General features: G+C 61.2%; 38 protein-coding genes, 1 tRNA gene and 3 pseudogenes. 21 read left to right on the top strand and 21 right to left on the bottom strand.

Features of this window, described 5'->3' with window-relative positions; genetic code table 11:
- Positions 1-432 (bottom strand): annotated as a pseudogene (locus tag QZ638_RS03220) (phytanoyl-CoA dioxygenase); the annotation flags it as partial.
- A gap of 174 nt (positions 433-606) precedes the next feature.
- Between QZ638_RS03220 and QZ638_RS03215 the strand changes: the two are divergent.
- On the top strand, positions 607-1416 hold the full coding sequence (locus QZ638_RS03215; protein ID WP_295806768.1) for an AraC family transcriptional regulator: 810 nt from the start codon (positions 607-609) through the stop codon (positions 1414-1416).
- A 27-nt stretch (positions 1417-1443) separates the two neighbouring features.
- On the opposite strand, the gene QZ638_RS03210 is transcribed toward QZ638_RS03215, so the two are convergent.
- Positions 1444-1986: a BA14K family protein gene (locus tag QZ638_RS03210; protein ID WP_295806766.1), complete on the bottom strand. Its 543-nt coding sequence runs from the start codon at positions 1984-1986 to the stop codon at positions 1444-1446.
- A gap of 162 nt (positions 1987-2148) precedes the next feature.
- Entirely contained in the window at positions 2149-2598 is a 450-nt protein-coding gene (locus tag QZ638_RS03205; RefSeq protein WP_295806763.1) for a BA14K family protein, read from the bottom strand.
- A 186-nt stretch (positions 2599-2784) separates the two neighbouring features.
- On the opposite strand from QZ638_RS03205, the gene QZ638_RS03200 reads away from it, so the two are divergent.
- The gene (locus tag QZ638_RS03200) at positions 2785-3900 is read left to right on the top strand and encodes an endonuclease/exonuclease/phosphatase family protein (protein WP_295806760.1); all 1116 of its coding nucleotides are present in this window, start codon (positions 2785-2787) and stop codon (positions 3898-3900) included.
- 77 nt (positions 3901-3977) lie between these two features.
- Here QZ638_RS03200 and QZ638_RS03195 read toward each other — a convergent pair whose 3' ends face one another.
- Genes QZ638_RS03195 through QZ638_RS03185 form a run of 3 tightly spaced genes read right to left on the bottom strand, consistent with a single transcriptional unit; the run spans position 3978 to position 7134 of the window.
- Positions 3978-5186 (bottom strand): ABC transporter permease, encoded by a 1209-nt coding sequence (locus QZ638_RS03195; RefSeq protein ID WP_295806758.1) that lies wholly within the window; start codon positions 5184-5186, stop codon positions 3978-3980.
- The gene (locus tag QZ638_RS03190) at positions 5186-5902 is read right to left on the bottom strand and encodes an ABC transporter ATP-binding protein (RefSeq protein ID WP_295806755.1); all 717 of its coding nucleotides are present in this window, start codon (positions 5900-5902) and stop codon (positions 5186-5188) included. The genes QZ638_RS03195 and QZ638_RS03190 overlap by 1 nt, the downstream gene beginning before the upstream one ends.
- On the bottom strand, positions 5899-7134 hold the full coding sequence (locus QZ638_RS03185; RefSeq protein ID WP_295806753.1) for an efflux RND transporter periplasmic adaptor subunit: 1236 nt from the start codon (positions 7132-7134) through the stop codon (positions 5899-5901). Before QZ638_RS03185 ends, QZ638_RS03190 begins: the two co-directional genes overlap by 4 nt.
- A 129-nt stretch (positions 7135-7263) precedes the next feature.
- Between QZ638_RS03185 and QZ638_RS03180 the strand changes: the two genes are divergently transcribed.
- The 3 genes from QZ638_RS03180 (at position 7264) to QZ638_RS03170 (ending at position 9182) form a co-directional block, all read left to right on the top strand.
- Positions 7264-8181 (top strand): PhzF family phenazine biosynthesis protein, encoded by a 918-nt coding sequence (locus tag QZ638_RS03180; protein WP_295806750.1) that lies wholly within the window; start codon positions 7264-7266, stop codon positions 8179-8181.
- Positions 8182-8287: 106 nt separating this feature from the next.
- Positions 8288-8363: transfer RNA gene (locus tag QZ638_RS03175), tRNA-Lys, on the top strand.
- A gap of 168 nt (positions 8364-8531) precedes the next feature.
- Entirely contained in the window at positions 8532-9182 is a 651-nt protein-coding gene (locus QZ638_RS03170) for a protein-L-isoaspartate(D-aspartate) O-methyltransferase (RefSeq protein ID WP_295806748.1), read from the top strand.
- Positions 9183-9346: 164 nt separating this feature from the next.
- On the opposite strand, the gene QZ638_RS03165 is transcribed toward QZ638_RS03170, so the two are convergent.
- Both QZ638_RS03165 and QZ638_RS03160 read right to left on the bottom strand, forming a co-directional pair.
- Positions 9347-13915: a translocation/assembly module TamB domain-containing protein gene (locus QZ638_RS03165; protein ID WP_295806781.1), complete on the bottom strand. Its 4569-nt coding sequence runs from the start codon at positions 13913-13915 to the stop codon at positions 9347-9349.
- 47 nt (positions 13916-13962) lie between these two features.
- Complete coding sequence (locus tag QZ638_RS03160; RefSeq protein ID WP_295806778.1) at positions 13963-15828, bottom strand: autotransporter assembly complex family protein; 1866 nt, start codon at positions 15826-15828, stop codon at positions 13963-13965.
- A 558-nt stretch (positions 15829-16386) separates the two neighbouring features.
- Here QZ638_RS03160 and QZ638_RS03155 point away from each other — a divergent pair.
- The 3 genes from QZ638_RS03155 to QZ638_RS03145 all read left to right on the top strand — a co-directional run bounded on the left by QZ638_RS03155 (position 16387) and on the right by QZ638_RS03145 (position 20003).
- On the top strand, positions 16387-17652 hold the full coding sequence (locus tag QZ638_RS03155; RefSeq protein WP_295806776.1) for an acetyl-CoA C-acetyltransferase: 1266 nt from the start codon (positions 16387-16389) through the stop codon (positions 17650-17652).
- Complete coding sequence (locus tag QZ638_RS03150; RefSeq protein WP_295806745.1) at positions 17652-19754, top strand: 3-hydroxyacyl-CoA dehydrogenase NAD-binding domain-containing protein; 2103 nt, start codon at positions 17652-17654, stop codon at positions 19752-19754. The genes QZ638_RS03155 and QZ638_RS03150 overlap by 1 nt, the downstream gene beginning before the upstream one ends.
- A 66-nt stretch (positions 19755-19820) precedes the next feature.
- Entirely contained in the window at positions 19821-20003 is a 183-nt protein-coding gene (locus tag QZ638_RS03145) for a DUF3008 family protein (protein ID WP_295806742.1), read from the top strand.
- A gap of 29 nt (positions 20004-20032) precedes the next feature.
- On the opposite strand, the gene QZ638_RS03140 is transcribed toward QZ638_RS03145, so the two are convergent.
- Positions 20033-21235, bottom strand: a complete 1203-nt coding sequence (locus QZ638_RS03140; protein ID WP_295806740.1) for an aminotransferase class I/II-fold pyridoxal phosphate-dependent enzyme — start codon at positions 21233-21235, stop codon at positions 20033-20035.
- A 196-nt stretch (positions 21236-21431) separates the two neighbouring features.
- On the opposite strand from QZ638_RS03140, the gene QZ638_RS03135 reads away from it, so the two are divergent.
- The gene (locus QZ638_RS03135) at positions 21432-22139 is read left to right on the top strand and encodes a nitroreductase (RefSeq protein ID WP_295806738.1); all 708 of its coding nucleotides are present in this window, start codon (positions 21432-21434) and stop codon (positions 22137-22139) included.
- A 132-nt stretch (positions 22140-22271) separates the two neighbouring features.
- Positions 22272-22856 (top strand): EF-hand domain-containing protein, encoded by a 585-nt coding sequence (locus QZ638_RS03130; protein WP_295806736.1) that lies wholly within the window; start codon positions 22272-22274, stop codon positions 22854-22856.
- Between the two features lie 100 nt (positions 22857-22956).
- On the opposite strand, the gene QZ638_RS03125 is transcribed toward QZ638_RS03130, so the two are convergent.
- The 4 genes from QZ638_RS03125 to QZ638_RS03110 are packed head-to-tail and all read right to left on the bottom strand — an operon-like array spanning position 22957 to position 28078.
- A complete protein-coding gene (locus QZ638_RS03125; RefSeq protein WP_295806734.1) occupies positions 22957-23547 on the bottom strand; it encodes a sarcosine oxidase subunit gamma in 591 nt (196 codons plus the stop codon).
- Entirely contained in the window at positions 23540-26533 is a 2994-nt protein-coding gene (locus tag QZ638_RS03120; protein ID WP_295806731.1) for a sarcosine oxidase subunit alpha family protein, read from the bottom strand. Before QZ638_RS03120 ends, QZ638_RS03125 begins: the two co-directional genes overlap by 8 nt.
- On the bottom strand, positions 26530-26808 hold the full coding sequence (locus QZ638_RS03115) for a sarcosine oxidase subunit delta (RefSeq protein WP_295806773.1): 279 nt from the start codon (positions 26806-26808) through the stop codon (positions 26530-26532). The genes QZ638_RS03120 and QZ638_RS03115 overlap by 4 nt, the downstream gene beginning before the upstream one ends.
- Positions 26809-26818: 10 nt before the next feature.
- Complete coding sequence (locus QZ638_RS03110) at positions 26819-28078, bottom strand: sarcosine oxidase subunit beta family protein (protein ID WP_295806728.1); 1260 nt, start codon at positions 28076-28078, stop codon at positions 26819-26821.
- Positions 28079-28277: 199 nt separating this feature from the next.
- On the opposite strand from QZ638_RS03110, the gene QZ638_RS03105 reads away from it, so the two are divergent.
- The 7 genes from QZ638_RS03105 to QZ638_RS03075 all read left to right on the top strand — a co-directional run bounded on the left by QZ638_RS03105 (position 28278) and on the right by QZ638_RS03075 (position 37156).
- Positions 28278-30749 (top strand): mechanosensitive ion channel domain-containing protein, encoded by a 2472-nt coding sequence (locus QZ638_RS03105; protein WP_295806726.1) that lies wholly within the window; start codon positions 28278-28280, stop codon positions 30747-30749.
- Between the two features lie 110 nt (positions 30750-30859).
- Positions 30860-31132: a hypothetical protein gene (locus QZ638_RS03100; protein ID WP_295806723.1), complete on the top strand. Its 273-nt coding sequence runs from the start codon at positions 30860-30862 to the stop codon at positions 31130-31132.
- Positions 31133-31333: 201 nt separating this feature from the next.
- On the top strand, positions 31334-32767 hold the full coding sequence (locus QZ638_RS03095) for a UbiA family prenyltransferase (protein WP_295806722.1): 1434 nt from the start codon (positions 31334-31336) through the stop codon (positions 32765-32767).
- Positions 32768-32770: 3 nt separating this feature from the next.
- Positions 32771-34120 carry an FAD-binding oxidoreductase gene (locus tag QZ638_RS03090; protein ID WP_295806719.1) on the top strand — a complete coding sequence of 450 codons (1350 nt, stop codon included), beginning with the start codon at positions 32771-32773 and terminating at the stop codon, positions 34118-34120.
- 111 nt (positions 34121-34231) lie between these two features.
- Positions 34232-34669, top strand: coding sequence for an EamA family transporter (locus QZ638_RS03085; protein WP_295806717.1), 438 nt, complete (start codon positions 34232-34234; stop codon positions 34667-34669).
- The gene (locus QZ638_RS03080; protein WP_295806715.1) at positions 34666-35673 is read left to right on the top strand and encodes an NAD(P)-dependent oxidoreductase; all 1008 of its coding nucleotides are present in this window, start codon (positions 34666-34668) and stop codon (positions 35671-35673) included. Before QZ638_RS03085 ends, QZ638_RS03080 begins: the two co-directional genes overlap by 4 nt.
- A gap of 55 nt (positions 35674-35728) precedes the next feature.
- Entirely contained in the window at positions 35729-37156 is a 1428-nt protein-coding gene (locus tag QZ638_RS03075) for an aspartate aminotransferase family protein (protein ID WP_295806770.1), read from the top strand.
- Positions 37157-37317: 161 nt separating this feature from the next.
- On the opposite strand, the gene QZ638_RS03070 is transcribed toward QZ638_RS03075, so the two are convergent.
- Positions 37318-39042 carry a hypothetical protein gene (locus QZ638_RS03070; RefSeq protein WP_295806713.1) on the bottom strand — a complete coding sequence of 575 codons (1725 nt, stop codon included), beginning with the start codon at positions 39040-39042 and terminating at the stop codon, positions 37318-37320.
- Positions 39043-39280: 238 nt separating this feature from the next.
- On the opposite strand from QZ638_RS03070, the gene QZ638_RS03065 reads away from it, so the two are divergent.
- Both QZ638_RS03065 and QZ638_RS03060 read left to right on the top strand, forming a co-directional pair.
- On the top strand, positions 39281-41800 hold the full coding sequence (locus tag QZ638_RS03065) for an FAD-dependent oxidoreductase (protein ID WP_295806711.1): 2520 nt from the start codon (positions 39281-39283) through the stop codon (positions 41798-41800).
- A gap of 95 nt (positions 41801-41895) precedes the next feature.
- Entirely contained in the window at positions 41896-42738 is an 843-nt protein-coding gene (locus QZ638_RS03060) for a DUF1194 domain-containing protein (RefSeq protein ID WP_295806710.1), read from the top strand.
- Positions 42739-42744: 6 nt separating this feature from the next.
- Here QZ638_RS03060 and QZ638_RS03055 read toward each other — a convergent pair whose 3' ends face one another.
- From QZ638_RS03055 to QZ638_RS03040, 4 genes are all read right to left on the bottom strand, one after another.
- Entirely contained in the window at positions 42745-43230 is a 486-nt protein-coding gene (locus QZ638_RS03055) for an SRPBCC family protein (protein ID WP_295806708.1), read from the bottom strand.
- Positions 43231-43307: 77 nt separating this feature from the next.
- Entirely contained in the window at positions 43308-44306 is a 999-nt protein-coding gene (locus QZ638_RS03050) for a GlxA family transcriptional regulator (protein WP_295806705.1), read from the bottom strand.
- A 219-nt stretch (positions 44307-44525) separates the two neighbouring features.
- Positions 44526-44666, bottom strand: a complete 141-nt coding sequence (locus tag QZ638_RS03045; RefSeq protein ID WP_295806703.1) for a hypothetical protein — start codon at positions 44664-44666, stop codon at positions 44526-44528.
- A gap of 429 nt (positions 44667-45095) precedes the next feature.
- A complete protein-coding gene (locus tag QZ638_RS03040; protein WP_295806701.1) occupies positions 45096-45278 on the bottom strand; it encodes a hypothetical protein in 183 nt (60 codons plus the stop codon).
- A gap of 130 nt (positions 45279-45408) precedes the next feature.
- Between QZ638_RS03040 and QZ638_RS03035 the strand changes: the two genes are divergently transcribed.
- On the top strand, positions 45409-46308 hold the full coding sequence (locus QZ638_RS03035) for a LysR substrate-binding domain-containing protein (protein WP_295806699.1): 900 nt from the start codon (positions 45409-45411) through the stop codon (positions 46306-46308).
- A 46-nt stretch (positions 46309-46354) separates the two neighbouring features.
- Positions 46355-47254 (top strand): non-homologous end-joining DNA ligase, encoded by a 900-nt coding sequence (gene ligD, locus QZ638_RS03030; RefSeq protein ID WP_295806697.1) that lies wholly within the window; start codon positions 46355-46357, stop codon positions 47252-47254.
- On the opposite strand, the gene QZ638_RS03025 is transcribed toward ligD, so the two are convergent.
- The 3 genes and pseudogenes from QZ638_RS03025 to QZ638_RS03015 all read right to left on the bottom strand — a co-directional run.
- Positions 47251-49308 (bottom strand): ASKHA domain-containing protein, encoded by a 2058-nt coding sequence (locus QZ638_RS03025; protein ID WP_295806695.1) that lies wholly within the window; start codon positions 49306-49308, stop codon positions 47251-47253. The two genes, ligD and QZ638_RS03025, sit on opposite strands and share 4 nt — an antisense overlap.
- Positions 49309-49376: 68 nt before the next feature.
- Positions 49377-50177: pseudogene (locus QZ638_RS03020) on the bottom strand (dihydropteroate synthase); the annotation flags it as partial.
- A gap of 174 nt (positions 50178-50351) precedes the next feature.
- Positions 50352-50798 (bottom strand): annotated as a pseudogene (locus QZ638_RS03015) (molybdopterin cofactor-binding domain-containing protein); the annotation flags it as partial.
- Positions 50799-50850: the final 52 nt, after the last annotated feature.

Below are 50850 nucleotides of genomic sequence, written 5' to 3'. Positions count from 1 at the left end.
CGGGTTCTTCTTCGGCGCGTTGAGATTGGCGCGGTCGATGGTCACCCAAAGGTCTTCGCGGTCCCAGATGTCGACGAAAGCTTCATAGACACGCGGCGCCATGCGGTTGTCCCACAGATACTGATGATTGTAGATCTCCAGCATGCCGGTGTTGTTGAGCTCCTTCATCTTGTGCTCACGGCGCTGTGGAGCGTACCAGGTCGATTGGTCGTTCGGGTCCTTCTCGTCGAACGCCCACAGGAGGTCGACAAGCCGCTCGACATTTTCGCGTGGAACCGCCTGCCGTACGATCACATATCCTTTGGTGACCCAATGCTGCCAGTCGCCCTCGCTCAGAACGCGCAGCGGCAGGGTCTTCTCGATGTCCTTGAGTTGCGCCCCGACCTTCGTGGACGACGGGTGCGCGTCGCGTTTGACGGTTGCTTCCTGCATGGTTTCCTCCCGGATATTATGCATGATCCTGTCGAAAACCCTAGCGTGTCTGCGAGGGGCGGTGTTGTACTGACATGGCCAATATCGATATTATTATGGCGTTCTTATTATAGAAGGCGCTGTATGAGGCCCTTTCTCGAGAAATTGCCGGTTGTTCCGGGAGCATCCTGGAGCATGCTCAACCGCCGTCTAGAAGACGGCATCCCTTTCCAATGGCATCACCACCCCGAATACGAGCTGACGCTGACACTCAATTCCGAGGGCCAGCGCTTCATCGGCGATCACGTGGGCGAATACCGTGACGGCGATCTGGTTCTGGTGGGCGCGAACCTGCCGCACACCTGGGCTTCGCGCGCCCGGCCCGATCCGGCAGAACCCCATATCGCGCTGGTGATGTGGTTTCACCACCAATGGGCCGAGACGTTGGGCGAGGGGTTTGCCGAATTGCGGCCCATTGCCGGGCTTCTGGCGCGGGCGGAAGCCGGACTTTCGTTTTCGCCGCAGGCATCCATGCGCGCCCGGCCAATGATCGAAGCGCTCTTTGAGGCCGATCTCGCCGAGCGCTTTCTGACGCTGATCCGTGTGCTTCTGGTCCTGGCCGAGGATGGAGAAGCCACGCCGCTGGCGAGCACGGTTGCCGCCCGCTACCTCGATCGCGCGGACCGCGAGCGTATTGACCGTGTCCTTGTTCATATCCACACGCATTATGCCACGGGGATTGTCAACGCGGACCTTGCCGGGATCGCCGCGCTCAGTGCGTCCGGCCTGCATCGCCTGTTTCGCCGCCATATGCGCACCAGCATCTCCGATTACGTGAAGCGGCTGCGCATCGGCGAGGCCTGTGCGCGGCTTTCGTCCGGCGACCAGCCGATCGGCTATGTGGCCGAAGCGGTCGGCTACAGGGCCCTGGCCAATTTCAACCGTCAGTTCAAGGCCCTTCGGGGCATGACCCCGCGTGCCTATCGGGCACTTTTTCGTGGCTGACCGGCTTTCTTGGCGAACAGGCGCACCTTATCGGCCATAGGGCGAAACGCATCGTTTGCGCGCACCGCGATAGGGTTGAAACGTATTGTCGCTCGCACGGAAGGAGCGATACTTGCTGTGACACCAGGCCAGATGCGCTGCGCGTGCATCGTGGCTTGGGTAGATGCGCGAGGCGGCCTTTTTGCGTATGCGTCTGCGCTCGGGGCGCCAGTGAAACGACCGTATGCCGTAACGCGGCCTCAGGATCGGTCGTCCCGGGCCGTAAATGTCATTGAAACCGTAGAAATAGCCCGCAAAGCGGCCATGGGGATCGTACCGTCGCGACCAGGAGGGGATTGTGCGCTCGGGTAGCCTGTCGGGCGCCAGACAGCGTTCACGCCAGTGGCGGCGATGCATGTCGCCTAGCGTCAATTGCATCCGGCCGGGAAAAAGTTTCCGCATCGCGCGGCGCTCGTTCCAGCCGACGGAGCACGTTCGATCGATCTCCACGCGATAAAAGCCGTCGGCGGCGGAGCTTTGTACACTGAGCAGAAGAAGGGCGGCGATTGGAAGCAATTTCAAGTAATACATGTTATGCAACTCCAGATAGAAATTCTGGAGAGTAATTGCTTGTTCCGGCTTTAAAAGTTCAATTGTCGTAAGAGTTTTTGCAATTTGACGGATTGGCGATCTTTTGCTCATGAAAAAACGGCGCGGGCCGAGCCGCGCCATTTTGATCAAGTCAGAAGTCGCCTATCGGTAATAGGGTGAGATACAGGGCCTGCGTGGGCCATGATAGGGTTGGAAGCTGTTATCGGCGGCGCGGTACGACCGATAGCGATTGTAGCACCAGCGCACATGGGCTCGCGACAGCCTCATCGGACGGCCGTAATGGGGCCGGACAGGCCGCGGGCGAACGTAACGGGGCCGCTGATAATAGGGAGCAGGGCGGCCGAACTCCAGATAGAAGCCCGCGCGCGGGCGATGCCGGCGCCATTTGCGGCGCTCGTGATGGCGGCGCCATTTCCTGCGGTCGCGACGGTCGACCTGAACCAGCGGTGTTTCCGATGCCGAACGCTCCACCGCATTGGATGCCGCGCCGCTGGCGATACCCAGCGCATTGGCGTTTGCGGGCGCGCCAACGAAAACGAAGCCTAAGGCGAGCAGGCCCGAACAGGCGATTTTAGTCAGTCCGTGTTTCATAATGGTCTCCTGGTTTCCAGACCCCCGAGATGCCCCTTCATCCCTTCGTTCAAGCGATGTCATCTATGCTTATAGTATCAAAACCAATCATATTCTCCATGAACGTGTGATGAATGGAAGCGTTGCACGGCACGGTTAGCGAAACGCAGGCTTGTATTCCCGGCTATGCCGGTTAAACCTGCTCGCATGTCGCTCCGGCTCGCCACCTTCAACGTCGAAAATCTGATGAACCGGTTCGATCTTTCCGGTTATCGCAACGATTTGCGCCGGGATCGTGCCCTGTCTCTCTATGAGATCGAGGACGAGGCGCATTACCGTGCGCTCGAGCAGGCACGCGCCGTCGCATTGACGGACGACGCCAGGCAATTGACCGCGCTCGCCATCGCCGCGACACGCGCCGATATTCTGTGTCTTCAGGAGGTCGACAATCTCGCCGCGCTCAAGGCGTTCGAATATGGCTATCTTTTCAAAATGATAGGCAGTGGCTACCGCGAGAAATATTCCGCTTCGGGAAACGATTCACGCGGCATCGATGTGGCCGTGATGATGCGGCCGGAACCCGCGCACGGCCAGCCGATCGAGTTCGTGCGTATGACCAGCCACGCCCATTTGACTTTCGCCGATCTCGACTTGCACAACGAGGCGCTGGCCGAACTCAAGATCGAGCCGCAGGAGCGCATTTTCCGCCGCGATTGTCTGGAACTCGACATCAAGGTAGGCGGCCGGCCCATGACCCTCTATGTCGTGCATTTCAAAGCCATGAGCCCGCCGCGCAACGGTTTGGACGGGCGCACGGCCTCCATGCCGGTGCGCATGGCGGAGGCGGCCGCGGTCCGGCGGATAATCGAGGATCGTTTCGGTGGCGCCGAGAAGGCGGCCGATAAGCGCTGGGTCGTTTGCGGCGATCTGAACGACTATCGCGAACGCGTCGTCATTTCTGGAGAGGCGCATGCGGGATACCGGTTCGAGCCCGTGCAGGAATCTCTCTCCAGCGTCAACACGCTGACGGATGGCGGTTTCTGTGAAAATCTCGTTGAGCGCCGTCCCGAGATGGACCGCTGGACGCTTTATCACACGCGTGGTCCCGAAGAACGTCATCTATGCCAGCTCGATTATCTGCTCGCTTCCCGGGCGCTGGCGCGGCGAAACGCCAGAACGGTGCCCGACATCATCCGGGCAGGCCAACCCTGGCGCACCGTATTTCCGCCTGAACAGGACGTGCCCCGTTTCCCGCGCATTGGCTGGGATCGACCCAAGGCCTCCGACCACTGCCCGGTCGTCGTTCAACTCGACCTTGCGTAATTGGTGGGGCCTGATTGGTCGGGTCTAATTGCCTGGTGGGTTTGTCCTGACGGCATCGCTCGGCGTTTCGCGCCCGGTCATTCATGCCGCAGCGCCTCGATGGGATCGAGCCGTGCGCCACGCAGGGCGGGGAAGAGACCGAAAATCATTCCGATCATAATGGATATCGCCGTGATAAAGGCGATCGCCTTAAGGTCGGGTACGAAGCTTATCTCCATGAATACGGTCGCGGCCCAGGCAACGGTCAGGCCCAACCCGATGCCGATCAATCCGCCCAGTAGCGACAGCACCGAAGCCTCGGTCAGGAACTGCACCAGAATATCGTTCTCGCGCGCACCGATGGCCATGCGGATGCCGATCTCGCGGGTGCGTTCGCTCACCGACACCAGCATGATGTTCATGATGCCGATGCCGCCGACAAGAAGACTGATCGCGGCTATTGAGCTTAGAAGCGCGGTGACGTTGTCTATGACGCTGCTTGCCCGGTGCATGTATTCGGTCATATCGTCGACCTGAAAATCGTCGTTGCGGGCTGGGCCGATGCGGCGCAGGCGGCGCATTTCCTCCATCACCCTCAGCTTGGTCGGCGCGATCGACGCGTCGCCGTGCAAACCGATCAATATCTGATCGACATAGGCTTTGCCGCTGAGCCGGGTCTGGAACAGGCCAAGAGGCAGAAGCACCAGCGTGTCCTGTCCACCGGAAAATGTGGCTCCTCTGGCCGCGAGTTCCCCGACGACACGGCAATGAATCTGTCCGACGCGAATGCGCGCGCCGATTGCGTTTTCCTGCCCGAAGAGAGATTTTGCCACCTTACTGCCGATCACGCAGACACTTGCATTGCTTGCCGTTTCCAACGGGGAAAGGAGGCGACCACGTTCGAGCGTCCACTCCCGCAATGCAAAATAGCTTTGGTTCACACCCGTGACCGGTGCAGAAATGCTTCGTCCGCCATGGGAGACGCGCAAACGGCTTGCCGCCAGAGCCGCGACCGTAGTTCGGGCGCCGAGGATTTTGGCCAGACCGTTGAATTGTTCGTTCGTCAACGGCTGCGCTTCGACGACGCTCGGCGATGAGGGGTCGGGCACCATGCCCGCGAAGACAAAGATGAGATGTGTGCCCATGCCCGCCAATTCCGAGCGGATTCTTTCCCTGGCACCTCTGCCGATGGTTACAAGCGCGACCACGGCGGCAACGCCGATGATCACGCCCAGAAGCGTCAGAACCGAGCGCAACTTGTTGCGCGCGATGGTACGCAGTGCCAGATGAACCGATTGTAGAAACATCAAATCCCCGGCGCCGTATCGTTATCGAAGGCGATGCGCCCGTCGCGAAAGCCGATCCGCCGGTCCGCAAAGGCAGCGATTCCAGCCTCATGTGTCACCATGACGGTGGTAAGTTCACGCTCTCGGTTGAGCGCGGTCAGAAGTGCCATGATCTCGAGGCTTCGCTCGGTGTCGAGGTTGCCTGTGGGTTCGTCCGCGAGAAGCACTGTTGGCTCCGATACCAAGGCCCGCGCGATCGCCACGCGCTGCTGTTGGCCACCGGAGAGTTCGGCCGGTGTGTGGTGTCCGCGTCCGCCGAGCCCGACTTGATCCAGTACCTTTCTGGACATTTCTCGGCGCATACGTTTTGACAGACCTCGATAGACGAGCGGCAGCTCGATGTTTTCGAGCGCGGTTGTGCGGGGCAGGAGATTGTAGCCCTGGAAGACAAAACCGATATGCCTGTTGCGCAGTTCGGCCCTGCCGGCTTTGTCGAAAGCGCTTACGCCTGTTCCCATGAAGCGATAGGCGCCACGGGTTGGAACATCGAGTCCGCCCAGAATGTTCATCGCGGTGGACTTTCCCGAACCGGAGGGTCCGGTCACGGCGACGAAAGCTCCTTGCACGATTTCGAAGCTCACATCCGCCAGCGCATCGACGCTTGTGTGCCCGCTTCCGTAGCTGCGCCATACGCGGTCGAACGCGAGAAGTGTCGAGGCCTTGCACGGCGCAGTCACTGGAGCGCCTCGTCGGCCGTGTCGCCGGTGATCACTTTCTGACCCTCCGCGAGGCCTGAAAGCACTTCGACTTTTTCCCAGTCGCGCGCACCGAGCCGCACGCGCACGGGCTTCGGCGCATCCTTATCGAGCACATGGACGAGACCGGTGTCCCACGTTCCCTCAAAATCATCCTGGGTCGGGTCTTCACGGAACGCATGCGGTCGATAGCGCAGCGCGCTTGCGGGAATAAGAAGGGCTTCGTTCGCTTCGCCGATCCCGATGGAAACAGAGGCCGTCATTCCAGGACGTAGTTTCAGGTCGCCGTTGCGGACATCGAGATTGGCTTCATAGGTGACCACGTTGTTTTCGCGGATGTGGGCGAAGGACACATCGCGAATGGTCGCACTGAAAATCTGGTCAGGGTAGGCGTCCACTGTGAAGGTGGCCTGCTGCCCCTTCGCGATCGCGCCGATGTCGGCTTCGTTGATCCTGGCGATCAGCTCCATACGTTCCAGATCCTCGGCGAGGACGAAAAGCACGCCGTCATCGGAGGTGGCAAAAATGGTTCTGCCAGGTTCGGCTTTGCGTGCCAGCACGACACCGTCGATCGGTGAGCGGATTGTCGTACGGTTGAGATCGAAGCGTTTAAGTGTGAGCTCCACTCGTTTGGCGGCGAGATCGGCCGTCGCGGCGGCGACGCGATTGACGGCGCGATCGAACTCGGCCTGCGTGTCTTCCAGCGTCTGTTGGCTGAGCGCATTTCTCGATCTGAGCGCCTTTGCCCGCGTAAGCTTTCGTTCCGCTTCACCCTGCGTGATCCGTGCATCCGCCAGGCTTGCCAGGGCTCCGTCTGCCAGAGCTGCCGCACGGTCGACCTGATGCCGGAAGATTGTGGCATCGAGTTGCGCCAACACATCGCCCCGACTGACACGCTGGTTCTGCCGCACCGGTACGCGCTGCACCGTCCCCTTGAGTTCACTTGAAATCTCGATCTGGGTGCGTGGCCGCAGCATCGCGGTGGTCGCCACACGGATCACGAGATTCCCGCGCTCCACCGGACGGCTTTGATAGGTCGCACCCGTTTGAACCGTCTGAATGCCCGAAAAGAACCAGATTCCTGCCGCCAGCAGGCCTCCCACCGGCAGCAGAAGCGGCCAGCAGCGGCGTTTTCGAGGAGGCTTGGCTGTGGGGCTGGAGCCTTGAGCGATTGTCGATACGAACCCGTCCGGTTCGCGGGCTGTCGTTTTCATGGATGCTCGGTTGTTTCCAGCGCGCCCCCGTTCCGGTGACGTGCTATGAGGAAAGTGGATAAAAAATGGCGAGACTGCCGCCGGATCGCCATTTTCTCCGGATCGGCGAGGGTTTTTGCGAGAGGCGAGATGTCTGGACGAAACTATTATATTTACGACGTTTTTTCCGATAGCGTTCTAACGGGAAATCCGCTGGCCATCGTGCTCGATGCCGAAGGGCTAGATGAAGGTGCGATGCAACGCATCGCGCGAGAGTTCAATCTTTCCGAGACCGTGTTCGTCCTGCCGCCCGAAAAGAAGAACCACACCGCCCGGCTGCGCATTTTCACACCGCGGACCGAATTGCCGTTCGCCGGGCACCCGACGGTGGGAGCGGCCGTGGCGCTGGTGCAGCACGAGGGAACCGGTGATGGCACCGCGCAGACTTCGATATTGATGCTGGAGGAACGGGTAGGCGCGGTGCGGTGCGCCGTGTCTGCGGGAAAGGGAGCGGCGTATGCCGAGTTCGACCTCCCGCGACTCCCCGAAATGCTGCCCGTTTCGATCGAGCCGGAAGCTGTCGCAGCCTCCCTGGGGCTCGGCTACCACGAGATCGGCTTCGAGAATCATACGATTAGCACCTGGAGCGCCGGTGTGCCCTATGTCTGTGTTCCGGTTGCCGATCTGAACGTGGCCGGGCGGGCTAGGCTCGACGCGGCGCTATGGCGCTCGCTGATGCCCGAACTGGAAGGGCCGGCTCCCTTTCCTTACGTTTATTGTAGGGAGACGGTGAATCACGATCACGCGTTTCATGTGCGCATGTTCGCGCCTGACGACGGGATTGCCGAAGATCCGGCCACGGGTTCGGCCGCCGCCGCTTTTGCCGGGGCCATCATGCAATACGACGCACCCGTTGACGGTTCGCACGGTTTCCTGATCGAGCAGGGTATCGAAATGGGCCGCCCTTCGAGCATACGCTTAGAGGTCGACGTGCATGGCGGCGCGATCGACGCTGTCCGCATCGGTGGTCATGCGGTGCGCGTTGCGGAGGGTCGGCTGTTCATTTGAGCAATAAGTGACAAACTCATGTCGGAGTGTCTTGCATGCATGCGCGAAACCGTTTATGGAGCCGGACATTCGGTTGGCGGTGAGCTTCTCGCTGCGCCAGACGGTCGGGTGATTAGCTCAGTTGGTAGAGCAGCTGACTCTTAATCAGCGGGTCACAGGTTCGAGCCCTGTATCACCCACCATCTTCCTCACAGACATCATGAGTTTGCAGGCGCGCACCCACGATTTGGCGTGTTTGCCTGCATCACATCTTGGTATCGAGGATGGACGGTCAGCCCCTTTTGGCGGCATTATGCAGGCTCGATGTTCTCTAACAATAGAGCCGGGCAGGTGTGAGCAGCGAGAACGACATGGATGGGGAGGCAAGCCGTCGAAACGAAATGCTTTCGACATTGAAGCGGCGCGGCATCGCGTCCGCCGCTGTGCTTGAGGCTATGGCGGAGGTGCCGCGCGAATTATTCGTTCCGGCACACCTTGTCGAACTCGCCTATGAAGATGGTGCGTTGCCTATCGGTGACGGGCAGACCATCTCTCAACCCTATATCGTTGCCTTGATGACGGAAGCCGCCGATCTCGGACACAGGAGCCGCGTTCTGGAAGTGGGCACCGGATCGGGGTACTCGACAGCCATCCTTTCGCGGCTCGTCGGCCATGTCTTCTCCATAGAGCGGCACGATGCATTGGCGATTTCAGCCCGCGAGCGTCTGGCGAGGGGCGGTTATCTCGACAATGTCAGCATTTCCGTTGGCGATGGTACGCTGGGATTGCCCGAAGAGGCGCCATTCGATGCAATCATCATTGCAGCGGCGGGACCGCGTGTGCCGGAGGCGCTGCGTGCGCAGCTCGCACCGGGTGGGCGGCTCGTCATGCCGGTCGGTTCGGCCTCTGGGCCGCAGCAGCTCAATTGCATCGTTCGCGAGGACGACGAGACGTATCGCACGGAGGTGCTGGCGCCGGTCTCCTTCGTGCCGCTAATTGGCGCGCAGGGCTGGCGGCGATAGGACATGTTTCGGCACATTCCTTCGGGCCGAAAAAAAAGCCCCTTGTGTGGAACCTTTATCGTCCGCGCGTGTTTTTGCTGAAGGCGCGCCCCCACCATCCCCCCGACCCGAACCAAGCGCGCCGTTTGCCGGCCAGGAGACTGGCCGGCTTTCTTTTGACCCACTCAATAATCTTTCTCGAAGAAGATACCGAGGCTTGAATTTCCGTCGGATCCGACCGCGCCCCGCGCCTTCAGCTCGTCGGTAATGTCGAGATTGACCGTGCCACGGGTGGTTCCCTTCGCGCCCGCCTCGACGCCCAGATAGATATTGTCCTGGATATAGCGCCCGGCGCGAACGGCTGCGTTGCCTTCTGAGTCCGTGACGACGTCCAGATCGTCGAGGCCTGTCGCGTCGCGCAATGAGCCCAGAAGGGATGTGTTGGAGCCGCCGGCAAGCTCGGCCGCCGCCGCTGCCAATTGCGCGATTTGCACCGCCGACAATTCGTTGATGCCGCGGTTGAAGATGAGGCGCGCCAGCACTTCGTCCTCCGGCAGTTCCGGCTGTGAGGAGAAGCCAATATTGAGATCGGAAACGCGACCGCGCACAGTGATGAAGACAATGATGTCGTTCCCGCGCGAGCGGGCGACAAAATCAAGCTGTGGGTCGAGATCGCCCACAAGTGTCACTTCGCCCTCGTCAAAGGTGATGCGCTGGCCGATGATGGAAAGGCGTCCGCGGATGAGCTCGAAGCCGCCGACCGGCTGGATGTTCGTCACGGGGCCTGTCAGCCGGACCGAGCCTCCGAGTTCGGCGTCGAGGCCGCGTCCGCGCACGAAAATGCGGGCGGGTGCGGTCACATTGACGTTGAGTCTCATAACGCTTGGTCGCGACGACGGCATCGGTGTGCCATCGTCGGCGCGCGCGCGCTCGAGTGTGCGCTGCACGGCAGGCGGCGGATCGATGTGGCGTACGTCGATGGCCGCGGCCCCGCCGCCGAGATTTTCCGGGACGATGATTTCGGCCCGTTCGATGTTTACCTCGCCGGCGAGCAGCGGGTCGCGGGTGAGGGGACCGGTCAGGGACAGGGCACCGTTCACGGTCGCCGTTACCATCTCGCCGTCGGTATGCCTGGCGTTGTCGAGCCCGATCCTGAGATCGGCCGGGAAACCGGCCTGGGCATTGGTGGAGATCGTGCCGGACACCGAAACCCGCCCGCCGGCCGACAGCGCCGCCGATCCCTCTGTAATTGACACGCGTTCGCCATTGACGGTGGCCCCCAGCCGCACATCGCTGATGCGCAGATTGGTCAGCGGATCGACGGCGGCCGCATTGGCGGTGGAAATCGTACCGTTTATGACCGGATTGGCCAGCGCTCCGGAGACGCGGACATTGGCCGTGGCGGTGCCGGAAAGCTGCGTGCCGCGGTCGGCCAGCATACGGTTGGCAATGGAAAGGGGAGCGGTGCCCGCCACATTGATGCCGAGACCGGAACCGGAAAACGGTATCGTCCCGCTCGCTTCGACACCGAGGCCGGAGGGGCCATCAGCGGTCAGACGGCTCAATTGCACGGCGTTGTCGGCGTAGCGACCGTTGGCTGCGAGTTGCAGCGGGCCGAGCCCGGCATTTGTCAAAGGCGCTGCACGCAAGCCGTTTGCGCGAACGTCGAAGCTGGCTTGCGGCGCTGTGAGGGTGCCGGTTACGCGGGCGCTGCCTGTCACCTGGCCGGCAAGGTCCTGGCCACGGACAACGCGGTTGAGGGCGGCCAGCGGGAACGCGTTCAGGGCCACATCCATGGAAAGCTGGCTGTCGTCGAACGGTACGATGCCGCGCGCACTGGCGTTCAACCCTTCAGGGCTGGTGACGCTGGTATCGACAGTCAGCCGGTTGCCGTCGCTGGTGCCGCTTGCGTCTACCGTCAGCGCGCTCAGTCCCGCCTGTTTGAGAACGGTCGAGATGATGCCTCGCCCCTCGATGTCGAAATCAACCGCTGGCTCGTCGCGTGTGCCCTTGATGTCGGCGCTGCCGTGGAGCGTGCCACCGAGACCGAGGTCGGGCTGGATCGTGTTGGCGATGGACAGCGGAACCTGCCGGAGGTTGACGGCGAGATCGAGCGTGTCGGCCACCCTGCCGCCGGCGGTGATGCGCCCGCCCGCGACGTCGATCTCCAAGGGATCGAGCGTGAACGTATTGCCTTCCACCAGCAGGGATGTGGGTTGGACGAGACGTGCCCGGACCGTGCCCTGATCGAGGCTGAGGCGGCTGAGCCGTACGCGATAGCCATTGCCTTCGGGAGCCAGGGCGCCCTCGGTTGCAAGCCTTGTGCCCTGGTTAAGCAGCGCCGAGCTCTCGAAATCCGTAGCGTCGCCGTTCTGCCGCGCATTGGCGTCGAGTTGGGTAATGGCGATTCCGCCGGCCCTGACATCCCGCGCCGTGATGGAACCGACGGCAGCCGGGACCCCGAACAGATCCTCGATGGTGGCCGCAACCGTGGCGCTGGAGACACGCGTCTCTTCGATCTCCAGATTGCGGATGGTGGCGTTGACGTCGGCGATCTGACGTTCATCGACTGGAGAAAGGGAAACATCGGCCTCCACGCTGCCGGTTGCTTCGCGCAGGAAAAGCGCCGCCGCCGTCGATATGTCGGCCGCTTCCAGATTCACGCGCCCGTCGATTAGGTTCTTGTTCACGTCCTGGATCAGATTGCCGCTCGCGGTCGCGCCGCCGGCCCGGAAAGCGAATTCCGTCAATTGCCGCTGCTCGGGCGAAAGCACAATCCGACTGGCCAGGTCGACGCGTTCGCCTGCAAGAAAAGCGTTGCCGTCGATGGCGCCGGTCAGAACCTGTTTTTCGAGCTGGCCGTCGAAACCGAGCGTGGCGTCGCTCAGGTCGCGGCCGGAGAGGGTGCCGCGCGGCGCGTCCGCTTTGAAGGTCAGGTTAATGCGCCCGTCCGCCCCCTCGGCACGGCCCGCTGCCGTCACTCGGCCCGATGCGTTTTCCGAAAGAAGCGCCATGTTTTCAAGCGCTGCATCGAAGCGGAAATTCGCGGTGCCCGTTGCAAAGGTGCCGTCGGCTTGCAGGTTGAACTGGTCGTTGCCGAGCCGAAGATTGCGGGCGGTCAGCCCGTCGCTGCCTCGGGCAACGCCGCCCTCGATGCGTGTGGTGCCGGCAAGCAGGTTTCCGGCGACTTCATTCTCGATGCGCAAATCGGTTGCCGTGCCATCGAGATTGAGATCGAATGCTCCACTGACGGGGCGCACCGTGCCGCTCGCCGTGAGGTCGACCGCGCCGCCCAGTGCCTGATCCGCAAGGCCGGAGAAGGGTGCGATATCGGCGGCGCTCAGCGTGATGTCGCCGGTGAAAGCAAATTCGTCGATCTCGCCGCTGAGGGCCGTTTCCAGGCCATTGCCGGAGATGCTGGCATTGTCGACGGTAACAGGGTTTCCTGCCCGCCAGTCACCCGCTGCGGCGATTGTCAGGGCATCGCCGAGCGCTTCGGCGATTTTGGCCTGTTTGGCGGTGATCTGCGTCAACCCGCCGTCGATCTCGAAGCTAACCCGGCGCTGTGCCGGATCGGTGAGGTTTTGGGCCAGACCGCCCATCGTGAGCGTGGTTTTTCCGGCCGCGAATTCGGCCGTTTGCAGCCCGTCCATTTCGAGACCGCCGTTCCAGCGTTCCGATCCCGCTTCGCCGAACGTGACGTTGAAATTCGCCGACTGCAGCGACGTTTCGCCACCGGCAATGGGCAGCAGCACGCGCCGGCCTTCGGGATCGGCGACGTTGGCGCGCAGGGAAAGGGCGGTCAGAAAATTGTCGCTGCCCGTTTCCGCGGCGGCTTCGATGCGCATGGAGGCGCTGGAGACCTCAAGGTTTTCGAGCAGCACCCCGCCGCCATTCTTCGACACGCCATTGACGTTGATTCGCGTTCCGGCTCCGAAGAAATCGCGGAATTGGGCTGGTACGAGGCGGCCGATCGAACCGGCGAGGCGGGCCGAAAAGCCGAGCCCCTCGTCGCGCTCGCGCAATCGTGCCGTGCCGCCGAAGGCGGGAACGCCGTCGGCCTCAAGCGCGAGTTTCACATCGAGCGCGCTGAGCGGGCCGCTGCCGGCGATGGTCAGTTTCAGCGGCGGACGTCCCTGCACGTTGAGAAGGTTGGCGACAACGCCGTCCGCAGGCTCGTCGAGAACAAGGTCGAGATCGAGTTCTTCGGTTTCATTGGAGAAGGCGGCATTGAGCGCAAACTGGCCGCCGGGCCCGTCGAGCCGTCTGACATCGAAGTTTGTGTCGAGCGTTCCGCCGTCGATTTTCAACGCGCCGGTAAGCGCGAGTTGGGCGGCAAGCCCGAAGACGCCTTCGCCAAAGGTTGCCGTTTCGATCTCCAACTGGGCCAGATTGACTGCGAGGGGCAGTTCGGGAACCTGGAAAGAGCGCGATTCGGGTGCCGGCAGGCCCTCATCGGGCAGCGGGCGCCGCTCGACCTCGATGCTTTCGGCTGCCAGGCGTTGGACTTCAAGACGCTGCCGCAGCAGGAGCGTGGACCGGCTCCAGTCGATGGAGGCGTTGCTGATGCGCAGCCAGATGCCTTCGCGGTCGGCAATGGTGATCTGACCGATGGTCGCCTGCGACGAGAGCGCGCCCTGGATGCCGGAAATACGGATCTGCCGGTTTGGTGTGGAAAGCTGCTCTTCCAGGAGCCGGGTGAAGAACGAGCGCTCCTGTTCGGGCGTGTTCTCGCTGGGCGTGTCCTGAGCCATTGCGGGCAGCAGGACGAACAGAAGAGTCAGAGCTGCGAAAAAGCGGATCAAAACGCTTGTCCTATTCCGACGTAAAAGGCGACGCTCGGATCGCCGTCGCGCCGGTCGAGCGGCACGGCGACATCCAGGCGCACGGGACCCAAGGGAGTAAGATAACGCAAGCCGGCGCCGACACCGATCCTGACATCCTCCGAAAAATCGGGGAAGGATTCGGCCCCCACCGTGCCGGCGTCGATGAAACCGACAACGCCGATCGAACCCGTCACACGGGCGCGCAATTCGGCCGAGGCCTCCATCAGCGAGCGCCCGCCGGCAATGCCGTTCGGCGTTTCGACGCCGATATTGCGGTAGGCATAGCCGCGCACGGAGCCGCCGCCGCCTGCGAAGAACAGTTTGTCCGGCGGCGTTTCGGCAATCGGAGCGCCGACCAGCGCGCCGATCTTGGCGCGTCCCGCCATGACGAAGCGACCCTCGCTGCCGAAGTCGTAATAGGCCCGGCCTTCCAGCAGCATGCGGGCGGCCAGATTGCGGTATTCCATCTCATAGAAGGGTTCGAGCGACAATTCGGCGAAGTACCCCTCCGTGGCGTCGGCCGGGTTGTCGCGGCTGTCATAGGTCAATGTGCCGGCAAGGCCGACGGTCGTGAAGTCGCGTGTGCCGAAATCGTCCTCGAAGCGAGCGCGGCCCGCATTGGCGAAAAGGCTTCCTGAGAATTCTTCGCTGAACTCATGCCGGAAGCCGACCTCCGCGGTGACCGCGGTCCGTGTGTACCGCTCCAGCACCTCGCGGTCGCCGAAGATCGAGGCCTGAAAGTCGGTATCGGGCGTGTATACGCCCGGCTTGATAAAGGTTGCGCCGACCCGGTAAGTCAGATCCTCCGGCTTGAACGTGTTGCCGATGCCGGAAACCTGTCCTTCGAATCGCAGACGCTCCGCGCGACCGAACAGATTGCGGTGCATCCAGTAGGCCTGGACGCCGAGCCCGTCGAGTGTGGAGTAGGTGCCGCCGACACCGAAACGGCGTGGCAGGCGTTCCTGGACGATGACGGCGAGCGGCAGAATGCCGCCCTCGCCGATCTCGTCGGCTTCCTCGATTCGCGCGGAGCGGAAGACATCCAGCTTCGACAGGCGTTGGCGGGCGCGTTCCAGATCGTCGGGATCGTATTCGCGGCCGGGCACCAGACCTGTCTGGCGCGCCACGAATTCGGGGTCCATGCGCTCGGTGCCGCTGACGGACACCTGGCCATAGGCGGCACGGCGGCCGGGCTCCACCGTCAGGATCGCGTCAACCGTGTCGGTCTCGTGTGCGGCCGTGACGCGACGTTGGACAACCTCGGCCTTTGCGTGTCCTTGATGTCGCCATGCCTCGACGGCGAGGCGGCCGGCCTTCAATATGGTTCCAGAGGCCGCGACTTCGCCGGTGCGAAAACCTTCTTTCGCGGGATCTTCCACCCGGTCATTGCGCTTCAGCGGCGGTGGCGCTTGATTGACGATGCGCGCCTGACTGAAATGAAAAACCGAGCCGGGATCCACGACGATTCGGACGCTGGCGGGATTCGCTATGGCGGCATCGATCGGCAGGTCGGAAACCTCCTGCCCATCGATGGTGATGCTGATCGAGCCGCCGTAAAGCGCCGATCCGTAGAGCGTGTTCAGCAGGCGGCGGTAGTCGCTGCGCGCCTTGACGATCAGGCCGGCGGCGCCGGAAGCCGGCTTTTCACGATCCGCCCATACCGAGGAGGCACCCTTGAGCTTTTTTTCGGTATCGTCGGCCCCGTGGGGAAGCACGAATTCAACGGTGTAGTTCCATGGTTCGCCGATCGTGTCGGGCTCCTCTGCGGCTTTGTCCTTGCCGAAGAGCTTGATCCCGAAGAGTTCGAAGGCGTTTGCGGAGACGTTCGAGAAGGCGAGCATGAGGGCGAGCGCTAATGGCCCGTGCAAACGCCGACACATCGACGGTCTCACGTCGATTTCACTCAAACCCGTCTCCCATTTTCAAGACGAAGTGTCGGTCATCGGCCTTGCCGTGACGTTAACGCTCATCGCCCCTATGCTGCAAACAGTGCGGTTAAATCACAAACCACGGTTGCGGCCAATGCAGCTCAAAGGTCTGGCCCGACAAATATGGCTTAAAGCTGGCGTTATTGGGAATGAAGCCGAATCTGGAACTAGGAAGGAAGTGAACGGTTGTTTCAGCGAAGACAATGACGCTCCGACAGGGGAGCGACGCTGAACAATCGATGATCGTTTGGTTGGTAAAAATGAGGTGCGTGTCGCAGGGCACAACGATCCCGACAGCAAGAGTCCGATCCCGGCAAGCAGCAGGATGCGAAAGCATCTTCGCAGGCAGCGGAGGCTGTAGAGCGCGCGGCGGCTGCGTCTGAAGTGTCCCCCGCTGCAAGACATGGAAGAACGCCCTCGCGACGACCGCAAAAAGCCCGCAACGGCGGGGCATCGGGGCGGCCCGTCTTCATCGTTGATGGTGCGCGAACCCCGTTTCTGAGAGCGCGCGGAAAGCCCGGACCGTTCACGCCGGTGGATTTGGCCGTCCAGTGTGGCCGGCCGCTTTTGGCGCGACAGCCATTCTCTCCGGACAGTTTCGACAAGGTCATTCTCGGCTGCGTCAACGTCATCGCTGACGAGATGAACCCGGCACGGGTGGCTGCACTGCGGCTCGGCATGGGGGATGCGATGCCGGCCTTCACGGTGCAGATCAATTGCGGCTCGGGAATGCAGTCCATCGACACGGCATTTCGCACCATTCAGTCCGGGAAAGCCAATCTGATTCTTGCCGGTGGAGCAGAAGCGCTCTCGCATGCGCCGCTGGTCTGGCCACAGGAGGGAGCGGCTTGGTTCGGCCGATTCGCTTTCGCCAAGACGTGGTTTGAAAAGCTCGCCGCATTGCGGGCCTTCAAGATGCGGATGCTACAACCGGTAATCGGTCTCGAGCGCGGGCTGACCGACCCGGTTACCCAGCTCAATATGGGGCAGACGGCCGAGAAAATCGGCCACATCTTCAACATATCCCGCGAGGCGGCGGACGCCTATGCGCTGGAAAGCCATCAGCGTCTGTCGAAGGCACAGAAGAACGGCGCGCTCAGCGGAGAGGTGGTTCCGGCGGTATCCCGTGACGGCGAACTCTACGATCATGACGACGGGGTTCGGCCCGACACGTCGATTGAACGGCTTGCCAGGCTCAGACCGGCATTCGAGCGCCCTTATGGCCGCGTGACACCCGGGAACTCCTCGCAGATCACCGATGGTGCATCCTGGGTCGTTCTGGCATCCGAGGCGGCTGTGAAAAAGCACAAGCTTACGCCTTTGGCGCGGATCGTCGACAGCGAGTGGTCGGCGCTCGATCCCTCGATCATGGGGCTGGGCCCCACGCTGTGCTCGACCGCTTTGCTTCAGCGCCACGAACTGACACGTGGAGATATTCATCTTTGGGAACTGAACGAGGCCTTTGCGGCGCAAGTTCTCGCCTGTCTGGCGGCCTGGGAAGATGCGGATTACTGCCGCGAGGTGCTTGGGTTGGACAAGCCGTTCGGGAGGATCGAGCGGAATCGCCTTAATGTGGATGGAGGTGCGATCAGCCTCGGGCATCCGGTGGGCACCAGTGGAAACCGGATCGTGCTTCATCTTATGAACGCGATGCGCAAACGCGGACAAAAGCGCGGTGTCGCGACCGAGTGTATTGGTGGCGGTCTTGGCGGCGCCATGCTTGTGGAGGTGGTGTGATGGCTGATCGGAAAACGCCGGCCGGTGAATATCTGGCCCATCGCCTGCTCGCGCTGGGTACCGGAACCAAGCGTGTGCAGAAAACCACGCATTGGACGTTGGCACAGGATGCGGATGACATCGCATGGCTGGTGCTCGACCGCGCCGAGGAAAGCACGAACACGCTTTCCGAGGAGGTGATGGCCGAACTGGAAACCCTGCTTGAGAAAATCGACGCTTTGAAGCCAAAAGCGCTCGTCATTCGATCCGCCAAACCGGGTGGCTTCATAGCCGGTGCCGATATCCGGGACTTTTCCGGAGTTACGGAGACCGCGGCGGTCGAAGCCCGGATGACGCGCGCCCACGAAATCGTCGATCGATTGGAGGCGCTGCCCATGCCGACGGTGGCGGTCATTCATGGCCATTGTCTCGGCGGCGGTCTCGAACTGGCGCTTGCCTGCAAGATTCGGATCGCCATCGAGGGAGCGATGTTCGGCTTTCCCGAAGTGCTTTTGGGGCTTCATCCGGGATTGGGAGGCACGGTCCGCCTGCCGGAACTGATCGATCCGATCGAGGCCATGAAGATGATGTTGACCGGCAAATCCGCTCATGCCGGAAAGGCAAAAAAGCTGGGCCTGGTCGACGCCGTGGTCGAGGAACGGCATGTCGACAATGCGGTCAGGACGCTGCTGGGACGCAAGTTCGGGAGGCGCCGTGGGGGTGGGGCGTTGCGCGGGATGCAACCGCTTCGTGGCATCGCGGCGCGCAAGATGCGTTCCACGACCGCAAAACGCGCGCCGGAAGAGCACTATCCAGCACCTCATCGCTTGATCGATCTGTGGGAGCGGCATGGCGGCAGGAAAAAGGCCTTGAGGCAAAAGGAGGAGATCCGCTCCTTCGCAAGTCTTTTGACCGGCGAAACGGCCCAGAACCTGATTCACGTCTTTTTCCTGCGCGAAGCTCTGAAGGCCAAGGGCAAGGGTGACAGCGGCATTGCCCATGTTCACGTTATAGGGGCAGGCACCATGGGCGGTGACATTGCTGCCTGGTGTGCGGCGCGCGGGTTGCGGGTGACGCTCACCGATCTCAATGAAACGGCGCTCGCCGCGGCCAACCGGCGCGCCGGGGATTTGTTCGATAAGCGCCTGCACTCCGACATGGACCGCCGCGATGCCTTCGATCGGTTGATTATGGATTTCTCGGGCGACGGTGCCCGTCAGGCCGATCTCGTGATCGAGGCGGTGGCGGAAAAGGCCGATATCAAGCGCAAGGTTTTCAAGGCGGTCGCACCGCTCATGAAAAAGAAGGCGATACTGGCGACAAACACGTCGAGCATCCCCCTCGATGCGCTGTGTGCGGCCGTTCCGTTTCCCGAGCGGCTGATCGGGCTGCATTTTTTCAACCCGGTGGCGCGCATGGAGCTCGTGGAGATTGTGTCGCACGACAAGGCTTCGCGGAATGCACGGGAGCGTCTGGCGGCGTTTTGCGGTTCCATTGACCGTCTTCCCGCGCCGGTAAAGAGTTCGCCCGGTTTCCTCGTTAACCGGGTTTTGACGCCGTATCTCAGCGAGGCTTTCGTGATGCTGGACGAGGGGGTCCGCAAGGAAACCATCGACCAGGCGGCGGAATCGTTCGGGATGCCCATGGGACCCATCGAGCTTGCCGATCGCGTTGGGTTGGATATCTGTCTGGAGGTGGCTCGCACATTGAAAGCCGGTCTCGACACGCCGCAGCCGGACGTGCCCGAATGGCTCGAGAAGATGGTGGCCGAGGGGCGTACCGGTCGCAAGGCCGGGCAGGGGCTCTACGCGTATGACGATAAGGGGCGCCCCAAAAAGAGCCAAAAACGTCTGGCGCCGCACCCGGCCATGACCGACCGGTTGATCCTGCCCATGTTGAACACATGCGTGACCTGCCTGCGCGAAGGTGTTGTGGCCGATGAGAAAACGCTTGAAGGAGCGATGATCTTCGCCACCGGTTTTGCGCCGTTTCGCGGCGGACCGCTGCATTATGCCCGCGCGCGAGGTTTCGCGGAGATCATAGCGGTGCTCGAACGCCTTCAGGAGAAGTATGGCGACCGCTTTGCCCCCGATCCGCATTGGATGAAGTTGCCGGTGAGCTGAAGGGAGAGGGAACCCGAACGCCGGTGCAGGCTTGTTCTTCTGTATAGAAGAGCAAAGGAGTCGACAATGCCTGCAAAATCCAAGGCGCAGCAGAAGGCCGCGGGGGCTGCCCTGGCGGCCAAACGCGGCGAAATGCCCAAGTCCGAACTTCAGGGTGCGTCGCGGGAGATGTACGAGAGTATGAGCGAGGCGGAACTGGAAGAACTCGCTGAAACCAGCCGCAAAGGCTTGCCGGAGGAGAAGGACTGAGGCGCGTCTTAGCCGCGCCTCGCGATGTTTCAGGAGGCGGCGACGCCTTGGCTTGGCTCACCCAGTCTGGCGGCAACAAAGCGTTGCAAGCGCCTGGCCGCTTCTCGAAGCGTCTCTTCGTCCTGACACATGGAAATGCGGATATGCCCTTTGGCCGCATCGCCGAAGCTGGCGCCCGGCAAGACCGCGACGTCTTCGTCGTTGAGGAGTTCCCAGGCGAATTTCTCGCAATCCTCTTCGACGGCCCGAATGTCGAGCATGACATACATACCGCCCTCAGAGCCGCGCACGATGATGCCGTTCATACCGTGGACCGCGCTGAGAAAGGTTTCGCGGCGGTTGGCGTAAAGCTCGGCGATCTCGCGCACGCCAAACGCGTTTTCGGCGGCGGCGATGGCTGCATGCGAGGTGAAATCGGGTAGACCGTATGTCGCGACGAGGTTGAGATTGGTCATGACTGCGATCATCTCGGCGGGACCGGTCAACCAGCCGACGCGCCAGCCGGTCATGCCGTGGCTTTTCGACAGCGAATTGATGACCAGCGTCCGCTCTTTCATTCCCGGCAGAATGCGTGGCGAAATGTGCTCTTTGTCGGAGCGGATGGTCCAGTAGACTTCGTCCGACAACAGCCACAGGTCACGTTCGCGGCAGATTTCGGCAATCCGCTCGATTGTCTGGCGCGAATAGACCGCGCCGGTGGGATTGTTCGGTGAGTTGATCAAAATGGCGCGGGTATCGGCCTCGAGCGCCGCTTCGATCTCCTCGAGGCTGGGCTCGAAATTGTTCTCCGCGTGTGTTGCGATCTCGGTGTAGCGGCCGCCGGCGGCGCGCACCGTGCCTGGATAGGTGGCGTAATAGGGTGAGACGATCACCGCATGCGCGCCCGGGTCGAGGACGGCCTGGAAGGCCGCATAAAGCGCGCCCTGGCCGCCTATGGTGACCATGATTTCGTCGGCGTCCGTTTCCAGTCCGGTGCATTCTTGGGACAGTGCTGCCAGTGCGGCACGCAACCGTGGCAGTCCCGGAAGCTGCGTGTAGTGATGATGGCCGCCGCGCACGGCCTGGACGCAGGCTTCGACCGTTTCGCTGGGCGTGTCGAAATCGTGATCGCCGACGGACAGCATGATTACGTTTTCACCTGCCTGCTTGCGGGTCATTGCGGCAAAGTGGATTTCCCAACCGTTCTTGCCGGAGGGAACGATGCCGGAAATGCGTGAGGAGGGCTTGGGCATTGAGGGGCTCTTGGCATTCGACTTGAAAAAGGGAGGTCCTTCGACTACGAGGACCGGCGCATCGGTCGGCCTTTTAGCAAATGGGCCGAGGTGAGAACAGCGCAGTGACGCGGTACAGTTGGTCCTGGTTGGATGGTGGTATTGATGCAGGGGGCATTATCGCGCGTCGTTGAGGATTGTCAGGAAGGATAGCGGCATGTTGGCCCCCGAAAAGAAGAATGAATTGTCCATTCCGGAGATTGTCGACGAGGCGATGCTGACGCGCCGCTCGGTGCGTGCCTTTTTGCCGAACCCCGTCGATGAAGAGACGATCAGGGATATTCTTCGCGTTGCCGCACGTGCGCCCTCCGGTACCAACATGCAGCCCTGGAAGGTTTATGTGGTTTCCGGCGAACGCAAGCAGGCGCTTTCCGATGCGATCCTGTCCTCGGGCGTGCGACCGGAAAAAATCGAGTGGGACGAATACAAATACTACCCCGACAAGTTCTTCGAACCTTATCTTGCGCGTCGCCGCGCGGTCGGTTACGCGCTCTACAGCCTTTTGGGCATCGGCCGGCGCGAAGTGGAGCGCATGCGCGCGCAGCACGACCGGAATTTCACCTTTTTCGATGCGCCTGTCGGCCTGATTTTCACCATTGATCGGCGGTTGAACAAGGGCTCCTGGATCGACCTGGGAATGTTCGTGCAGTCGGTGATGATCGCCGCGCGCGGGCGCGATCTTCACACCTGTCCGCAGGCCGCTTTCGCTCCCTATCACAAACAGATCCGCCCGATCCTCGGTATTCCCGGCGAGGAGATCGTGGTTTGCGGCATGGCGCTTGGCTATGAGGATGCCTCGAAGCCGGAAAACGCTTTGCGCAGCGAGCGTGCCCCGCTCGAGGAGTTCGTCTCTTTCGTGCGCTGACATCCGTTTCCTCGACCGGTCCTTGCTTACGAAATTGTAATTTCCCGGCAAGGTCGTGGTAATGTTGGATCGGTCAAGGTCTCTTCGTACCCTGCCGCACTTGTCTGGCGGCGCCCCTACGAGGAGAAAGACATGAAGAACAAGGCCCTGTTGTCGGCGATGGCTCTGAGCCTGATTGCCGGTTCTGCTGCCATTGCTCAGGAAACGTCGTCCGATGAAGCAGTGCCGCAGGCCAGCGGTGAACGGATGAAAGGCGGCAAGAAGATGCGTGGCTTCGCCCGTCTTGATACGGATGGCGACGGCACGATCACGGTCGAAGAGTTTTCCAGCATGCGCCTTGAGCGCCTGAAGGCCGCCGACACTGACGGCGACGGCACGCTTTCCGAAGAGGAATTGCAGGAAATGGTCATGCAGCGCATGATCGAGCGGCAGGCACGCCGTGCTGCGCGGCGTCTCGATGTCGATGGCGACGGCACCGTGACCATAGCGGAAATTGAAAGCCGGCAGGCCAAGCGCTTTGCGCTGATGGACAGCAATGACGACGGCACGCTCGACCAGCGTGAAATGCGCCGCGGTTTCCGGCAGATGGCAGGCGAACGCGGCGGACGTCACGGTCATGGGAAGATGCATCGCATGCGCGACCACAAGGGCGGTCCACGTGGCGAAATGCGTCCGGGACAGCCGCCCGCAGAAATGCCCGACGCCGACAACGGCTGACGTCATATCGCGGAAGGCGCAAGACGTCTTCCAGACGACTGCGCTGGTTCACGAGCGTTTCAGTGAGCCGGTGGATAGGTCCGGTGTCGCCGCGCCGGACCTATTTTATTGTATAGCCTACGTCCTGCGCCGCTCGGCGAAGAGATTTGGCGAAGGCTCTTGCGAATGAGCGGAATACATAGAGTTCGAACCGCTTTTCGCCTCTTCGTTGAATCTGCACGAACACGTCGTGATGGGCTGTTGCCCGGCCTGCATGGATGGGGAATGCGTTGTTGCTGAAATCAAGTGCGAAGAGCTTGGCCAGAACCCATTCCACCTTCGCTCCCTCGATAGCGAGCACTGTCCGCCCATGGGATAGATCGGTCACGGTGCCGGTTTCTTCATCCACGGCCTGTGCAATGTCTCCCGCCAACGCCTCACGCGCACCACTGACGAGAAACCGACCAGGGCCGATATTGAAGGCGCACACCCCCTCGCGGTTGGCGGCGCCGCTGTTCGGCAAGGCCGAAAGCTTGAGCTTGCAGGTGCTCGACACAAGCCCCGCGAGGGCATTTTCCTTACCCGGCCAAGCGCGCGCTTCGACAATGGCGGCTTTCGGAACTTCCGAGATCGCAACGTCCGCACCGTTGGCGAAATCACCGTAGGAACCGGGGCGAAAGTCGTTGCCCAGTGGCGATGCGCGCTCAACCATGCATACGCTCCCCGTTCGGATCGAAGAAATGGTGGCTGACGATTTCCACCTGACCGAAGCGCTTGCGTAGCGGATCGGATTGGAACGCCCGCGTGCCATGCCGCGTCTTGCCGCCTTTCACCAGCGCAAGGCCGATGTACTTTTCCAGAGCGGGCGAATAGCAGTAAGCCGTCACATGGCCGATGCTCTCGCCCGGTTCGTCTCGATTGCCACGCTCCACCAGATGAGCGCCGCCGCCGAGCCGCTGTCCATCGAGCGAAACCACACCGACCAATCTCGCTCGGTTCTTGTCGATCAGGGCAGGGCGGTCCATCAGCCCCGAGCCGATGAACGGTTTTTTCTTCGACAGCATCCAGTCGAGATAAAGATCGCGCGCCGTGGTGCGGCCGTCGATTTCGGCACCGGTCACATGTCCCTTTTCAATACGCAATGCGCCGAGTGCCTCCATGCCATAGGGCGTCATCGCAAAGGGTTCGCCCGCCTCAATCAGCGCTTCCCATACATGCAGACCGTGGCCTGCACCGCAGTAGACCTCATAGGCCAGTTCACCGGAGAAGGAGAGGCGGCAGATCATGACGGGAGCGCCGTCGATTTCGCCATGCACGATGCCCATGAAAGGAAGTGTTCCGTTGTCCACACCCGTGCCTGATACACAACGTTCCAGCACCGCGCGCGCCTTCGGCCCTGCAATCGCCGCACCTGCCCACTGGTCGGTTACGGAGGTCAGATGCACTCTCAGGTCCGGCCACAGAACGTCGAGGCAATATTCCAGATGCTGCATTACCGGCCCTGCATTCGCGGTGGTGGTCGTCATCAGGAAGTCGGTTTCGCCAAGGCGCCAGGTGGTGCCATCGTCGAAGGCGAGGCCGTCCTCCCGCAGCATCAGCCCATAGCGCGCTTTGCCCACTTTCAGCGTGGAGAAGGTGTTGGTGTAAACCCGATCGAGCAACCCGGCCGCATCCGGTCCCTTCACGGCGATTTTCCCAAGCGTGGATACATCGACGATGCCGACTGAACGGCGCACTGCGGCGGTCTCGCGGATATAGGCCTGATCCACCGTTTCGCCGGCATTTGCATAGGCGAGCGGTCGATGCCAGAGGCCCGCCGGTGTCATTTCGGCGCCGCGCTCCGAATGCCAATCGTGCATGGGGGTAAAGCGTTCAGGTTTCAACTCGCCATAACGCTCAGCCGCCAGGGCGCCGATGGCGACGGGCGAGAAGGGCGGGCGGAAACGCGTGGTGCCGGCCTCGGGGATCGCAATGCCACGCGCATCGGCCATGATGGCGAGTCCCGGAACGTTCGAAGTCTTGCCCTGATCGGTTGCCATGCCCAGTGTCGTGTAGCGCTTCAAATGTTCGACGCTGACGAAACCCTCCCGATGGGCGAGACGCACGTCGTCGGCCGTCACATCGTGCTGAAGATCGACAAACGCTTTGCCTTTGCCGCGGATCTCGAGAACCGGCGCGGGGGTGAGATCGAGTTCGGTGGCAGGCGTTTCTGGCAGTTTTGCCCGGGAAGAGCGTTTGCCGACACTCTTGAGGCCAGCGTCGCGACCGCTCGACAATGCTTGCCTTGTGCCGAACGTGCCGAGGAAGGCGCCGGCGCCTACCCAGCGCTGCGTCGGCTCGGGCGGCAAAAATGCCTGTTTTTCGGCACGCCAGACGGGTTTCGCGCCGGCCTGGCTCGCCAGATGGATGAGCGGCTGCCAGCCGCCCGAAACCGCGATACTGTCGCAGTCGATCGGTCTCGCTTCACCCGAAAGCGAGCCTGTGGCCGCGTCGAAGGCTTGAACCACCGCGCCGGAGAGGGCTTTACCGCCCCTTGTGCCGACGATGGCATGGCCGGTCAGCGCCACCACGCCGGCCTCGGTGGCGCGTGCTGCCGCTTCGTCTCCGATCTGCGGGCGCACATCGACGATCGCGGCCACATGGCCGCCGGCGCGCCGGATGACGGCGGCGGTTTCGTAGGCGCTGTCATTGTTGGTGAATATGACGGTTTTGCTTCCGGGTAGAACGCCAAATTCTGCAACATAACGGCGCACTGCGCCTGCCAGCATGATGCCGGGTCGATCGTTCCCGCAAAAGACGATGGGGCGTTCGAGTGCCCCCGTCGCCAGCACCACCTGGTCCGCGCGGATTGTCCAATGGCGCTGGCGAGCATGGCCCTTCGGCGTTCGGGCCAGATGGTCGTTGACGCGTTCCAGAGCTGCCAGCGTGTTGCTGTCATAATAGCCCCAGACCGCCGTGCGGGTTAAAAGACGCACATTGTCGAGTTTGGCGAGCCGAGCCGTCATTGCGGCCGCCCACGTGTCGGCCGGTTCTCCACCGATGATCTCGCCCGACCAGCGGGCAAAACCTCCAGTGTACGGTTCCTGTTCTGCGAGAACCACCTGTTTGCCGGTGTTCGCCGCCGCTTCAGCCGCCATCAGACCGGCAATGCCCCCACCGACGACCAGAACGTCGCAAAAAGCGTTCATTCGTTCGTAGCGGGAGGGATCGGGTTCGTAATCGGCGCGCCCAAGGCCCGCGGCGCGGCGGATCGCGCGCTCGCACATCATCCAGAAGCGTGTGCCCTTCAACGGTCCCATGACCGGTCCCATGAAGGTCTTGTAGTAGAAACCCGCGCCGATGAGCCTGCCGCCGAGCTGATTGAGGGCGCCGAGATCCCAGGCGAGAGAAGGGAAACGGTTCTGGCTTTCCACCCTCAACCCGTCATGCAGTTCGATCTGCGTGGCGGGAATGTTCGGCTCGCGCACGCCTTCGCGCAGAATGGTCACCAGAGCATTCGGCTCCTCCACGCCCGCACTGAAGACACCGCGCGGGCGATGATATTTGAACGAGCGGCCCATTAGCGAGACGCCGTTGGCGAGAAGTGCCGAAGCCAAGCTGTCCCCGGCATGGCCGACATAATTTTCGCCGTCGAATGTGAAACGGATCGTGCGGGCGCGGTCGATCAGCCCGCCTTTGGCGGTTCGGCGCGGACTCATGCAGCGTCTCCGCCGTTATAGTCGCGACGCGCCAAGGCAACCGAACGGATTTCATGGTTCAGCGTATCGCGCTCGATCACCAGATGTGCGCGGCATCCTCCCGCATGCTGCCAGTATTCGCGGTGTTTTCCTGCTGGGTTGGGCCGGTTGTAGACATAATCGATCCACGCCTTCGTGTCGGTTGAGGCAGGGTCGGGACGCGTGCGTGTCGCATCCCCCTGATAGGAGAATTCGGAGAGGTCGCGCGCGCCGCAATGCGGGCAGTCGATCAGCATGGCATGTCCCTCAATGCAGTTTTGGCGTGGGGCCATGGCCCGTTTCGTCGATCGCCGCGCCGCGCTCGAAACGCTTGAGCGTGAACGGTGCGTTGATGGTGTGGGGTTCGTCCTTGGCGATGGTCCAGGCGAAGGAATAGCCGGACGCCGGGGTGGCCTTGAAACCGCCATAGCACCAGCCGCAATTGAGATAGAGGCCGGGTAGCGGGCCTTTGGTGATGATCGGCGACCCGTCCATCGACATGTCCATCACACCGCCCCATGAGCGCAGCAATCTGAGTCTGGCGACGGTTGGGAACATGGCGCAGATTTCGCTTGTCACGTCTTCGACGGTGGGCAGATTTCCGCGCTGCGCGTAGGAATTGTAGAAATCCAGGCTGCCTCCGAAAACCAGCCCGCCCTTGTCCGACTGGGACATATAAAGATGTCCGGCGCCGAATGTGACCACGCAGTCGACGAAGGGTTTTAAAGCTTCGGAAACGAAAGCCTGGAGAACGTGGCTTTCTATAGGGAAGGTGTCGATGCCGGCGCGCTCGAGCACGCGGCTCGTGCTGCCGGCTACCGCCAGCGCGACCTTTTTCGCACGGATATCGCCGCGTGTGGTGGAAACCCCGGTGATTTTATCGCCATCCCGAAGGAAGCCCGTCACCTCGCAATTTTCGATCAGATCGACGCCGCGTCGGTCGGCGGCGCGTGCATAGCCCCAGGCCACCGCATCGTGGCGGGCGGTGCCGGCGCGCGGCTGCAGGAGGCCGCCGGTGATGGGAAAACGCGCCGAGCCGGAGATATCGAGCCCTGGCACCTTGCGGCCGATTTCGCAAGGTGTCAGCCATTCGGCGTCCACCCCGCCGTGACGCATAGCGTTGCCACGGCGAATGAAGGCGTCGGCCTGCCCGGGACTATGGGCGAGGTTCAACACGCCACGCTGCGAGAACATGACATTGTAGTTGAGCTCGTGGGAGAGATTTTCCCAAAGCTTCATCGAATGCTCGTAAAAGCGAACGGATTCCGGCAGCAGGTAGTTGGAACGCACGATTGTGGTGTTGCGTCCGATGTTGCCGGAGCCGAGCCAGCCCCTCTCCAGCACCGCCACGTTGGTAATGCCGTGTTCGGCAGCGAGATAATAGGCGGTCGCCAGACCGTGTCCGCCCCCACCGATGACGATAACGTCGTAATTCGGTTTGGGATCGGGTTTGCGCCAGGCAGGTTTCCAGTCGCGATTTCCCGAAAAGGCATTCTTCAGAAGCGAAAAAGCTGAATACTCCGCCATGCGCCGCCATTCTTTTTTGCCAGAACGAGGTTTAAAGCTATAGGACACCCCCCACCTCGGAGGCAAATAAAGCGCCATGGCTTTTCACAGGCCCGACCCAATGCGTCGATATGCTTGCTGGACGAGCGTCGCTCAGGCAATGTCTGTGCGCTGAAACTGACGTCCGAATGCCCCTGATTCTGTGAAAAGACTGACAGCAATGTTGTTGAAGCTTCGCGCCCTGCCGGTTTTCCTGTGTCTGATTTTCCAGCTTCTGGTGATCCTGCCGACAGCCGCTCAGGGACCCGAAAGCTTCTTGCAGACGCAGCGCGAGAAGATTTCCGACATCGAATCCGCCGTCAACGGGATGGAAAAGGAAATCGATGATCAGTCCACCGATGACGGCGAACTCGTCGAGGTGCGTGTGGAGCTGGAAAGGCTGGCGCGCGAGGTTTTCGACGCGAGCCTGGCGTTTCGCCCGCGCCTTTCGGAGATCAACACGCGGTTGGAGCAGCTCGGTGAGCCGCGCAAGGATGGTGAACCGGCCGAACCCGAGGAGGTGACGCAGGAGCGCACGCGGCTTCTCGATGAGAAGGCGAGCTTCAATGTTCTGATCGGCGATGCCGAACGGCTCTCGGTGCGCATCAACAGCATCGTCGAGGAGATCGCGGAACTGCGGCGCGATCTGTTTACACAGACACTGTCGCGGCGCTACGACGTTTCGTCCGCGTTGAGCGCCGATGTGGCCGGCGAGTTCACGCAGGAGGTGGGACGCGTCTACACGCGGGTCTCCGCCTGGCTGAACTTCGTCTTCAAGTACCGTTTGAAATCGCTCTTATTGGCCACCGCGCTGGCCACCATTGCCGCACTGACGCTCCTGTTCGGCGGACGACGCCTGTTCGGCGATTTTATCGAACCGGACCCGACCGAGACGGAACCGACCTATCTCAGCCGCCTTTCTCTGGCACTTTTCTCAACGCTGATTCCCTCCCTCTCGATCGGCGTCTTTCTTGCGCTGTCCTATTATTTCCTGGACTATTTCAGCCTGCTGCGCAGCGATATAGCACCGCTCCTCGGGGCGCTCTTCTCCGTCATCATTCTGGTCTATTTCGTTTACCGTCTGGCACGCGCCATTCTTGCGCCGAGACGGCCCAATTGGCGGCTTCTGCCCGTTCGTTCACAGGCCGCGCAATGGTTGCTCATGCTTGCGGTCTTCACGGCGATTTCGACCGGTTTCGACCATTTCATGGATCAGGTCTATTCGCTCTTCGGTTCGCAGCTTTCGCTGACGGTCGCCACCAGCCTGGTGGCCACGGTGATCGTGGGCTTGCTCATCATGGCGATAGGCGGTGTGAGCCCTCTGGACGATGAAGAGGGCAACCCGAAACCGTGGCCCCTGAAGTTCCGCTATCTTCTGTTCGCCCTCGGTGCCGCGATCATCATCGCCGCGATGCTCGGCTATATCGGGTTTGCCCGTTTCCTGTCACAGCAGGCGGTGGTGACGGGGGCGATCGTCGCCACCATGTATATCGGCTTTTTGACGGCGGGTGCGATTACCTCCGAGGGCGCTTTCGCCAATTCGTGGCTGGCACGCCGGCTGGAACGTTACACTGCGTTCGACGAAACCGCGCTCGACCAGCTCGGTCTCGTTACCGGCATGGTTATCAATGTCCTCGTCCTTCTGATCGGTTTGCCGCTCATTCTATTGCAGTGGGGCTTTCGCGGTGCGGACCTGACGGCTTGGGGCTACCGCATTGCCGGGCAGATACAGGTCGGCTCTCTGTCGTTCTCCATTATCGGCATTCTGACCGGCATTCTGGTTTTCGTGGTCGGCTATTTCGTCACGCGCTGGTTCCAGAGTTGGCTTGACGGGAAGGTCATGGCGCGCAGCCGCATGGATTCGGGGGTGCGCAATTCGATCCGCACCGGCATCGGCTATGTGGGACTGGTGATCGCCGCTCTCATCGGCGTTTCGGCCGCGGGCATCAACCTGTCCAATCTCGCATTGGTCGCCGGCGCGCTTTCTCTCGGCATCGGTTTTGGCCTGCAAAACATTGTGTCCAACTTCGTCTCGGGCCTGATCCTCCTTGCCGAACGTCCTTTCAAGGCGGGCGACTGGATCGTCGCCGGTGGCGTTTCGGGCACGGTGAAGAAGATTTCGGTGCGCGCGACGGAGATCGAAACCTTCCAGCGCCAGTCGGTCATTCTGCCCAATTCGGAGCTGATCAACGCTGCTGTCGGCAATTGGACCCACCGCAACAAGCTTGGGCGTATGGAGATAGCGATCGGTGTCGCCTATGGCTCCGACGTGCGGCGCGTCCACGAGATATTGCTGGAAATCGCCAAGGCGCATCCACTGGTGCTGAAGAACCCCGAACCTTTCGTGCTTTTTGCCGGCTTCGGCGATTCTTCTCTCGATTTCGAGATACGCGTCTATCTCTCCGACATTCTCATGCAGTTGAATGTGCAAAATGACATCCGTTTTGCCATTGTCGATGCGTTTGAGGCGGAGGGGATCGAAATTCCGTTCCCGCAACGCGACATTCATGTGCGCTCCGGGAACTTCAAGATGCAAGATCCTGTCACGCCAATGGACGATGGAGACGAGGCGGACGATCCGGCGGATGCGGATGATGAGGCACCGATCCCTGCCGGACGCGGCAGGCGGCGCCGAAAGGTCGACCCGGAGTAGGTGTGGCGAGCTTGAACGCGCCGTTCAGTTGCCGTTCAGATTGAAATCTCTATAACCGAGGCGGAAAAAGGGGCGAAATGCCCCATTGTTACAGGGGCGGTAAAGCACCGATGAAAACAATGAAAACTCTTACTCTTGCAGCCGTGGCGCTGTTTGCCGCTGGTAGCGCGGCCTTCGCGGCCAGTGTCGTCAACCGCGACAGTGAACCCCAGACCCTGGTGGTGACCGAGGGCGGCTCTCAGTCGGAACTCGTGGTCGGCGCCGGTGAAACCATCGAGTTTTGTTCTGCCGGCTGCTTCGTGACCATGCCGAACGGCGACCGAGAGGTTCTGACCGGCTCCGAAACCGTCGAAATTTCCGAAGGCCGCGGTCGTGTACGTTGACATGAACACTCGAAAGTTTACGTTCTGGGTTCTGTAAGAAAGCTGTGCGGAAGCGTCGCTTTTTACTTAGGTTGTTATCGGCCTGTTAAGCCTGACCATTATTTCTTGCAGTAGGTCCCGCCCTGGTGCTTTGAAGTTCAGAATTCAGAAGCTCCTTTCGCGTAAGGCCCTTTCGAGAGCAGGTCATGTCTGGGGGCTTTTATGGATGCGCGATCTGAACGCAATGCGGTGCCATTGGCCGTCGATCTCGACGGCACGCTGATCGCGACCGATCTTTTGTGGGAAAGTCTGTTCCTTCTTCTGCGCCGAAAGCCTCTTTGCGTTTTCCTTCTGCCGTTGTGGCTTTTGGGCGGGAAGGCACGGCTGAAATGCGAGATCGCCTCGCATGTCGAACTCGATGCTGCAGGGCTTCCATATCGGCAGGATCTGCTCGCCCGCCTCCAGGAAGACAAGGCCGACGGTCGCCACATCGTGTTGGCAACGGCTTCGCCCAAAAAGTTCGCCGACGCGATTGCCGCACATCTGGGCGTGTTCGATGAGGTTATATCCACCGAACCCGGGCGCAACATGGCTTCGGAAATGAAGCGCGATGCGCTGATCGCGGCGTTCGGTGATGGCGGTTTCGATTATGCGGGCAACAGCCGGGCCGACGTCGCGGTCTTCGACGCCGCGCGCGGTGCCATGATCGTTGCGCCGGATCGTGCCGCCAGTCGCTGGCAGGCCGCCAATGGCGGCGAGATCATCGAAGCGCCAAAACCGACCTTCAAGACTTACGTGAAGATGTTGCGGGTTCATCAGTGGCTTAAGAACAGCCTGATCTTCGTGCCGCTGTTCCTGAGCCATGAATATTTCAACATGCAGTTGCTGGCGCTTTGCATTATGGCTTTCGTCGCCTTCAGCACGGCAGCTTCTGCGATCTATATTCTCAACGACTTCTTCGATCTGGGACTGGACCGGCGTCACCCGACCAAGCGGAACCGTCCTTTTGCCAGCGGTGTGCTTTCAATCCCGTTCGGATTCGCCGCCATGCTGGGCCTGCTTGCGATCAGCGGCATCACTGCGCTGTTTCTGCCGCCGCTCTTCGGGCTGGTCCTGGGGGCCTATCTGATCGCCACGACTGCCTATTCCCTTTCGATCAAGCGCATGCTTCTCATCGATGTGCTGACGCTTGCCGGTCTTTACACGCTGCGCATTCTTGCCGGCAGTGCGGCGACCATGATCGGTGTCTCTTTCTGGCTCCTGGCCTTTTCGGTTTTCTTCTTCCTATCCCTGGCGCTGGTCAAACGTTATGTCGAGTTGCGTTCCACTGTGCTGCCGGCGAAAGAACGCATCGCGGGACGGGGTTATCGCACCGAGGATCAGGATGTCATCGCCCAGGCGGGCATGGCGTCCGCCTTCGCCTCGGCGATGGTTCTGGCGCTTTACATTCAAAGCAGCGCCGTACGTGAGCTCTACGCGATGCCCTGGCTTATCTGGCCGCTCTGTCCCATTGTGCTCTACATCACTATTCGCATATGGATTTTGGCCCGTCGCGACGAAATGCATGACGATCCCATCGTTTTCATCATCAGCGACTGGCGCAGCCAGCTTTTCGGTCTTCTGGGTGCCGTGCTACTTATCGCAGCGGGGCTATGAAGCATGGCCGATTATTCCGCATTCGGATTGGTTCGCGCTGGTGCCACGCCGGTTATTGGGGCCGAAGACGCCATCGAGCGTCTCAAGACGGGCAGGGGACTGCCATCTTCCATACTGCCCTACGGCAATGGCCGATCCTATGGCGACACCTGCCTGAACGACACCGGCGCGCTGATCGATATGCGTTCTATGAACCGCATTGCCGCTTTCGACCCGGAAAGCGGGCTTGTGACCGCGCAGGCCGGCCTCATGCTGTCGGATCTGATCGCTCATGTCGGGCCGAAAGGCTGGTTTCCCGCTGTTGTGCCGGGCACGCAATTCGTCACGCTGGGCGGAGCCATCGCCAATGATGTGCACGGCAAAAATCATCATCGCCGCGGCACGTTCGGCCGCCACGTCTTGTCTTTCACGCTTTTGCGATCCGACGGCGAGATACGCCGTTGCAGCGCGGATGAGAACGCGGAGCTTTTTTGCGCCACCATCGGCGGAATGGGGCTGACGGGCCTTATCCTCGAGGCCACCTTCCGGTTGATGAAAGTCGGCTCCGTCGACGTGAACGAGCGCGTGCGGGGCTTCTCCGGACTCGGTGAATATTTCGACCTGGCCGAAGATGCCGACGCCGAGAACGAATATGCCGTTGCCTGGCTCGACCAGCTTGCTTCCGGCACACGTGTGGGAAGCGGCTTCCTGCTCACCGCCAACCATGCCGAGGAGGGCCCGGTGTTCCGTCCCTCGACCAAGCGTCGTCTTGCGGTTCCCTTCCGGCCTCCGGTCAATCTTTTGAACCGTTGGTCGCTCACCCTGTTCAACCGGGCTTTTGCCTGGCGTAAGGCGAAGGTGGAGGGGGGCCGGCGCTCAACCTATGAGAGCTATTTCTTCCCGCTCGATGCCGTGCGCCACTGGAACCGGCTTTACGGCCCGCGCGGACTTTTGCAACATCAAAGCGTGGTGCCCTTCGAGGCCGCGCGCGAAATCGTTCCGGCCATGCTCATCGCCGCCCGCGAGGCAGGGCAGGCGTCTTTCCTGACGGTCCTGAAGCGGTTCGGCGACATCGCGTCTCCGGGCATTCTCTCGTTTCCGAGGCCGGGCTATACGCTGACGCTTGATTTTTCCAACGGGGGTGCTGCCACGCAAGCTCTGTTCGAGCGTCTCGACCGAATGACCGTCGAGGCCGGAGGGGCGGTCAATCCCTATAAGGATGCCCGTATGGGGCCGGCGCTTTTCGACGCCTCTTTTCCGCGCTGGCGCGACCTCGAGGCGTTGCGCGATCCGGCTTTCCTTTCCGATTTCTGGCGGCGCACGGCGCTGCGACTGCCGGCCGGGAGCACAGGGGCGCGACATGCTGCCGAATGATTGGCTTCGATCCGGAGTGATGCCGGACACCCACGCGAATGATGCAATTTACACCCTGCGCTTCACGCTTTGTTTGCAAGAAGGCGCTATGACAGGGACGGGCGGGACAAGATGAAATACATACCCTTCATACTCTTTACTGTGATGACCAACGCGGCCGCGCAGCTCATGCTGAAATACGGCATGATGACGCTGGGCGAACTGAGCTTCGCGGGCGTCAATCCGATCCTGAAAATTCTTCAGATCGTTTTCAGTCCGTGGATCTTCGCCGGGCTTTGCGTCTTCGTGATTTCCATGGCTTCGCATCTTTATGTGCTTTCGAAGGTCGATCTGTCCTTCGCCTATCCGTTTTTGAGCCTCGCCTATGTCGCGGTGGCGGTCTTTGCCTACCTGCTTTTCAAGGAAGATTTGAATGCCTACCGCATTGCCGGCATCGCGCTGATATGCGTCGGCACCGTGCTGATCGCCCAGAGCGGTCGTGACGCGCCTGGAGAGGAAGCGGGGCTCGCCAAAGACAAACTTCAGTCCGAAAGGTCGACGATCCAATGAGACATATCATTTTTGGCGGTGACGGTTTTGTCGGTCGTCATCTGGCTCCCAAGCTCGTGGCGGACGGCGAAGAAGTCGTTGTCGCAGACATCGTTAAGAGCGATCTGCCGCATTACCGACAAGTCGAGTTTGTCCATTGCGATGTCACCGATTTCTCGGCGACCGAGGCGGTCGGCATGAAGGCTGACGATATGGTTTACAACCTATCGGCCAAAATGCTTTCGCCGATCCAGGTGCGCGCCAAGCGGCACGATTTCTTCTATCCCGTGAATTACCACGGCACCGTCAACATCATCGAGGCGATGGATAAGGCGGGTTCGAAGAATCTGGTCCACTTCACCACCGACATGATTTACGGGCATACCGTTGCCTATCCGATGACGGAGGACCATCCTGTCTCGCCGCTCGGAGAGTATGGACAATCCAAGCTCGACACCGAGGTTCTGGCGGCCGAGTGGCGCAAGCGCGGCATGAATATTTCGCTTTTCCGTCCGCGCCTCATCATCGGGCCGGGACGCTTGGGCATCCTCGAGAAGCTTTTCAAGCTGGTCGACATGAACCTGCCGGTGCCGATGATCGGTGCGGGCAAGAATCCGTATCAGTTCATCTCGGTGTTCGATTGCGCCGAGGCCGCGCGCCTTGCCTGGAAAGCCGGCGTACCGAACGAGGCTTACAATCTGGGATCTCTCAACCCGCCGCCGGTGCGCAAGCTGCTTGGCGATCTTGTCAAGCATGCGGGCTCGAAGTCCTTTCTTCTGCCCACGCCCGGTTGGGCCGTGAAACGCACGCTCGATCTGCTCGACTGGATGAACATGCCGATCATGGATCCCGAGCAGTATCTGATCGCCGACGAGATGTGCGTGCTCGATGTGTCCAAGGGCGAGCGCGACCTCGGCTGGATTCCGCAATACAATGACGGCGACATGCTGATCGCCGCCTATGACGAGTACCGCGCCAAGAAATCGGGTCAGGCTGTCGATGCCAACCAGGTTCCGGCCGAGTAGGGAGGTCGCCATGACCGTCGTGACGAAAACCGAGACGAAAGAGGCAAGGCCCGTGATGAATGCACCGGAACTCGCACCCGGGACGATCGTGAAACCCGACCTCCTGACCGTGGAGGATGCCAAGGGTCTGAGCGTCGAGCGGATGACCGATCTGTTCAAGGCGCACCTGAACCCCGGCCAGCTTCACTTCATGAAGCTGCTTGGCTTTCACAAGATCAAGATCGAGAGTGCCGAAGGGATGTATTACATCGACCAGAACGGCCGAAAGATCCTCGATTTCTTCGGGGGATTCGGCTCGCTCGCCTTCGGCCATAACCATCCGCGCATTCTCAAGGCCCGTAAGAAATTTCAGGACGAGAAACGTCACGAGATCGCCATCGCCTTTATGTCGCAATATGCAACCGCGCTGGCGGCCAATCTCGCGGCCTGCTCGCCGGGCGAGCTCGACATGGTGTTTCTTGGCTCTTCGGGGTCAGAGGCGATGGAATCGGCGGTCAAGCTCGCCGAACGCGCCGCCGGTCCCAAGCGTCCGAAGGTCGTCTATGCGGAAAACTCCTTTCACGGCAAGACCAAGGGCGTTCTCACCATCACCGATGGCAGTCTCTACCGCGCCGAGTTCCGCCTGACGGACAACACGGTGCGTGTGCCTTTCGGCGATATCGACGCCATCGAACATGCCTTCCGCACCGATCCGCAGATCGGCGCAATCGTGCTGGAAACCGTCCAGGGTGGCGGCGGCATCAACGAGGCGCCGCGCGAATTCTGGCAGAAGCTGCGCCAGCTTTGCGACCAGTATGGCGTGATCTGGGTGGCGGACGAGGTGCAGTGCGGCTACGGGCGCACCGGCCGCTTCTATGCCTTCGAGCACTACGATGTGGTGCCGGACATCACCGCGCTCGCCAAGTCGCTGGGCGCGGGCAAGGCGGCCATGGCGGCCATGATCGCCAAACGCGACATCTACATGAAGGCCTATGGCTCGCCCAAAACGGCGATGATCCACGCGATGGCCACGTTCGGCGGCATTGGCGAGGCGTGCGCCACGGCCATCGAGGGCACCAATGTGCTCTATGACGAGGCGCTGATGGAGAACGCCGAAAGCACCGGCGCCTATCTGGTCGAGCGCCTCAACGCGCTGAAGGAGAAATATCCGCGCATCGTCAAGGACATTCGCGGCAGGGGCTGCATGGTCGGGCTCGAATTCCACGATTTTTCGCAGACTCTTCCGGCGGTTCTGCGTCCGATGGTCGGCGTTCTGGACGAGAAGCTGAAAGGATCGCTTTCCGGCTTCGTCGGCGCGCTTCTCCTGCGCGATTACGATGTGTTGGTGGCCTTCACCGAGTACAATCGCAACGTCATCCGGCTGCTGCCGCCGCTCATCATGCAGAAGGAGCATGTGGACCAGCTGGTGGATTCGCTGGACGCTCTGCTCGGGCGCGGTGTCGTTGCCATCGTGAAAGATTTCGTCAAAAGCCAGGTGAAGTAGAGAGCGGGATCTGACAGATTGAGTCGGGTTCGCCTCACAGGGCTTTGAAAGATTGATTGAAAAGCGCCTCTCGCGCGACAATTGGCCGGGCTTGTCCCGGCCTTCTTTTTTGACGGCGCAAGCGGATGAGGTGCGAGCGTCGACGGCAAAAGCCGCGGCACCTATTCGATGCGTTCAGCCATCTGCGGGGTAAGATAGGCGTCGAAGCAATTGTTGAGCGCAATGCGCTCGCGGTCCTGCATGGCGGGCGCATAAATCTTCAGCAAATCCGCATTCGCTGTGGTGAGCGGGCAGGTGGGGTGAAGGATGAGATCGGTCTGCCGCACCGCTTCAAGCGCCTCTGCGTCGGGCGGAGGAACGGCGCGCGTCGGGTCGGCGCCGATCGCCACATGCATCGGCGCCCGCCGGTCGAGAAGCCAGGGGAACGGGTTGACGAAGTTGAGGTTGAGGATGGTCTCGAATTCGATGCCCCGCTCTTCCTCCAGTTCGCGGATTGCGTCGATGGCTCCGTCGATGGCCATCAGGTGCGCGGCCTGAAAGTCGAACTCAGAATAGTACATATAGGCCGGCAGTTCCTGGATGCGGATGAAGTCTGTATAGGTTTCCCGGTGCCGGACATAGAAATCCAGCATTTTCTCCGAACGGGCGAGGATTTCGGGCCGCATGTTGAGCCGTCCGAGCGTTTTCAGGCTCTTGCTTGGCATCGCCACGTTTTTGATCGCGCCGACATAGGTGCGCGCGGCGCGTTCCATCGTGTTGACGAGCGGCGGCAGGGCGGCGGCCGAGGCAAGGGCGGCTGCGATCAAAAATGCATGACGTCCCGTCTCGGCCGTCCAGAGCCGGATGATGGCGGGCAGAAGCACCGGCCAGATGAAGATGAGCGCCTGGCTTCCGGTGTTTTGCGTTTCGAAGAAGACACCGGCTACGAGCACCGCCATGATCCAGAACGCGTCGTGGTCGAGCAGAACTGCAACAGCCGCCAAATTCGGCGTACGCAGCTTGGCGGCAAGCGCCTTGCGATCCCGATAGATGAGGAAGAGCGCCAACAGGCCAGCCGGTACGACGATGCCGAATGTGTGCGAGGCCGCCTGCAGGAAACGCGGCAGCAGGCTTCCTTCGTTCATGACGACAAGCGCAAGAATGTCGCTGAGATAGTTGAGCGTAAAGCCGCTCCATATTTGCAGGACGCCGAGAATGCCGAGAAAGATGACGATCGAAGCGACCGCGGAGCGCAATGAGACACGTCCGGCGGCAAACGCGAAGGCGCACAACAGCCCGCCGGACACAAAGCCGGTGATCTTTGTCAGGAAGAGGCCGGTCATGCCGGCCACGATGGAGATGAGTAGAAGCCGCTGATCGCGCAGATAGACGAGCGCCACCGTTAATACATAGAGAAGCTGGCAGACCTGCCGGTTGTAGATTCCGAACCCGTCGGACCCGGGAAACGAATAGAATTCGCGGGTGTTGAACGGCAGTATCGCAAAAGCGAGGAAGGGCAGAAGCAGCGCCAGCGCCGTCCCGCGTGATCTTGCATCCACCTGCCACAATGCAATTGCCATCAAGGGCGCTGTCACGGCAAAGAGCGACCAGTGCACGAGGAGCAGGGGCTGCGCGCTGGAAAAAAGCTTTATCCCGCCCGCAAACAGATAATAGCCGAGCGGCCCCACGGGTGCGAAAAAATCGGTCGCTGGCACCTGGCCGGAAAAGAGCCGGTTGGCGGCATCGAAATAGATGAAAAGATCCCAGTACATGGGACCGATCGGCACGTTGAGCGGCAGGACGAGGATAACGGCCATGGCAAGCGCCGTCAGGGCGAGGATCGTTACCGGGCTCGTCAGGCGCGTGCGCCGCTTTGCCGCCGCCGCGTGTTCGACTGCCGTTGCCATATCATGCTCCTGAAAACACATGTCGTGCCGTTGCGGCTCGTTTTACAGGATAGGCTGTCAAAAGAAGTTAATTTGAGCCTTCAATCGACCGTTTTGCTTAATGGCGCGCGCCGCTTCGGCGATGTCGCATTCAGGCAAAGAAGTGAAGACTTCGCCAGACTAGATTGTCCTGGATCATGGGTGCCGTCCAGCCTGCCTGCACGGTTTGACCGGAGAAGCAACCGAGGGAGTGAGAGGCATGAAGACGAAGGCGCGGGCGGTTGTCATCGGCGGTGGCGTGGTGGGGGTGTCGACCCTTTATCATCTGGCCAAAAAAGGCTGGTCGGACGTGATCCTAATCGAGCGCAAGGAACTGACTTCGGGTTCCACCTGGCATGCCGCCGGTCTCTTGCCGCTGTTCAACATGAGCTATTCCGTCGGTCAGATCCACAAATACTCGGTGAAGTTCTACCAGGAACTTCAGGAAGAAACCGGCATGAATGTCGGCTTTACGCAATGCTCCAACATCCGCCTGGCGCGTACGAAGGATCGCTGGGACGAGTACATGTACTACGCCGGTATCGCCGAAACCATTGGCATTCCGGTTAATGTTCTCACGCCCGAGCAGGTCAAGGAGGCCTGGCCGCTTTGCGAAACGGAAGGGCTTCTCGGGGCGATTCAGCATCCGGACGATGGCTACATCCAGCCGGCCGATCTCACCCAGGCGCTTGCCAAGGGCGCGCGCGATCTCGGTGCAACCATCTACCGCAACACGGCGGTGACGGCCATCGCCCAAGGCGACACCGGGCAATGGACCATCACCACCGACAAGGGTGAAATTGCCTGCGAGCATGTCATCTCCTGCACCGGTAATTTCGCCCGCAGGACCGGCGCCATGGTCGGGCTCGACGTGCCGGTGATCCCGGTGGAGCATCAATATATCGTCACCGAGCCGCACCCGGCCATCGTCGCCCGCAAGAAGGAGGGGCTGCCCGAAATGGGTGTGCTGCGCGAGAGCGATTCCTCCTGGTACATGCGCGAAGAGAACGGCGGCCTCCTGCTTGGGCCTTACGAGGTCGGCGCGCCGTGCTGCTATGTGGACGGTCCGGCCGACGACAGCGAGTACGAGTTGTTCCAGGAGGATCTGGAACGTTTGATGCCCTATGTCGAAACGGCCATCGCTCGCGTGCCGGCGTTCGGCGAGGTGGGCATCAAGAAAATCTACAACGGTGCGATCGCTTATACGCCCGACGGCTCCCCCATCATCGGTCCGGCGCCCGGTCTTAAGAATTTCTGGCTTAACGAGGGTCACTCCTTCGGTGTCACGGCGGCCGGAGGCGCGGGCTGGCAGCTCGCCGAATGGATCGTCGAGGGCGAACCCTCCATCGACATGATGGGGGTCGATCCGCGCCGCTTCGGTCCCTATGCCACCGAGGGCTATCTGCGTGAGAAGAACGAGGAGGCCTACGCCAACGTCTTCACCGTCCACTATCCCGACGAGGAGCGTTCCGCCGCCCGTCCGCTCAAGACCACGCCGAGCTATGGCCGTATGAAGGCGCTCGGCGCGGTGTTCGGTTCCGTCTATGGCTGGGAACGGCCCAACTGGTTCGCGCCCGAGGGCTACAAGGTGCCCGAGACCGAGCTTGGCGTCGGCGCCGACGTGCTTCTCGGGCACAACCACGCCCCCGCGCTGGAAGATGGTCGCGTGGTGGAAAAATGGTCCTTCCGCCGCTCCAATTATTTCGAGCATGTCGGTAAGGAGGTGAGGAACGTTCACGAGAATGTCGGTCTGCTCGACATGTCGGCCTTTGCCAAAATCGAGGTTTCGGGGCCGGGTGCGAGGGCCTGGCTCGACAGCGTTCTCGCCAACCGTATCCCTGCAAAGCGGGGCAGGGTGGCGCTGTGTCATCTTTTGACGAAGAATGGCGGCGTGCGATCCGAGTTTACGGTTTACGAGTGGAAACCAGGCCGCTTCTATCTGGTTTCGGCCGGCGCCTTCGAGGCACACGATCACGACGTATTGTTCAAGCTCCTGCCCGATGACGGCTCGGTCGTCCTGCGGCCGATTACGCAGCAATATGGCGTTTTCGTTCTCGCCGGACCAAAAAGCCGCGACGTGTTGCGCAAACTCACACGCACCGGGCTTTCCAACGCGGCTTTCCCTTGGCTCTCGGGAAAGCCGGTCTCTGTCGGTCGCGCCGGCGTGCATGCGCTGCGCGTGAATTTCGTCGGAGAGCTGGGCTGGGAACTGCACCATCCCATCGAACAGCAGAACCTGATCTTCGATCTCGTCATGGGGGCCGGAGCGGAATTCGGTATCCAGCCGTTCGGTATTCGCGCCATGACGGCAATGGCCATCGAGAAGAGCTATCGCCTGATCCCGCGCGAACTTTCCATCGAGTATACGGCCTGGGAAAGCGGGCTCGACCGTTTCGTCCATCCCGACAAAGGCGATTTCATCGGCCGCGATGCGCTGCTCAAGCAGCGTGAAGCGGGTCTTGGCTGGCAATACGTTACGCTGGAAGTCGGCGCAATCACCGATGCGGATGCGCGTGGCAACGAGGCAATTTACAAGGCCGGCGAACTGGTGGGCCGCGCCACGCACGGCAGCTATGGCTGGCGGGTTGGGAAGAGCCTGGCGCTTGCCATGGTGCGTCCCGAGCATGCCGCCGAAGGCACCGAGCTCGAGATCAAGATCCTCGGCAAGCATCATCCGGCAAAAGTGATCGGCGAAAGCCCGTTCGATCCCGAGAATGCCGCGTTGCGCTGCGATGGCTGAGCGCAGGTGCACGAACGACGTTCGCTCCACACGCGTCTGCGCGTTGTTCCCAATTGCGTGATTTGTGGTCGGCCAGACATGCGTTAAACTGGGGCATGTCCAGGTCGAAAAATGGTCGATGTTTTTCCAAAGGCAGTGTTCTGGCTGCTTTAACGGGGATCGGTTGTGTTTTTCTTGCCGGGCTGCAACCGTCCAGAGCGCAGGAAATCGTCGACGTCCAGCTCGTTCTGGCGGTGGATGTTTCCCTTTCCATGTCGGCGGGCGAACTGGAAATCCAGCGTCGCGGCTATGCCGAGGCGCTGGTCCATGACGAGGTCGTCGACGCCATCCTCAGTGGTATGCATGGCAAGATCGCCGTGACGTATTTCGAATGGGCGGGCAATTTTTCACAGCGCATTATCGTCCCTTGGACCCGGATCGCCTCGGTCGAGGATGCGCAACGCGTCGCCGAGCGGCTTTCGGCCAATCCGCCGAGCAGCGCCCGCCGGACCTCCATTTCCGGTGCGCTCGATTTTGCCGGCGATCTGCTGGCCGAAAGCGATTTCCGGGGGCTGCGACGCGTGATCGACGTTTCTGGCGACGGCCCCAACAATCAGGGCGGTCCCGTGGTTGAGGCCCGTGACCGGCTTGCGAGCACGGGCATCACCATTAACGGCTTGCCGCTCATGACCAATGGCGGACTGACGACCAGTTTCGACGTCAAGGATCTCGACACCTATTACCGCAACTGCGTCATTGGCGGGCCGGGTGCATTCGTCATACCGGTCAACGAGTGGTCGCAATTTCCCGAAGCCATTCGCCGCAAGCTGGTTCTGGAGCTTGCAGGAGCGAACGAGCGCCGGCCGCATGTGAGGCTCGTCCAGTTTCACAGCGCCTATGACTGTCTGGTCGGCGAGAAGATGTGGCGGGACCGCTCGTGGATGTGGCGCGATCCCTAAGTGGGGTCAAAGCTTGGCGGCAATCTCTTCGAGCTGATCGGCACACTGGCCCCAGCCTTCGTGGAAGCCCATTTTTTTGTGCGCTTCGACATCTTCAGCGTTCCAGTGCAGCGCCCGCGCAATGTATCGGGTCTTGTCTTCGCCTGCGTCTTCCAGCGTGAGAATCATGGTCATGAAGGGCTTTCCCGACGGCTTCCATGCCTCGGTGAAGGCGTCGGTCGTGACAATCTTCTCGTTCTCGACCACTTCGAGAAAGACACCGCGATTGGGATACTCGTTGCCGTCCGGGTCCTTCATCACGATCAGGCTCGAGCCTCCGGGGCGCACATCGATTTCAGCTTTGGCGATGGTCCAGGGTTTCGGCACGAACCATTGTTTGAGGATGTTCGGATCCGTCCAGGCGCGAAAGATCTTCTCGCGCGGCGCATCGATGATGCGGGCCAGAACGAGTTCGTTCTCGGATATCGGTGCGACGTCGATGGTGGTGCTCATTGCAAAGTCTCCCAATGTTCGGTTGTGCTGTTAAAACGAATGGCGCGCGCGCGATCCGACAGGCCAGCGTAATTTTCTCAGGCGACGAGAAGCTGCTTGCGGTCGGCGCGCTCCTGCTGGGGGGAGCGGGCATAAAGTTCGCGGTAGCATTTGGAAAAATGGGAAGCGGAGACGAAGCCGCAGGCAACGGCGACTTCCACCACGGGCAGAGAGGATTGAATCAGGAGGTGGCGGGCCCGGTCGAGCCTTATCTCAAGATAATATCGGGCTGGCGAACGCCCCATCTCCTGCCGGAATAACCGCTCGATCTGGCGTCGCGAGAGCCCGACATTGTCGGCGATCTGCACCAGCGAAAGCGGTTCGGCCAGATTGGCCTCCATCAATTCGATGATGGTTAAGACCTTGGAATTCTGCACGCCGAGCCGTGCTCTGAGCGGCAGGCGCTGGCGGTCGGAAGGGCTGCGCACCCGGTCGGTGAGCAATTGTTCGCACACGCGGTTGATCAGGCTTTCGTCGAAATCCTCGCCGATGAGTTTGAGCATCATGTCCATTGCCGCGGTACCCCCGGCACATGTGTAGATGTTCGCCTCGGTTTCGAAGAGATCGGCGAACACGTTGGCGCGCGGATATTTCTCCGCGAAACCCGGCAGGTTCTCCCAATGGATTGCGCAGCGTTTGTCGGTCAGCAGCCCGGCTCCCGCCAGCACATAAGCCGCCGTGCACAACCCGCCGATCGCCACCCCGCGATTGTACTCCTCGCGCAGCCACGCAAAGACGGTCTTGTTGCCGTAATCTTCGATGTTGAGACCGCCGCAGACAATGACCATCGAGGGCCGTTCGTGGCCGGTCATCTTCCGCCGCTCGTCACTCAGTGAAGCGCCGACAGCCACCTCGACACCGTTGGACGCGCGGACTGGCGCGCCGTCAATACTTGCCAGGCGCCACGTATAGGCGTCGTATCCGGCCATGCGGTTGGCAGTGCGCAGGGGTTCCAGTGCTGCCGAGAACGCCATCATGGTGAAATCGGGAATGAGGAAGAAAACGATCGACCGCTTGCAGCTCACTTCGCCCGACATGGTGCCTCCCGATCGCGCATGACATTCGTCTTCCGAACATGCCGCTGTCGTCAAAGCGTCATCAGGATTTGCGTTTTCTGTCAATCCGCTCGGGAACGCGGTGAACGGTTTTACAGGCGTTTGCATGCCGTGGCCCGGTGCGGCGCCGTGCGCACGCGTCGGACCTCACCGCATCGACGGTTCTATGCGGCGGGTGAACCGGGCTTGCGGGCAAACCGATCAGTTGACCAGGAAGCCGAAACGGGATCCAGCCAATGCGCCTGTCTCGCCGGGCATTGTCTTGCCAAGCCGCTGACGGGCGAAAACCGTGTTCGGATTCGAGCTCCGCTGGCGGCGTATAAAGCGTGCGAAAAGCTTCATTTTGCGCTCCAATAAACAGTCAAAATCGAAAGACAATCGGCTCTCACCGAGCGCCTTCTCATTCGTGATGAAGTTGGGTCGCTCGTTCGATGGCCGGAAACTATCGCGTGTGTGCCGATCGCGCGGTGGAAAATGCGAAGTGCTCCTTAGAAAAAGCGACATTTCCGCGGAGGCAGCGGTGTTTTGCAGAGAAAAGACCCCGGCATCGGGCCGGGGTCAGATGGGTGTTCGGGGGGCTGCGTATAAGCGCGTGGCTTTCGTCATATCAATGCGAGCACCTGGCCGCCGGCCGGGGCTTTTTCTTTGGACTGGTGCCGTACTTCGCATGATGCGTCATTGCGTCGAACTCAACCGCAAAATCACGCATAGCCTTGAGGGTTTTTGTCAGAGATATCATTGAACGCACTCCTGTTTGCCTGAAATGTCCGCTCAGAACCGCGAGATACTGCGGTTGTCCCGGCCGTCCGACTGGATGCTCGTGTAGTGAGTGGGCCAGCCGATATCCTTGCGGATTTCGGGTGGAAGCGTGCCGATCAACCGTTCGGTGCGCCGGCGGTTTAGAGACCGCCGATAATGGCGGACATAATGATTCATGCGTGTGAAAACAGACATAATCCTTCTCCTTTGTCTGCCGTTTTGTCAGTCGTCATCGCCTGACGCTGTTGACTATGCCGCAAGGTTGATGTTCAATCAAACACAATCGAATGATCTTTTTATTCAAGATTATTGAATGGAGAACGCCGTGAACGCTCCCCTCAATCATCCCATGCCCTTATTGGAGCTGGATGTCCTGCGCACCTTCGTTGCGATTGCCGAGACTGGCAGTTTCACTGCCGCTGCCAATGCGGTGTTCCGCACCCCGTCCGCCGTTTCCATGCAGATTAAGAAACTGGAGGAAATGCTTGGACGTTCTGTTTTTCAGCGCGACGCACGTTCCGTGTCGCTGACCGCCGATGGCGAGTTATTATTGAACTATGCGCGCAGATTGCTGGCACTGAACCGCGAAGCGGTGTCCAAATTCGTCATGCCTGATATCAGCGGCATCGTACGATTAGGATCGCCGGACGATTACGGAGAACGGATATTACCCAGCGTTCTCAAACGCTTTGCCCAAACCCACCCGGCCATTGCCGTCGATGTGGTCATCGATCAGAGCGCCAATCTGCGCAAGCGAATGGCCAACCGGCAGCTCGATCTCACCCTCCTTACTTGCACCGAAGGATCTGAAGACGGCAGCGTCCAGATCGTCTTCACCGAGCCGATCGTCTGGGCGGGGGCCCGGGGCGGTTGTGCGCATCTGCGCGAGCCTTTGCCGCTTTCGCTGTGGGAAGAGGGATGCGCCTGGCGCTCCGGCGCGTTATCGGCAATGGAGAAGGACGGGCGCGATTATCGCATCGCCTATATGAGCGCCCATACGGCCGGCCAGAGAGCGGCCATTCTCTCGGATCTGGCAATTGCACCGCTTCCCAAATCCTTCCTGCGCGACGATCTTCTGGAACTCGGCCCCAAGGACGGACTGCCCAAGCTTTGCAACTATCACATAGGCATGATCGTTTCTCCGGATGCCTCGGCGCCGGTGCAGGCCGCGGCCGACCATATTCGCTCGACATTCGACATGTTCAACGAATCCGGTCGGCTCTGATCGGAAAGTGTGCGTTCCGGGGCGGAAAACCTGGAGGCCGTCTGGCATGAGTTCGGAAAAGCGATTGGAGGTCGCCGGCGTTTCGCTGTCCAGTCCCGACAAGCTCCTGTTCGGGAAGGAAGGCGTCACCAAGGGTGTCCTGGCGCGTTATTATGAACGCGTAAGTGCGCGCATGCTCCCGCATCTGGAAAAGCGCCTGGTCAGTTTGGTGCGTTGTCCCGACGGACGGGAAAAACCGTGTTTCTTCCAACGCCACGGCGGCAAGGGGTTTCCCGATGCCGTCGCGCGCATGGAAATAACAGAGAAAGGCGGCGAGCGGGACGAGTATCTTCATATCGACAACCTTCACGGTGTCGTCGCTGCCGTGCAGATGAGCACGTTGGAGTTCCACATATGGGGATCGCGTATTGATCGGCTCGACGCGCCGGACCGATTGGTCTTCGACCTCGATCCCGATGAGGAACTCGACTTTGGTGCTGTCCGTCGTGCCGCCTTCACGGTATGCGAGCGATTGGCCGATCTCGGCCTTCGAACGGTCCCGCTTCTGACTGGAGGCAAGGGCATTCATGTGGTTGCGCCGCTGGAACGCCGTCGGACGTGGGGAGACGTGAAGGATTTCGCCAAGGGGTTCGCAAAGCGGTTGTCGCGGGACGAGCCCGAGCGCTTTCTGGCCGAAGCCTCTAAAACGAAGCGGGAAGGGCGGGTTTTTGTCGATTGGTTGCGCAACGAGCGCGCGGCGACGGCAATCGCCCCTTATTCGACGCGAGCAAAACCGGGTGCGCCGGTGGCGACACCCGTTTCTTGGTCGGAACTTGAAAGTCTCGCCGCATCCAATCTGTTTACATTGGCGGATATGGACGACCGGCTCGCGGCACCCGATCCGTGGGCCGAAACCGCCGAGTGGCGCCAATCCATCACCGAGAACATGCTGAAAGTCGTGGGTTAGTCGCGCCGCCGTCGCGCGGCGCGTTCCTCGCGTGAACGCCGGCGTGGGCGTGCCGCTCCCTCGTCTGCGGCAACGCCTGGCGCTAGCGCACGTGGCGGAAGCTGCACCTGCTCGGCCAGCTTGGGAAAGGGGTCGACCTTGTTGGGCAATGCCATGGCGTACACGAAATGCTCCTGGAATTTCGGCTCGAGCGCCGTCTCAATCTTTTCGATCCGGCGCACGGTTTCCTCGATTTCGCGACGATGGTTGCGGTTGAGCAGGGCCATGCGCGCGCCCGTGCCGGCTGCATTGCCGACGGCCGAAACCTTGCTGAGGTCGCAATCGGGGATAAGCCCCAGAACCATGGCGTACTGTGGGTCGATGAAGGAGCCGAACGCGCCGGCGAAGCGGATCGCGTCCACCGTTTGCACCCCCTGCTTCTCCATCAGGAGCTTCGTGCCGGCATAGAGCGCGGCCTTGGCGAGCTGGATCGCGCGCACATCGTTCTGGGTGACTGTGATGCGAGGGGCGGTCTCACGCAGTACATAGGCGAAGGTGCGCCCGTCGGCGACGATGCGCGGATTCGCTTGCGCCAAGGCTCCGTTCACGACGCCGTCTTCGGATATGATCCCGGCCAGATACATTTCCGCGATCACTTCGATGATGCCGGAGCCGCAAATACCGGTGACGCCGGTTTCGCCAAGCGATTCTGGGAAGCCCGGTTCGTCCGACCAGATGTCGCTGCCGATCACCCGGAAGCGCGGCGCAAGCGTGCCCCGGTCGATACGCACACGCTCGATCGCGCCGGGGGCCGCCCGCTGGCCGGACGAGATTTCCGCGCCTTCGAAAGCGGGACCGGTGGGCGACGAGGCGGCCACCACGCGTGCCCGGTTGCCAAGCACGATCTCGGCATTGGTGCCGACATCGACGATCAGCATCATATCGTCCTGCCGGTGCGGCCCTTCCGATAGCGTCACGGCGGCTGCGTCCGCGCCCACATGCCCGGCAATGCAGGGCAAAAGATAGGTTCGCGCGCCGGGATTGAGCTTCAGCCGCAGGTCGTCGGCCCTGAGTTTCACCGCGCCGGAAACGGCGAGGGCGAAGGGCGCGCCGCCCAATTCCGTCGGGTCGATCCCGAGAAACAGATGATGCATGATCGGGTTTGCGACAAACACGGCGTCCAGAATGTCGTGACGCTCGATGCCGCCGTTCTCTGCCACCTTCTGCACCAGTTTCGATATTTCCTGGCGCACGGCACGGGTCATCGCCTCGCGTCCGTCCGGATTCATCATCACATAGGAGACCCGGCTCATGAGGTCCTCGCCGAAGCGAATTTGCGGATTCGAAGCGCCGGCGGACGCCACCACGCGGCCCGAGAGAAGCGAAACGAGATGCATGGCGATCGTGGTCGAGCCGATGTCGCAGGCGAGCCCGTAGGCTTCGTTCTTCAGCCCCGGCCACAGCGCGACCAGCCGGGCAATATCGTTGTCGGCGTCCTGATGCAGAGCGGCCGTAACGGCCCATTGGCCGGCCCGCAATATCGCCTGAACCTGCGGCAGCAGATACGCGTCGGCCTCGATGCGGCCGAAACCCCAGTCGTTCTGCAATGCCGTCTTCAGTCGGTCGAGATCGCCCAGCGGCTTGTGCATGTCGGGTTCTTCCACCTCGACATAGCAAAGGTGGATGGCCGGATGACGTTCGATGACGCGTGTGTCGGCGTCCTTGCGCACCACCTGCGCGTTGATGACGGCGTCCTGCGGCACGTCGACGACGAGGTCGCCTTCGATGGTGGCCGAGCAGGAAAGGCGACGTCCCACCGGCAGCGCGCGTTTTTCGGCGTAGCGCGCCTCTCTGGCGCCGACCGCGGAAATATGCTCCTGGGAGGATGAGATTTTGTGTTTGGCGAAATGGCCTTCCTGCACCTCGATCTGGCAGCGCCCGCAGGTTGCTCGCCCGCCGCACACGCTTTCCACATAGACGCCGAGCTGTCGTGCGGCGTCGAGCACGGTCGTCCCCCGGGGAAAGCGTCCCCGTTTGCCGGACGGCATGAAGAGGACGAGCGGATCGTCGCTCATGGTGAGGCCCGTTTGGTGGGGAAGACCGGCCGCAGGCGGGGATTGTGGGTGAGGGCGAAGACCGGTTTTCACCCCCGCGCGCGGCGCGCATCGCGGCCGCCGCGCCGGCGCCCGCCGGTCGAGGATGGCGCAGTGGCTGCCGAGGTCGCTTCGGCTGCGGGTTGGTGGTCGCGATAGGTCATGATCCAGTGGTAGCAATTGGGATCGGTGCCGTTCAGTACATTGGCCGCGCGCACCATTTCCATTTCCTGCGGGCGGCAGGGGTTCATGATGGCACTCGTCATGCCGGCCCCGATCACCATGGGAATGAAACCGGCATTGATGCCGTGCCGATGGGGCAGGCCGAAGGAAATGTTGGAGAGCCCGCAAGTGGTGTTCACCTTCAATTCCTCTCGCAGCCGTCGCAAAAGCCGGAACACCTGCTGTCCCGCCGTACCCATGGCACCGATGGGCATCACCAGTGGATCGACGACGATGTCATGGGCGGGAATGCCATAATCGGCGGCGTGTTCGACGATCTTTTTTGCCACCTCGAAGCGCACATCCGGGTCTTCGGAAATGCCGGTCTCGTCATTCGAGATGGCGACGACGGGCACGTCGTACTTCTTGATCAGGGGCAGGATGGCTTCCAGCTTTTCCATCTCGCCTGTTACCGAGTTCACCAGCGGCCGCCCTTTGGCGACCTTGAGAGCTGCCTCGATGGCGGCCGAAACCGAGGAGTCGATCGAAAGCGGCACGTCAACCAGTTCCTGCACGATTTCCAGCGTCTGCACCAGGAGGCCGGGCTCGGTGGCGTTGGGGTCGACCGCCGTCACGCCGGCGTTTACGTCCAGCATGGTTGCGCCGGCTGCGACCTGCGCCAACGCATCGCCGACAGCGCTCATGACGCTGGTCAGCGAGCCCGCGCAGCCTGCTTCGCCGACACCCTTGACGCCGAGCGGATTGGTCTTCGTCGGGACCGGCCGATGCTCGATCGCGAAGCCCGGAACATTGTCGGCGCGCGGCATGCAGTAGTCGGTGAAAGAGCCGCTGAGCAGCTGGCCGTCGTCGTCGTAGACGACATTTTCGAGCAGCGCCTGACCGATGCCCTGGACCACGCCGCCATGAAGCTGGCCTTCGACGAGCAGCGGATTGATGATCGTGCCGACGTCGTTGACCATGGTGTAGCGGACGACCTCCGTCACGCCGGTCGCTTCGTCGATCTCGACCTCGCAGACGTGGCAGCCGTTCGGGAAGGTGACCTTCGCCTCGTCGACGACCAACTCGACGTCGAGCGACTTCGGCAGGTTCGCCGGAAGCGACTGGACCTCACGGACGCGCTGCGCCAGCGCCATCACCTCGATGGAACGGTCGGTCCCTTCGACGGTGAAGCGCCCATCGGCAAACTGGACGCTCTCGGGCGAGCTGTTCAGCGCCCAGGCGGCCAGCGCCCTGCCCTGTTCGACAAGCTTTTGACTCGCAGCGACGATCGCCGTGGTTGCCGCGACCATCGACTTCGAGCCGCCGGTGCCACCGCCGAAGACGATCTGATCGCTGTCGCCC

The sequence above is a fragment of the uncultured Nitratireductor sp. genome (genome assembly GCF_913053745.1).
Taxonomy (GTDB): domain Bacteria; phylum Pseudomonadota; class Alphaproteobacteria; order Rhizobiales; family Rhizobiaceae; genus Nitratireductor.
The sequence above is the reverse complement of the archived record's forward strand: the minus strand, read 5'-3'. Positions and strand labels throughout refer to the sequence as shown.

Bases quoted from the DNA above. Each gene is read 5' to 3' on its own strand.
- QZ638_RS03150 (WP_295806745.1), top strand. From the start codon at position 17,652: ATGGCTGATCGGAAAACGCCGGCCGGTGAATATCTGGCCCATCGCCTG.
- QZ638_RS03210 (WP_295806766.1), bottom strand. From the start codon at position 1,986: ATGTATTACTTGAAATTGCTTCCAATCGCCGCCCTTCTTCTGCTCAGT.
- QZ638_RS03075 (WP_295806770.1), top strand. From the start codon at position 35,729: ATGAATGCACCGGAACTCGCACCCGGGACGATCGTGAAACCCGACCTC.
- QZ638_RS03145 (WP_295806742.1), top strand. From the start codon at position 19,821: ATGCCTGCAAAATCCAAGGCGCAGCAGAAGGCCGCGGGGGCTGCCCTG.
- QZ638_RS03055 (WP_295806708.1), bottom strand. From the start codon at position 43,230: ATGAGCACCACCATCGACGTCGCACCGATATCCGAGAACGAACTCGTT.
- QZ638_RS03205 (WP_295806763.1), bottom strand. From the start codon at position 2,598: ATGAAACACGGACTGACTAAAATCGCCTGTTCGGGCCTGCTCGCCTTA.
- QZ638_RS03095 (WP_295806722.1), top strand. From the start codon at position 31,334: ATGGATGCGCGATCTGAACGCAATGCGGTGCCATTGGCCGTCGATCTC.
- QZ638_RS03090 (WP_295806719.1), top strand. From the start codon at position 32,771: ATGGCCGATTATTCCGCATTCGGATTGGTTCGCGCTGGTGCCACGCCG.
- QZ638_RS03215 (WP_295806768.1), top strand. From the start codon at position 607: ATGCTCAACCGCCGTCTAGAAGACGGCATCCCTTTCCAATGGCATCAC.
- QZ638_RS03185 (WP_295806753.1), bottom strand. From the start codon at position 7,134: ATGAAAACGACAGCCCGCGAACCGGACGGGTTCGTATCGACAATCGCT.
- QZ638_RS03085 (WP_295806717.1), top strand. From the start codon at position 34,232: ATGAAATACATACCCTTCATACTCTTTACTGTGATGACCAACGCGGCC.
- QZ638_RS03120 (WP_295806731.1), bottom strand. From the start codon at position 26,533: ATGAGTCCGCGCCGAACCGCCAAAGGCGGGCTGATCGACCGCGCCCGC.
- QZ638_RS03130 (WP_295806736.1), top strand. From the start codon at position 22,272: ATGAAGAACAAGGCCCTGTTGTCGGCGATGGCTCTGAGCCTGATTGCC.
- ligD (WP_295806697.1), top strand. From the start codon at position 46,355: ATGAGTTCGGAAAAGCGATTGGAGGTCGCCGGCGTTTCGCTGTCCAGT.
- QZ638_RS03115 (WP_295806773.1), bottom strand. From the start codon at position 26,808: ATGCTGATCGACTGCCCGCATTGCGGCGCGCGCGACCTCTCCGAATTC.
- QZ638_RS03160 (WP_295806778.1), bottom strand. From the start codon at position 15,828: ATGCTCGCCTTCTCGAACGTCTCCGCAAACGCCTTCGAACTCTTCGGG.
- QZ638_RS03195 (WP_295806758.1), bottom strand. From the start codon at position 5,186: ATGTTTCTACAATCGGTTCATCTGGCACTGCGTACCATCGCGCGCAAC.
- QZ638_RS03080 (WP_295806715.1), top strand. From the start codon at position 34,666: ATGAGACATATCATTTTTGGCGGTGACGGTTTTGTCGGTCGTCATCTG.
- QZ638_RS03125 (WP_295806734.1), bottom strand. From the start codon at position 23,547: ATGGTTGAGCGCGCATCGCCACTGGGCAACGACTTTCGCCCCGGTTCC.
- QZ638_RS03045 (WP_295806703.1), bottom strand. From the start codon at position 44,666: ATGAAGCTTTTCGCACGCTTTATACGCCGCCAGCGGAGCTCGAATCCG.
- QZ638_RS03100 (WP_295806723.1), top strand. From the start codon at position 30,860: ATGAAAACAATGAAAACTCTTACTCTTGCAGCCGTGGCGCTGTTTGCC.
- QZ638_RS03025 (WP_295806695.1), bottom strand. From the start codon at position 49,308: ATGAGCGACGATCCGCTCGTCCTCTTCATGCCGTCCGGCAAACGGGGA.
- QZ638_RS03110 (WP_295806728.1), bottom strand. From the start codon at position 28,078: ATGGCGGAGTATTCAGCTTTTTCGCTTCTGAAGAATGCCTTTTCGGGA.
- QZ638_RS03165 (WP_295806781.1), bottom strand. From the start codon at position 13,915: ATGGCTCAGGACACGCCCAGCGAGAACACGCCCGAACAGGAGCGCTCG.
- QZ638_RS03040 (WP_295806701.1), bottom strand. From the start codon at position 45,278: ATGTCTGTTTTCACACGCATGAATCATTATGTCCGCCATTATCGGCGG.
- QZ638_RS03140 (WP_295806740.1), bottom strand. From the start codon at position 21,235: ATGCCCAAGCCCTCCTCACGCATTTCCGGCATCGTTCCCTCCGGCAAG.
- QZ638_RS03050 (WP_295806705.1), bottom strand. From the start codon at position 44,306: ATGTCGGGCGAAGTGAGCTGCAAGCGGTCGATCGTTTTCTTCCTCATT.
- QZ638_RS03170 (WP_295806748.1), top strand. From the start codon at position 8,532: ATGGATGGGGAGGCAAGCCGTCGAAACGAAATGCTTTCGACATTGAAG.
- QZ638_RS03135 (WP_295806738.1), top strand. From the start codon at position 21,432: ATGTTGGCCCCCGAAAAGAAGAATGAATTGTCCATTCCGGAGATTGTC.
- QZ638_RS03065 (WP_295806711.1), top strand. From the start codon at position 39,281: ATGAAGACGAAGGCGCGGGCGGTTGTCATCGGCGGTGGCGTGGTGGGG.
- QZ638_RS03105 (WP_295806726.1), top strand. From the start codon at position 28,278: ATGTTGTTGAAGCTTCGCGCCCTGCCGGTTTTCCTGTGTCTGATTTTC.
- QZ638_RS03180 (WP_295806750.1), top strand. From the start codon at position 7,264: ATGTCTGGACGAAACTATTATATTTACGACGTTTTTTCCGATAGCGTT.
- QZ638_RS03200 (WP_295806760.1), top strand. From the start codon at position 2,785: ATGTCGCTCCGGCTCGCCACCTTCAACGTCGAAAATCTGATGAACCGG.
- QZ638_RS03060 (WP_295806710.1), top strand. From the start codon at position 41,896: ATGTCCAGGTCGAAAAATGGTCGATGTTTTTCCAAAGGCAGTGTTCTG.
- QZ638_RS03070 (WP_295806713.1), bottom strand. From the start codon at position 39,042: ATGGCAACGGCAGTCGAACACGCGGCGGCGGCAAAGCGGCGCACGCGC.